Annotated in this window: 52 protein-coding genes (2 of these 52 cut by a window edge); 32 read left to right on the top strand and 20 right to left on the bottom strand. The window is 63.0% G+C overall.

Annotated elements, in window-relative coordinates; all coding sequences use genetic code 11:
* On the bottom strand, window positions 1-585 hold the 5' end (the start) of the coding sequence (locus BPRO_RS15780; protein ID WP_049764132.1) for a DNA internalization-related competence protein ComEC/Rec2. It extends 1,959 nt beyond the left edge of the window; 585 of the gene's 2,544 nt are visible here — the first part of the coding sequence; its start codon is at window positions 583-585; its stop codon lies beyond the left edge, outside the window.
* Window positions 586-867: 282 nt separating this feature from the next.
* Here BPRO_RS15780 and BPRO_RS15785 point away from each other — a divergent pair, with 282 nt between their 5' ends.
* The 4 genes from BPRO_RS15785 (at window position 868) to BPRO_RS15800 (ending at window position 9,250) form a co-directional block, all read left to right on the top strand.
* Window positions 868-4,521 (top strand): DUF2126 domain-containing protein, encoded by a 3,654-nt coding sequence (locus BPRO_RS15785; RefSeq protein ID WP_011484068.1) that lies wholly within the window; start codon window positions 868-870, stop codon window positions 4,519-4,521.
* Between the two features lie 198 nt (window positions 4,522-4,719).
* Complete coding sequence (locus BPRO_RS15790; RefSeq protein ID WP_041388871.1) at window positions 4,720-7,542, top strand: circularly permuted type 2 ATP-grasp protein; 2,823 nt, start codon at window positions 4,720-4,722, stop codon at window positions 7,540-7,542.
* A gap of 59 nt (window positions 7,543-7,601) precedes the next feature.
* On the top strand, window positions 7,602-8,552 hold the full coding sequence (locus BPRO_RS15795; protein WP_011484070.1) for a transglutaminase family protein: 951 nt from the start codon (window positions 7,602-7,604) through the stop codon (window positions 8,550-8,552).
* Between the two features lie 230 nt (window positions 8,553-8,782).
* Window positions 8,783-9,250: a RidA family protein gene (locus BPRO_RS15800; RefSeq protein WP_011484071.1), complete on the top strand. Its 468-nt coding sequence runs from the start codon at window positions 8,783-8,785 to the stop codon at window positions 9,248-9,250.
* Between the two features lie 27 nt (window positions 9,251-9,277).
* Here the strand turns inward: BPRO_RS15800 and parC are convergent, their stop codons facing one another.
* The 3 genes from parC to BPRO_RS15815 form a co-directional block, all read right to left on the bottom strand.
* Window positions 9,278-11,632: a DNA topoisomerase IV subunit A gene (gene parC, locus BPRO_RS15805; RefSeq protein ID WP_011484072.1), complete on the bottom strand. Its 2,355-nt coding sequence runs from the start codon at window positions 11,630-11,632 to the stop codon at window positions 9,278-9,280.
* A 171-nt stretch (window positions 11,633-11,803) separates the two neighbouring features.
* Window positions 11,804-12,658 carry a lytic transglycosylase domain-containing protein gene (locus BPRO_RS15810; RefSeq protein WP_011484073.1) on the bottom strand — a complete coding sequence of 285 codons (855 nt, stop codon included), beginning with the start codon at window positions 12,656-12,658 and terminating at the stop codon, window positions 11,804-11,806.
* Between the two features lie 65 nt (window positions 12,659-12,723).
* The gene (locus BPRO_RS15815; protein WP_011484074.1) at window positions 12,724-14,703 is read right to left on the bottom strand and encodes a DNA topoisomerase IV subunit B; all 1,980 of its coding nucleotides are present in this window, start codon (window positions 14,701-14,703) and stop codon (window positions 12,724-12,726) included.
* Window positions 14,704-14,820: 117 nt separating this feature from the next.
* Between BPRO_RS15815 and BPRO_RS15820 the strand changes: the two genes are divergently transcribed.
* The 8 genes from BPRO_RS15820 to BPRO_RS29635 all read left to right on the top strand — a co-directional run bounded on the left by BPRO_RS15820 (window position 14,821) and on the right by BPRO_RS29635 (window position 22,360).
* Window positions 14,821-15,792, top strand: coding sequence for an IS1595 family transposase (locus BPRO_RS15820; RefSeq protein WP_011484045.1), 972 nt, complete (start codon window positions 14,821-14,823; stop codon window positions 15,790-15,792).
* Window positions 15,793-15,921: 129 nt separating this feature from the next.
* Window positions 15,922-17,175 carry an MFS transporter gene (locus tag BPRO_RS15825; protein WP_011484076.1) on the top strand — a complete coding sequence of 418 codons (1,254 nt, stop codon included), beginning with the start codon at window positions 15,922-15,924 and terminating at the stop codon, window positions 17,173-17,175.
* A gap of 218 nt (window positions 17,176-17,393) precedes the next feature.
* Window positions 17,394-18,206: an SDR family oxidoreductase gene (locus tag BPRO_RS15830; RefSeq protein ID WP_011484077.1), complete on the top strand. Its 813-nt coding sequence runs from the start codon at window positions 17,394-17,396 to the stop codon at window positions 18,204-18,206.
* 26 nt (window positions 18,207-18,232) lie between these two features.
* Window positions 18,233-18,856 carry a class I SAM-dependent methyltransferase gene (locus tag BPRO_RS15835; protein WP_011484078.1) on the top strand — a complete coding sequence of 208 codons (624 nt, stop codon included), beginning with the start codon at window positions 18,233-18,235 and terminating at the stop codon, window positions 18,854-18,856.
* Between the two features lie 99 nt (window positions 18,857-18,955).
* On the top strand, window positions 18,956-19,840 hold the full coding sequence (dapA, locus tag BPRO_RS15840; protein WP_041388873.1) for a 4-hydroxy-tetrahydrodipicolinate synthase: 885 nt from the start codon (window positions 18,956-18,958) through the stop codon (window positions 19,838-19,840).
* Between the two features lie 17 nt (window positions 19,841-19,857).
* Window positions 19,858-21,009, top strand: a complete 1,152-nt coding sequence (gene bamC / locus BPRO_RS15845; protein WP_011484080.1) for an outer membrane protein assembly factor BamC — start codon at window positions 19,858-19,860, stop codon at window positions 21,007-21,009.
* Window positions 21,010-21,047: 38 nt separating this feature from the next.
* A complete protein-coding gene (locus BPRO_RS15850; RefSeq protein ID WP_041389920.1) occupies window positions 21,048-21,821 on the top strand; it encodes an MBL fold metallo-hydrolase in 774 nt (257 codons plus the stop codon).
* Between the two features lie 56 nt (window positions 21,822-21,877).
* Window positions 21,878-22,360 carry a hypothetical protein gene (locus BPRO_RS29635; RefSeq protein WP_157045812.1) on the top strand — a complete coding sequence of 161 codons (483 nt, stop codon included), beginning with the start codon at window positions 21,878-21,880 and terminating at the stop codon, window positions 22,358-22,360.
* Between the two features lie 17 nt (window positions 22,361-22,377).
* Here the strand turns inward: BPRO_RS29635 and BPRO_RS15860 are convergent, their stop codons facing one another.
* Both BPRO_RS15860 and BPRO_RS15865 read right to left on the bottom strand, forming a co-directional pair.
* Window positions 22,378-22,890 carry a hypothetical protein gene (locus BPRO_RS15860; RefSeq protein WP_011484083.1) on the bottom strand — a complete coding sequence of 171 codons (513 nt, stop codon included), beginning with the start codon at window positions 22,888-22,890 and terminating at the stop codon, window positions 22,378-22,380.
* 40 nt (window positions 22,891-22,930) lie between these two features.
* Window positions 22,931-24,157, bottom strand: a complete 1,227-nt coding sequence (locus tag BPRO_RS15865) for a JmjC domain-containing protein (protein ID WP_011484084.1) — start codon at window positions 24,155-24,157, stop codon at window positions 22,931-22,933.
* 14 nt (window positions 24,158-24,171) lie between these two features.
* Here BPRO_RS15865 and BPRO_RS15870 point away from each other — a divergent pair, with 14 nt between their 5' ends.
* Complete coding sequence (locus BPRO_RS15870) at window positions 24,172-24,696, top strand: FKBP-type peptidyl-prolyl cis-trans isomerase (RefSeq protein ID WP_011484085.1); 525 nt, start codon at window positions 24,172-24,174, stop codon at window positions 24,694-24,696.
* A 116-nt stretch (window positions 24,697-24,812) separates the two neighbouring features.
* Here the strand turns inward: BPRO_RS15870 and BPRO_RS15875 are convergent, their stop codons facing one another.
* From BPRO_RS15875 to coaBC, 4 genes are all read right to left on the bottom strand, one after another.
* Window positions 24,813-25,307, bottom strand: a complete 495-nt coding sequence (locus BPRO_RS15875) for a glycine zipper 2TM domain-containing protein (protein ID WP_011484086.1) — start codon at window positions 25,305-25,307, stop codon at window positions 24,813-24,815.
* A gap of 234 nt (window positions 25,308-25,541) precedes the next feature.
* Complete coding sequence (gene dut, locus BPRO_RS15880; RefSeq protein ID WP_011484087.1) at window positions 25,542-25,988, bottom strand: dUTP diphosphatase; 447 nt, start codon at window positions 25,986-25,988, stop codon at window positions 25,542-25,544.
* Window positions 25,985-26,365, bottom strand: a complete 381-nt coding sequence (locus tag BPRO_RS15885) for a hypothetical protein (RefSeq protein ID WP_041388875.1) — start codon at window positions 26,363-26,365, stop codon at window positions 25,985-25,987. Before BPRO_RS15885 ends, dut begins: the two co-directional genes overlap by 4 nt.
* A 101-nt stretch (window positions 26,366-26,466) precedes the next feature.
* The gene (coaBC, locus tag BPRO_RS15890) at window positions 26,467-27,753 is read right to left on the bottom strand and encodes a bifunctional phosphopantothenoylcysteine decarboxylase/phosphopantothenate--cysteine ligase CoaBC (RefSeq protein ID WP_049764133.1); all 1,287 of its coding nucleotides are present in this window, start codon (window positions 27,751-27,753) and stop codon (window positions 26,467-26,469) included.
* 337 nt (window positions 27,754-28,090) lie between these two features.
* Between coaBC and BPRO_RS15895 the strand changes: the two genes are divergently transcribed.
* From BPRO_RS15895 to BPRO_RS28040, 6 genes are all read left to right on the top strand, one after another.
* Window positions 28,091-29,782 (top strand): CTP synthase, encoded by a 1,692-nt coding sequence (locus BPRO_RS15895; RefSeq protein ID WP_011484090.1) that lies wholly within the window; start codon window positions 28,091-28,093, stop codon window positions 29,780-29,782.
* A 2-nt stretch (window positions 29,783-29,784) separates the two neighbouring features.
* Entirely contained in the window at window positions 29,785-30,642 is an 858-nt protein-coding gene (gene kdsA, locus BPRO_RS15900) for a 3-deoxy-8-phosphooctulonate synthase (protein WP_011484091.1), read from the top strand.
* A 2-nt stretch (window positions 30,643-30,644) separates the two neighbouring features.
* Entirely contained in the window at window positions 30,645-30,935 is a 291-nt protein-coding gene (locus tag BPRO_RS15905) for a DUF1330 domain-containing protein (RefSeq protein WP_011484092.1), read from the top strand.
* 44 nt (window positions 30,936-30,979) lie between these two features.
* Window positions 30,980-32,263 (top strand): phosphopyruvate hydratase, encoded by a 1,284-nt coding sequence (eno, locus tag BPRO_RS15910; protein WP_011484093.1) that lies wholly within the window; start codon window positions 30,980-30,982, stop codon window positions 32,261-32,263.
* Between the two features lie 37 nt (window positions 32,264-32,300).
* Window positions 32,301-32,576 (top strand): septum formation initiator family protein, encoded by a 276-nt coding sequence (locus BPRO_RS15915; RefSeq protein ID WP_011484094.1) that lies wholly within the window; start codon window positions 32,301-32,303, stop codon window positions 32,574-32,576.
* Between the two features lie 78 nt (window positions 32,577-32,654).
* Entirely contained in the window at window positions 32,655-33,170 is a 516-nt protein-coding gene (locus tag BPRO_RS28040; protein WP_011484095.1) for a hypothetical protein, read from the top strand.
* Window positions 33,171-33,200: 30 nt separating this feature from the next.
* Here BPRO_RS28040 and BPRO_RS15925 read toward each other — a convergent pair whose 3' ends face one another.
* On the bottom strand, window positions 33,201-34,169 hold the full coding sequence (locus tag BPRO_RS15925) for an Hsp33 family molecular chaperone HslO (protein ID WP_011484096.1): 969 nt from the start codon (window positions 34,167-34,169) through the stop codon (window positions 33,201-33,203).
* Window positions 34,170-34,332: 163 nt separating this feature from the next.
* Window positions 34,333-34,857, bottom strand: a complete 525-nt coding sequence (locus BPRO_RS15930; protein ID WP_011484097.1) for a gamma carbonic anhydrase family protein — start codon at window positions 34,855-34,857, stop codon at window positions 34,333-34,335.
* Between the two features lie 107 nt (window positions 34,858-34,964).
* Between BPRO_RS15930 and BPRO_RS15935 the strand changes: the two genes are divergently transcribed.
* Both BPRO_RS15935 and BPRO_RS15940 read left to right on the top strand, forming a co-directional pair.
* Window positions 34,965-35,786, top strand: coding sequence for a ferritin-like domain-containing protein (locus tag BPRO_RS15935; RefSeq protein WP_011484098.1), 822 nt, complete (start codon window positions 34,965-34,967; stop codon window positions 35,784-35,786).
* A gap of 72 nt (window positions 35,787-35,858) precedes the next feature.
* Window positions 35,859-37,124 (top strand): class I SAM-dependent methyltransferase, encoded by a 1,266-nt coding sequence (locus BPRO_RS15940; RefSeq protein ID WP_011484099.1) that lies wholly within the window; start codon window positions 35,859-35,861, stop codon window positions 37,122-37,124.
* 36 nt (window positions 37,125-37,160) lie between these two features.
* Here BPRO_RS15940 and xerD read toward each other — a convergent pair whose 3' ends face one another.
* The 4 genes from xerD to BPRO_RS15960 all read right to left on the bottom strand — a co-directional run bounded on the left by xerD (window position 37,161) and on the right by BPRO_RS15960 (window position 42,451).
* The gene (xerD, locus tag BPRO_RS15945; RefSeq protein WP_011484100.1) at window positions 37,161-38,063 is read right to left on the bottom strand and encodes a site-specific tyrosine recombinase XerD; all 903 of its coding nucleotides are present in this window, start codon (window positions 38,061-38,063) and stop codon (window positions 37,161-37,163) included.
* Between the two features lie 135 nt (window positions 38,064-38,198).
* A complete protein-coding gene (locus BPRO_RS15950) occupies window positions 38,199-38,474 on the bottom strand; it encodes a DUF4242 domain-containing protein (RefSeq protein WP_011484101.1) in 276 nt (91 codons plus the stop codon).
* An 85-nt stretch (window positions 38,475-38,559) separates the two neighbouring features.
* The gene (locus BPRO_RS15955; protein WP_041388876.1) at window positions 38,560-41,157 is read right to left on the bottom strand and encodes a helix-turn-helix transcriptional regulator; all 2,598 of its coding nucleotides are present in this window, start codon (window positions 41,155-41,157) and stop codon (window positions 38,560-38,562) included.
* A 313-nt stretch (window positions 41,158-41,470) separates the two neighbouring features.
* Complete coding sequence (locus BPRO_RS15960; protein WP_041389925.1) at window positions 41,471-42,451, bottom strand: tripartite tricarboxylate transporter substrate binding protein BugE; 981 nt, start codon at window positions 42,449-42,451, stop codon at window positions 41,471-41,473.
* Window positions 42,452-42,571: 120 nt separating this feature from the next.
* Between BPRO_RS15960 and BPRO_RS15965 the strand changes: the two genes are divergently transcribed.
* Together BPRO_RS15965 and BPRO_RS15970 are read left to right on the top strand one after the other, a co-directional pair.
* Window positions 42,572-43,477, top strand: coding sequence for an AEC family transporter (locus BPRO_RS15965; RefSeq protein ID WP_011484104.1), 906 nt, complete (start codon window positions 42,572-42,574; stop codon window positions 43,475-43,477).
* Window positions 43,478-43,603: 126 nt separating this feature from the next.
* The gene (locus BPRO_RS15970) at window positions 43,604-44,659 is read left to right on the top strand and encodes an IS630 family transposase (protein ID WP_011484105.1); all 1,056 of its coding nucleotides are present in this window, start codon (window positions 43,604-43,606) and stop codon (window positions 44,657-44,659) included.
* A 53-nt stretch (window positions 44,660-44,712) separates the two neighbouring features.
* Here the strand turns inward: BPRO_RS15970 and queG are convergent, their stop codons facing one another.
* A complete protein-coding gene (gene queG, locus BPRO_RS15975) occupies window positions 44,713-45,780 on the bottom strand; it encodes a tRNA epoxyqueuosine(34) reductase QueG (protein WP_157045943.1) in 1,068 nt (355 codons plus the stop codon).
* Window positions 45,781-45,807: 27 nt separating this feature from the next.
* Here queG and tsaE point away from each other — a divergent pair, with 27 nt between their 5' ends.
* The 3 genes from tsaE to BPRO_RS15990 all read left to right on the top strand — a co-directional run bounded on the left by tsaE (window position 45,808) and on the right by BPRO_RS15990 (window position 48,164).
* Window positions 45,808-46,305 carry a tRNA (adenosine(37)-N6)-threonylcarbamoyltransferase complex ATPase subunit type 1 TsaE gene (gene tsaE, locus BPRO_RS15980; RefSeq protein ID WP_041388877.1) on the top strand — a complete coding sequence of 166 codons (498 nt, stop codon included), beginning with the start codon at window positions 45,808-45,810 and terminating at the stop codon, window positions 46,303-46,305.
* Complete coding sequence (locus BPRO_RS15985) at window positions 46,302-47,717, top strand: N-acetylmuramoyl-L-alanine amidase (RefSeq protein ID WP_011484108.1); 1,416 nt, start codon at window positions 46,302-46,304, stop codon at window positions 47,715-47,717. Before tsaE ends, BPRO_RS15985 begins: the two co-directional genes overlap by 4 nt.
* A gap of 222 nt (window positions 47,718-47,939) precedes the next feature.
* Window positions 47,940-48,164, top strand: a complete 225-nt coding sequence (locus BPRO_RS15990; RefSeq protein WP_011484109.1) for a glycine zipper 2TM domain-containing protein — start codon at window positions 47,940-47,942, stop codon at window positions 48,162-48,164.
* 244 nt (window positions 48,165-48,408) lie between these two features.
* Here BPRO_RS15990 and BPRO_RS15995 read toward each other — a convergent pair whose 3' ends face one another.
* Together BPRO_RS15995 and BPRO_RS16000 are read right to left on the bottom strand one after the other, a co-directional pair.
* Complete coding sequence (locus BPRO_RS15995; protein ID WP_011484110.1) at window positions 48,409-49,893, bottom strand: PhoX family protein; 1,485 nt, start codon at window positions 49,891-49,893, stop codon at window positions 48,409-48,411.
* Between the two features lie 679 nt (window positions 49,894-50,572).
* Window positions 50,573-51,589, bottom strand: a complete 1,017-nt coding sequence (locus BPRO_RS16000; protein ID WP_041388878.1) for a PfkB family carbohydrate kinase — start codon at window positions 51,587-51,589, stop codon at window positions 50,573-50,575.
* Window positions 51,590-51,735: 146 nt separating this feature from the next.
* Here BPRO_RS16000 and BPRO_RS16005 point away from each other — a divergent pair, with 146 nt between their 5' ends.
* From BPRO_RS16005 to BPRO_RS16025, 5 genes are all read left to right on the top strand, one after another.
* Window positions 51,736-52,749: a sugar ABC transporter substrate-binding protein gene (locus tag BPRO_RS16005; protein ID WP_011484112.1), complete on the top strand. Its 1,014-nt coding sequence runs from the start codon at window positions 51,736-51,738 to the stop codon at window positions 52,747-52,749.
* Between the two features lie 86 nt (window positions 52,750-52,835).
* Entirely contained in the window at window positions 52,836-53,792 is a 957-nt protein-coding gene (locus BPRO_RS16010; RefSeq protein ID WP_041388879.1) for an ABC transporter permease, read from the top strand.
* Window positions 53,792-54,610, top strand: coding sequence for an ATP-binding cassette domain-containing protein (locus BPRO_RS16015; protein WP_011484114.1), 819 nt, complete (start codon window positions 53,792-53,794; stop codon window positions 54,608-54,610). The genes BPRO_RS16010 and BPRO_RS16015 overlap by 1 nt, the downstream gene beginning before the upstream one ends.
* Window positions 54,611-54,648: 38 nt before the next feature.
* Window positions 54,649-55,101: an RbsD/FucU family protein gene (locus tag BPRO_RS16020; protein ID WP_011484115.1), complete on the top strand. Its 453-nt coding sequence runs from the start codon at window positions 54,649-54,651 to the stop codon at window positions 55,099-55,101.
* Window positions 55,098-56,342 carry an ROK family transcriptional regulator gene (locus BPRO_RS16025; RefSeq protein WP_011484116.1) on the top strand — a complete coding sequence of 415 codons (1,245 nt, stop codon included), beginning with the start codon at window positions 55,098-55,100 and terminating at the stop codon, window positions 56,340-56,342. Before BPRO_RS16020 ends, BPRO_RS16025 begins: the two co-directional genes overlap by 4 nt.
* 21 nt (window positions 56,343-56,363) lie before the next feature.
* Here the strand turns inward: BPRO_RS16025 and BPRO_RS16030 are convergent, their stop codons facing one another.
* On the bottom strand, window positions 56,364-57,011 hold the full coding sequence (locus BPRO_RS16030; protein WP_011484117.1) for a VTT domain-containing protein: 648 nt from the start codon (window positions 57,009-57,011) through the stop codon (window positions 56,364-56,366).
* Window positions 57,012-57,085: 74 nt separating this feature from the next.
* Here BPRO_RS16030 and mutL point away from each other — a divergent pair, with 74 nt between their 5' ends.
* A protein-coding gene (gene mutL / locus BPRO_RS16035; protein ID WP_041388880.1) for a DNA mismatch repair endonuclease MutL crosses the window boundary here: on the top strand, window positions 57,086-57,294 show its 5' end (the start). Its footprint extends 1,762 nt past the window's final position; only the first 209 of its 1,971 coding nucleotides appear in the window; it begins with the start codon at window positions 57,086-57,088; its stop codon lies off the right edge, out of view.

Consider the following 57,294-nt stretch of genomic DNA (forward strand, 5'->3'; position numbering starts at 1 on the left):
GTGCGGGACCTTCAGCCGCACCGTCATCTGCCAGCGCTCGCCCGCGCGCAAGTCCTGCGGCTGGCGCTGCAGCTCCAGCGCAAGGTCAGACGGATCGGCGCTTTCGGCCGGCGATGCCCTGCCGTCCCGCATGCCGAAGCCGCTGTACCAGCCAAGCAGGATATGCCGCGGCAAGGTGACTGTTTGCCCATTCAGGCGGGCCGATTCAATACCCAGGCGAAAGCGCAGGCCGTCTTCGGCGGGTTGCGGCATGGCCAGCACCACACCCGTCACGGCAATATCGCGACCCTCCAGCGCGGGGTCGAGTGCCGCCGACTGAAAGACCGTGGCCCGCCACCCCGTCAGGCCAAAGCCCAGCAGGGCCGCGAGCGCCAGGGCCACCACACCCACACCGCGAAAACCCCTGACGTTCAGGGTCAGAGGCGAGCTGCGGCCAGCCATGAGCCACCAAGCGCCCATTACCACCCCCGCCAGTGCCGCGAGCACCGCCAATGCGGGATACAGGCTGCCCGGCCACAAACCGGGCTGCTGCAGCTGCAAGGCTACCCCGGTGATGAAGCCGCCAAAGACAAGGCCAGGCCCCATGGAGGCCGCCCATGGTCTGGCTGATACACGGTCGCCCACAGCCTCCTCCCCCACTTGTTATTGATTGCTTTGTTCAATGTTGTTTGATGCAATGGCTGCGTGTTCAACGGCCGGACGACGCAAAAAGCCGACAAAGCCTGTTTGGCGCAGCTCTTGCTTGCAGAAATGTAGCCGAAGCAGAGTAAGCTGCTTCGGGGGTTGCCCGATGGGGCGATCCGCTCTTTTTGTGTTTTGATTTGCGCTGTTGCGCACCGATGCCCTATTTGAAAAAGCGAGGCTGCCTTGTCGATCCACGTTGCACTGAGCCACATCACCCACTACAAATACGACCGCCCGGTGAAACTGGGCCCCCAGGTCGTGCGCCTGCGGCCTGCGCCGCACAGCCGGACCCGGGTGCTGTCCTACTCCCTCAACATCGAGCCGGTCAAGCATTTCATCAACTGGCAACAGGACCCGTTTGCCAATTACCAGGCCCGGCTGGTGTTTCCGGATCCCACCCGTGAATTCAAGGTCACGGTGGACCTGGTCGTCGAGATGGCGGTGTTCAACCCCTTTGATTTCTTTCTGGAGCCCAGCGCCGAGGAATTTCCTTTTAACTACAGCGCCAGCCAGAAGCAGGAACTGGCGCCCTACCTGGCGACCCAGACCGCCACACCGCTGTTCAAGCGCTATCTTGAGCAAACCGACCTGAGTCCCAAGCGGACCATCGACTTCCTGGTCGGTCTCAACCAGCGCCTGCAGTCCGACATCCAGTACTCCATCCGCATGGAACCCGGCGTGCAAACGCCTGAAGAAACCCTGCAGCTGGCCTGCGGCTCCTGCCGCGACACCGGCTGGCTGCTGGTGCAGCTGCTGCGGCACATGGGCCTGGCCGCGCGCTTTGTGTCGGGCTACCTGATCCAGCTCAAGGCCGACGTCAAGTCGATCGACGGCCCCAGCGGCACGGAGACCGACTTTACCGATCTGCATGCCTGGTGCGAGGTATTCCTGCCCGGTGCCGGCTGGGTGGGGCTGGACCCAACGTCGGGCCTGATGGCGGGCGAAGGCCACATCCCGCTGGCCTGCACGCCCGAACCGTCCAGCGCGGCCCCTGTGGAGGGCGGCGTGGACGAATGCGAGGTGACGTTCGAGCACCACATGGCGGTGCAGCGCATTTACGAATCACCGCGCGTCACCCAGCCCTACACCGAAGCGCAATGGGCCGAGGTGCTGGCGCTGGGCGAGGCGGTGGACAAGGACCTGGTGGCCGGCGACGTGCGGCTCACGATGGGCGGCGAGCCCACCTTTGTGGCCACCACCGACCGCGACGCCGCGGAGTGGAACATCGACGCGCTGGGGCCCACCAAGCGCGGCTATGCCACCGAACTGGTGCAAAAGCTGCGTGCCGAATATGGCGAGGGCGGTTTTCTGCATTTCGGGCAGGGCAAGTGGTATCCCGGCGAGCAGTTGCCACGCTGGGCGCTGAGCATTTTCTGGCGCAAGGATGGCCAGCCGATCTGGCAAAACCCGGACCTGTTTGCCGATGAACGCAAACCCTGCCAATACACGAGCGCAGACGCTCAGCGTTTCATCAAGACCCTGGCGGGCAAGCTGGGCCTGGCCACGAACTACATCACGCCGGGCTATGAAGACACCTGGTACTACCTGTGGCGCGAGCGGCGCCTGCCGGTCAACGTCGACCCCTTTGACTCCCGCCTGGATGACGCGATGGAACGGGAGCGTTTGCGCCGCGTCTTCATGCAGGGGCTGGACTCCGTGGTCGGTTATGTGCTCCCGCTAAAGGCGAAAGAGGCCGCCTCGCCGGCCCTGGCCGGGCCCAAATGGTCCACCGGTCCGTGGTTCTTCCGCGATGAGCGCATGTACCTGATGCCGGGCGACTCACCCATGGGTTACCGCCTGCCGCTTGATTCGGTACCCTGGGTGTCCAAAACCGACTACCCCTACATGATCGAGGCCGACCCGTTTGCGCCGCGCCAGGCCTTGCCATCGACATCGGTGCTGGCCGCACGCTACAACGCCGCGGCGGCGATGGCGCGGGGCGCTCCGCAGCCGGCACCCGCGGCTGTCTCGCGGGCCTCGCCCCCTCCTGCTGGCAGCAGTGCAAGCGCGCTGGCGCAGTACATGGCGCGCTACATGACGGGCAACGCGGCACTGACGCAGGCCAGTCGCGTCCTGCAGTTTCGCCCCACCGGCGACAGCGGCATGGGTGGCGGCACCGGCGGCACCAGCACGGCCGCTCCGTCAAGCCACGTGCCACCTCCTGCCGACGAGCAGCGCGCACCCAAAGCCTTCGAGTCTGCCGGCTGGCTGACGCGCACCGCGCTGTGCGTCGAGGTCCGCGACCCCGCTCGGGCCAACGGCCCGAAAGACCCAAAGGACCCGAAAGACGCGGACAAGGCAAAAGACAAACCCCGGGCCGACCCTGACAGCAAGGCCAACACAAGCAAAAGCGGTGAAACCGGTGCCCTCTACGTGTTCATGCCCCCCATGGAGCGGCTGGAGGACTACCTGGACCTGCTCGCGGCCGTGGAAGCGACCGCGCAAACGCTGGGCGTCAGCATCGTGCTGGAAGGCTACCCGCCGCCGCGCGATCCGCGCCTGAAAATGCTGCAGGTCACACCCGACCCGGGCGTGATCGAAGTCAACATCCATCCCGCCTACCACTGGGGCGAGCTGGTGGAGCACACCGAATTCCTCTACAAGATCGCCCATGAAACCAGGCTGTCGGCCGAAAAATTCATGACCGATGGCCGGCACACCGGCACCGGCGGCGGCAACCACTTTGTGTTGGGCGGCGCCACTCCCGCCGACAGTCCCTTTCTGCGCAAACCAGAGGTGCTGGGCAGCTTGATTGCCTACTGGCACAACCACCCCTCGCTGAGCTACCTGTTTTCGGGCATGTTCATCGGCCCGACCAGCCAGGCACCGCGCGTGGATGAGGCCCGCAATGACCAGTTGTATGAGCTTGAAATCGCCCTGCGTGAAATCCGCAACAACCGGCAGAAATACGGCGCCAGCATGCCGCCCTGGCTGGTCGACCGGACGCTGCGCAACATCCTGGTGGACGTGACGGGCAACACGCACCGCAGCGAGTTCTGCATCGACAAGATGTACTCGCCGGATTCCGCGACCGGGCGCCTGGGCCTGCTGGAGCTGCGCGCCTTTGAAATGCCGCCCCACGCCCGCATGAGCATCGCCCAGCAGTTGCTGCTGCGCGCGCTGGTCGCGCGCTTCTGGAAAACCCCTTACCACGGCCGCGTCACACGCTGGGGCACCGAGCTGCACGACCGCTTCCTGCTGCCCAGCTTTATCCGCATGGATTTTGCCGACGTGCTGACCGAACTGGTGGAGGCCGGCTACCCCTTTGACATGGCCTGGTTCGAACCGCATTTCGAATTCCGCTTCCCGCTGATTGGCCAGGTGGCGGCAAACAGCATCGAACTGACGCTGCGCAGTGCGCTGGAGCCCTGGCATGTGATGGGCGAGGAAGGTTCGGCGGGCGGCACCGTGCGCTATGTCGACTCCTCGCTCGAACGCGTGGAAGTCCATGTGACGGGCCTGAACGACAACCGCCACGTCATCACCGTCAACGGCCGTGCCCTGCCGCTGCAAAGCACCGGGCGGGTCGGCGAATACGTGGCTGGTGTGCGTTACAAGGCCTGGAATCCACCGTCGGCCCTGCACCCGTCGATCGGCGTGCATGCGCCGCTGACTTTCGACATCGTCGACACCTGGATGGAGCGCTCGCTGGGGGGCTGCCAGTACCACGTGGCCCATCCGGGTGGCTTGAGCTACGACACGCTGCCGGTCAACTCCTATGAAGCCGAAAGCCGCCGCCTGACCCGGTTTTTCCGCATGGGCCACACCCCGGGGAAAATGCAGGTCAGGCCGGTTCAACCGAGCCGGGAGTTTCCCTTCACGCTGGACCTGCGCTAGGAAGTTCTGCGGAAATCTGTGGGAAAAACTGGCGCCATCTGGCGAAATCCGGGGGGATCCGCCAGATTGAACATCTCTGTCATCACCTTGTCTTACAGGTGCAACATTTACACAATTCGGCCAAAAAATCAGCGGTTTACCGGCAGCTGGCGACCGCTTTGAACCCGTGCGGGATGGGCCGGATGCATACTTGGTGCCGTGGAAAATAACACTCCGTCACTTTTTGCCGCCCAGGCGCTGGACGAGCCGTGCACGCTGGCTTCTGCGCTGGCGCCCGCGGCTGCGCCCGGGCATTTTGACGAGTTACGCGGTGGCGTGTCGCGCGGTCCGGCCATTCCAGAGCCAGCCGTTCCCGGTGTCACGCAGTTACAACTTGCCGGGGCGTCCCAGGGCCGCGGTGCAGCAGCAGTAGCGGCGCAGGCCAGCCAGGGGGCGGCCAGGCCGGCTCCGGAAGACAGGCCGTTGTCAGCCGACTGGACCGCTTTCTTTGATTTCCTCAGGACGGACGGTTTTTACGACCTGAACCACCGCACCGCCAACCTGCGGCGCCAGATCCGCGACAACGGCGTGACCTACAACGTTTACGCCGATGCCAACGGGCCGCAGCGGCCCTGGTCGCTCGACCTCTTCCCGATGATGGTCTCGGCTGCGGACTGGGCCGTGATTGAAGCCGGCATCCAGCAACGCGCCCGATTGCTGGACCGCATCATGGCCGACATCTACGGCCCGCAGGAACTGCTTTCAAAGGGCTTGCTGCCCAGCGCGCTGGTGCACGGCAACCCCGGCTACCTGCGCGGCATGCAGGGCGTCAAGCCCGCTGGTGGTACCCACCTGCACATCGCGGCCTTCGACATCGGCCACGGCCCGGATGGGCGTTGGTCGGTGGTGTCCCAACGCACGCAGGCGCCCTCGGGCCTGGGCTACCTACTGGAAAACCGGCTGACCATCTCCCTGCTGTTTCCGGAAGCCTTTCGGGAGATGAAGGTGCAGCGGCTGGCCGCCTCGTACAAGGCCCTGGTGGACGGGCTCAAGGCGATGAGCCCCGCCAATGAGGGCAACGAGGAAAGCCGGGTGGTTCTGCTGACGCCGGGCCCCTACAACGAAACCTATTTCGAGCACGCCTACCTGGCCCGCTTTCTGGGGCTGACGCTGGTCGAGGGCAACGACCTGCTGGTACGCGACGACAAGCTGTACCTCAAAACCCTGCGCGGCCTGGAGCCTGTGCATGGCCTGCTCAAGCGGCTCGACGATGAATTCCTGGACCCGCTGGAGTTGCGTTCCGACTCCACCCTGGGCGTGCCCGGCCTGCTGCAGGTCATTCGTGCGGGCAATGTGCTGGTGGTCAACACCCCGGGCTCGGCCTTTCTGGAGTCCAGCGCCCTGCTCGGATTCCTGCCGGCGCTCTCGCAGCACCTGCTCGGTGAAACACTGGCCCTGCCTTCGCTGGCCACCTGGTGGTGTGGCGAGCAGGCCGTCATGCAGGACGTGCTGAGCCAGCTCAAGGACTGCGTGATCAAGCCCACCCATGCCGGCTCGGGTATGGCCTCCGTCATCGGGCACACCCTGTCCCGCCGCGAACTCGACGAATGGGCCGGCCGCATTGTCCGGCGCGGCGAGGATTACACCGTGCAGTCCTACCTGCCGCTGTCGCAGACACCCACCTGGCAGGGTGAAAGAATGGCCCCGCGTTCGACCATGCTCCGTGTCTTTGCGGTCGCCGACGGCGCGGGTTCCTGGCAGGTGCTGCCCGGCGGCCTGGCACGGCTCGCCGGCAAAAACGAAAACATGGCCTCCATGCAGCACGGCGGCAGCAGTGCCGACGTCTGGGTGCTCGGCAAGCCCTCGGGTACAAGCTCAACCCAAGCCACCCCGGCCGACACCGCAGCGGTGCACCGCTCCGAGCACCCCGCCCCGGCTTGGGCCACGGTACCCTTGCGCCACCGCCCACCCGTGACCAGCCGGGCGGCCGAAAACCTGTTCTGGCTGGGCCGCTACACCGAGCGCGCCGAGAACTCCACACGGCTGGCCCAGTTAACGCTGCAGTGCCTGGGCGGCGAAGACCAGACTTCGCAACCACTGCTGGACTGGCTGACCCGCATGGCCGTGAGCAATGCCCTGGTGCTCGACACCGTGCCACCGGCGACGCAAGCCCGGCGCGTCTTTGAACGCGCCCTGATCGCCAGCCTGGCCGACACCGAGCAGGCCGCCAGCGTGGGCTACAACCTGCGAGCCCTCAAGAGTGCTGCCTCGGCCGTGCGCGAGCGCCTGTCGCAGGAACAGTGGCACGTGATCGTGCGCACGGAGGCCGACTTCTTTCATCATTGCAAGGCATTCAGCGGCGCCGGTTCACAGAGCCAGCAGCAAGGCCATTTGAATGGGGTCCATCACGCGTCGGAATATTCCTCGGTCGAGGCGCTCAGGGCCCTTGAATCCCTCAGCGGCTTCCTGGCCGCCATGACGGGCGCGCAGACCGACCGCATGACGCGCGACGACGGCTGGCGGCTGCTGAGCATAGGCAGGATGCTCGAGCGGCTCTATACGCTGGCCGCCGCGCTGGTGCATGGCTTTGAAACCGGGTCCGTCTTCGAGGAGGGTGGCTTTGGCGCCATCGTGTCCCTGTTTGACAGCACCATCAGCTTTCATGCGCAGTATCAGCAGCGACGCGACATTCCCGCCCTGCTCGACCTGCTGGTGCTGGACCTCGACAACCCGCGCTCGCTGGGCTGGGTGGTGCAGGCCCTGCGCGGGCGCCTGGCCAAACTGGCCAGCAGCACGCCGGTCGAGTTACCCGACCTCGCCGAGGATTTGCCCGAACCGGGCAACTGGGTGCTCGCCGACCTGTGCGGCAACGTTGAGGGGGCCGAGGGCGCAACCACTGAAGCCTGCGGCGATGCCCCTGCGTGGGCGCCGCTCATCGGACTGCTGGAGCAGTGCTGCACCGAAGCGCTGGAACTCTCGGATACCATCAGCCGGCGTTATTTCAGCCACGCCGCATCGGGCAGCCAAAGCCTGGGCGCATAGGCCGCCCCCCCTTTCCCCCTTTCTCTCCTTTCCTTTCCGTTCCAACAAACCCCGATCCCGTGCTGCTCCACGTCGTCCACGAAACCAGCTACCGCTATACACCTGCGGTTGAAAACGCACACCATGTGGTGCACCTCAAGCCGGCCAGCCGCGGCGGGCAAACGCTGCTGCACTACGCATTGCGCATCGATCCGGCCCCCGTTCAATTGCGCGAGACCGTGGACGTGTACGGCAATTCCCGCAGCTATTTTTCATTGCAGGCGGCGCATGACCGGCTGACGGTCGTGGCCGACAGCGTTGTCTCCACCTCGACGGCCAATCCGCTGCAGTCCCTCCTGTTCGCATCGCCAGGCGCGCGGGCCGACATGCCCTGGGAGCAGGTCCGCGACCAGTTCCGCTATCGCGCCGGAGCAGCCTACGACAGCGCCTCGGAGTTCCTGTTTGCCTCACCGTATGTGCCACTGAACGAGGCATTTACCGAGTTTGCGCGTCCGAGTTTCATGCCGGGCAGGCCACTGCCCGAGGCCGCGCGCGACCTCATGACACGCATTCACACCACCATGACCTATGAGAGCGAAAGCACCGAGGTGAGCACGCCCGCTGTGGAGGCGCTTGAGCAGCGCAAGGGAGTGTGCCAGGATTTTGCGCACATCATGGTGGCCTGCTGCCGCGCCATGGGACTGCCGGCGCGTTACGTCAGCGGCTACCTGCTCACCACACCTCCGCCCGGCCAGCCGCGCCTGATTGGCAGCGACGCCTCGCATGCCTGGGCCTCGGTCTACTGCCCTGGCGTGGGCCAGTGGCTGGACTTTGACCCCACCAACAACCGGGCGCCAGGTGAGGACTACGTGACGCTGGCCACCGGCCGCGATTTTCTGGATGTGTCGCCCATGCGCGGCGTGATCCGGGGCGGCGCGCAGCACATCCTGGACGTAGCCGTCACGGTGAAACCGCTGACGCCCGATGAACTGCGCGCCATACAGGGCGACGCCATCCATCAGGCAGATTGACCGCTGATCAGGGCCTGTTCACCCTACAACGGGAGTGCGTTTTAGGGTGAACAGGCCCTGGCCGGCTTCATCGGCATCCTGCGCTAAGATAAAAAAACAGCGGCAGGCTGCAGCCGCAGGTAATATTGCTATCGTTTTAGCAGCAATCGACGCCTGCTTTCATGCGGCAGCTGGCACGTTTCATCCCTGAAAACTTCACCCCCTGCACATTCCATCCCCCGGAGAACACCATGAGTACCACCCCGCACAATGCCCACGACAAGCTCAAAGCCCTGAACATCACGCTGCCTGCCGTGGCCGTCCCTGCCGCAGCCTATCTGCCCTTTGTACAAACCGGCAACCTGGTGTTCCTGAGCGGCCACCTTGCCAAAAAAGACGGCAAGGTCATCGTCGGCCAGTTGGGCAAAAACCTGAGCACCGAGGAAGGCAAGGCCGCGGCACGCGCCGTTGCCATCGACCTGATGGGCACGCTGGAAGCGGCCGTCGGCCTGGGCAAGGTCAAGCGCATCGTCAAGCTCATGAGCCTGGTCAACTCGACCAGCGACTTCACCGAGCAGCACCTGGTCACCAACGGCGCGAGTGAATTGCTGGGAGAAGTGTTTGGCGATGCCGGCAAACACGCCCGCAGCGCTTTCGGCGTGGCACAAATCCCGATGGGCGCCTGCGTTGAGATCGAGCTGATTGCCGAGGTGGCCTGAGCTCACTCAGGCGCCCCACAGCAAGACTTATTCCACCCGGACAATACCCGTCGGTTTGAAGCCCAGGTCGGCCGCCTTGCCTTTGCGGGCACGCGCCGCACGGGCATTGTTCAGGCTACGGATCTCCAGAGTCTCCTCCCGCGCCTTGCCACCGCGCCCGATGCCTTCGATCTTCACGCTGCGGGTGTAGGCCGCTGCGCCGGCCAGCGTGTCCTTGGCATCCAGGTCCAGCAGCATCAAGCCGCGTCCACCGGCCGCCTGAAGTTTGAGTTCGGCAATCTCGAAGGTAAGGATGCGGCCACCCGTCGAGGCGCAGGCCACATGCGTAGCCGGGTTGAGCGGGGTCGCGCCCGTTCCGCCCGAGACGTGCGATGGCCGGCACACGGTTTCGCCCTCCGCGCAACTGATGAAGGCCTTGCCGGCCTTCAGGCGTGAGGTCATGTTTTCAACCGTGGCAAGAAAACCGTAGCCGCCGCTGGCGCTGAGGAGCAGCGTTGCGTTGGCAGGACCCGCAAAGTAATGCACCAACTGCGTGCCGGACTCCAGGTCGATCAGCGTCGTGAGCGGCTGCCCGTCACCGCGCGCGCCCGGCAGGGACGCCACCGGGACAGAGTAAATACGGCCGCGTGAGCCAAAGGCCAGCAGGGTATCGACGGTACGGCATTCGAACGTGGCGTACAGGCCGTCGCCCGCCTTGAAGGCAAAGCTTGCAGCGTCGTGGCCGTGGCCCGAGCGGGCGCGCACCCAGCCCTTGGCGCTCACCACCACCGTGACCGGCTCGTCCAGCACCTTGACTTCGAGCACAGCCTTTTTCTCGGCCTGGATCAGCGTGCGGCGCGGGTCGGCAAACTGTTTGGCGTCCGCTTCAATTTCCTTGACCAGCAGCCGGCGAAGCGCCGCCGGGCTGCCCAGGATTTCCTCGAGCTTGCCCTGCTCTTCGCGCAGGGTTTTGAGCTCTTGCTCGATCTTGATGGCCTCAAGCCGCGCCAGCTGGCGCAGGCGGATTTCGAGGATGTCTTCGGCCTGCCGCTCGCTTAACGAGAAGCGGGCGATCAGCGCGGCCTTGGGTTCGTCCGACTGGCGGATGATGGCAATTACCTCATCGATGTTGAGCAGCACCAGCTGCCGTCCCTCGAGGATGTGAATGCGGTCGAGGACCTTATCGAGCCGGTGCTGCGAGCGCCGTTGCACCGTGGCCTGGCGGAACTCGATCCACTCGCCCAGCATCTGCCGCAGCGTCTTTTGCGTCGGCTTGCCGTCGAGCCCGACCATGGTCAGGTTGATGGAGGCAGAGCTCTCCAGGCTGGTGTGCGCCAGCAAGGTATTGATGAGCTCGGACTGCCCGATTCTGCTGGTCTTGGGCTCGAACACCAGGCGCACCGCGGCGTCCTTGCTGGACTCATCGCGCACCACATCGAGCACCGACAGCACGGTCTGCTTGAGCTGCACCTGCTCCTGGCTCAAGGCCTTTTTGCCGGCCTTGATCTTGGGATTGGTCAGCTCTTCAATCTCTTCCAGCACGCGCTGGGTGCTGACGCCGGGAGGCAACTCCTGCACCACCAGCTGCCACTGGCCGCGGGCCAGGTCCTCAATCTTCCAGCGCGCGCGTACCTTGAGAGAACCCCGGCCGGTGCTGTAGGCCGCCGCAATTTCCGCCGTGCTGGAAATGATCTGTCCGCCGCCCGGGTAGTCGGGACCGGCGATCAGCGTGTACAGCTCTTCATCGCTGAGCCTGGGCGTCTTGATCAGGGCGACGCAGGCGTCGGCCACTTCGCGCAGGTTGTGGCTGGGAATCTCGGTGGCCAGGCCCACGGCAATGCCGCTGGCGCCGTTAAGCAGCGTGAACGGCAGGCGCGCCGGCAACTGGCGCGGCTCTTCGAACGAGCCATCGTAATTCGGCGCAAAGTCGACCGTGCCTTCGTCGAGTTCGTCGAGCAACAAGGTTGTGATGCGCGCCAGCCGAGCCTCGGTATAACGCATGGCCGCCGCCCCGTCGCCGTCGCGCGAGCCGAAATTGCCCTGGCCGTCGACCAGCGGGTAACGCTGGCTGAAGTCCTGCGCCATGCGCACCATCGCGTCGTAAGCCGCCTGGTCGCCGTGCGGATGGTATTTGCCGAGCACGTCGCCGACGACGCGCGCGCTCTTGACCGGCTTGGCCCCGCTTGCACCATTGGCGCCGCCAAAGCCCAGGCCCATGCGCGCCATGCTGTACAAAATGCGCCGCTGCACGGGCTTCTGGCCATCGCACACGTCGGGCAGCGCCCTGCCCTTGACAACGCTCAGCGCGTATTCCAGGTAGGCGCGCTGCGCATAGGCGGCGAGCGAGTCCTGGTCAGCAGGTTCGGGGATCGGGGCTACTGCGTCCGGTGTAAAGAGATCCATCTTGAATTTGACTTGGCTGGTAAGGTGGAGTTACGCATGCCGGTACACACTGGTGCGGCCGGCACAGGGCTACAAAGAAATGCAGGGGGAGCCGTTTTTCAGGCCGCCGGGCTGGTGGGTGGCACATCCCGCGCAAACATTCCCGGGCTGAACACAAGGCGCATTGTGACGTCAGTTCTGCTCGGGCTGGACCTCTGGCGTGGCGGTGGACACCACTGTGGGCGGCACCATGTTGCTGCGGCCGGTTGCGCCGCCCATCATTTCCATGCGAACCCGGCCGGGCGACGCCATCATGCTGGGCGGCTTAAGGTGGTTATAGAGCTGCATCACGGTCTTGACGTAGTTTTTGGTTTCAGGGTAATTGGGAATCTTGTTACCGGCTCGCTGCACGGCACCCTCGCCGGCGTTATAGGCGGCAACAGCCAGCTCCAGCTGGCCGGGGAACATGGCAATCAGGTCGCTCAGGTAGCTTGAACCCGCCCGAATGTTCGTCTTGGGGTCGGTCAGCTTTTTCTGGATCGGGGAATTTTTGTCGGCCCTGACGCCATAGCGTTCCGCCGTCGGCGGGATCAGCTGCATCAGCCCCACCGCGCCTTTGGGCGAGACGGCCTGGGTGTCAAAGCCCGATTCGGTGGCGATCAGGGCCTGCAGCAGTTCGTAGTCAATGCCATGCTTGACGGAAGCTTCGCGCAGCAGGTGCTTGACGGCCTTGTAGTTGGGAGACACATCAAAATAGGCGAGCAGCTTGGGCGGCGCAGCGGCCACGCCGGTAGCCCGGTTGGCACCGTTGCCGACTGCCTTGCCGCTTTTGGCAACATCGTTGCCTGCGCTGAAGCTTTCAGCCCCGCGAAAGAAAAGCTCATAGCGCTCATCCAGCCGTATCGCCGAAAAGTGGGCAACGCCCCCGGCATCTACATAGCCCCAGATATCGGCACGGGCCGGAGTGACGTGCAAACCCGCAAGCATCATGACCAGCATGGGCAACAGCAGCGCGCGCCAGCGGGCAGGGCTACGCGGCGCCCGCATCCCCGCCAACGCGCGGGATGCCGATGCCAGGTGCAAAAGTGAAAACAACTTCAGGGGGAAATTCATCAAATATCAATCTCCACGGCATCGCCGTGCAACTCCATCAGTTCGCGCCGCGCCGCAGCCTCGCCTTTACCCATCAGCTTGGTGATCAGGCTCTCGGTTTGCAGAAAATCAAAGTTGCCCAACTGCACGGGCAATAGGCGCCGGGTGTCCGGGTTGAGCGTGGTTTCCCACAACTGTTCCGCACTCATTTCGCCCAGCCCCTTGAAGCGGCTGATGCTCCAGGCGTTCTCTCGCACGCCGTCCTTGCGCAACTTGTCCAATATGGCGGTCAATTCACCTTCGTCCAGGGCATACACCTTGGACGCCGGCTTCTTGCCGCGGGCCGGCGCATCCACCCGAAACAGCGGCGGGCGCGCCACATACACATTACCAGCTTCAATCAGTTTGGGGAAGTGGCGAAAAAAGAGGGTCAAAAGCAGCACCTGGATATGCGAGCCGTCAACGTCGGCGTCGCTGAGGATGCAGACCTTGCCGTAGCGCAGGCCGCTCAGGTCCGGCTTGTCATGGGGGCCATGCGGATCGACCCCGATGGCCACGGCAATATCGTGGATTTCCGTGTTGGCGAACAGCCGGTCACGCTCGACCTCCCAGGTGTTGAGCACCTTGCCGCGCAGCGGCAGGATGGCCTGGCTTTCCTTGTCGCGCCCCATCTTGGCACTGCCGCCCGCCGAGTCGCCCTCGACCAGGAAGACCTCGTTGTGTGCCAGGTCCTTGCTTTCACAATCGGTCAGCTTGCCCGGCAGCACGGCCACGCCGGAGCCCTTGCGTTTTTCAACCTTCTGGCCAGCCTTCTGGCGGGTTTGCGCAGCCTTGATGGCGAGTTCGGCCAGCTTTCTTCCGTAGTCGACATGCTGGTTCAGCCACAGCTCCAGCGTGGGGCGCACAAAGCTCGACACCAGCCGCACCGCATCGCGCGAGTTCAGGCGTTCCTTGATCTGACCCTGAAACTGCGGGTCCAGCACCTTGGCGGAAAGCACATAGCTGGCCCGGGCAAACACATCCTCGGGCAGCAACTTGACGCCCTTGGGTAGCAACGAATGCAAATCGATAAAGCTCTTGACAGCAGTGAACAAGCCATCGCGCAGCCCGCTCTCGTGCGTACCGCCGGCACTGGTCGGGATCAGGTTGACGTAGCTTTCGCGCATGGGCTGACCGTCTTCGGTAAAGGCCACACACCACTGGGCGCCCTCACCCTCGGCAAAACTGTCGTGCGAGGCATCGGCAAAGCCCTCGCCTTCAAACATCGGAATCACCGGATCGGCAGTGAGGGTCTGCATCAGGTAGTCGCGCAGGCCGCCTTTGTAGGCCCAGGTCTGCGTTTCTTTGGTCTTCTCGTTGGTCAGCGTGACAGTCACGCCGGGCATCAACACGGCCTTGCTGCGCAGCAAATGCGTCAACTCGGCCATGGGCAGAGCGGCAGACTCGAAGTATTTGGCGTCCGGCCAGGCACGCACGGAAGTACCGCACTTGCGGTCGCCTTCAGCAGCCTTGCGCAACTGCAGTTTTTCAATGACATCGCCACCTGAAAACACCAGCCGGGCGACCATGCCTTCGCGGTAAGACATCACTTCAAGCCGTTTTGACAAGGCGTTGGTGACGCTCACCCCCACGCCGTGCAGGCCACCCGAGAAGCTATAAGCGCCGCCCTTGCCCTTGTCGAACTTGCCGCCGGCATGCAGGCGGGTGAACACCAGCTCGACCACCGGTGCTTTTTCTTCCGGGTGCAGGCCAAACGGGATGCCGCGGCCGTCATCTTCCACGCTCACCGAGCCGTCGGTGTGCAGCGTGACCTTGATCTTTTTGCCATACCCGGCCAGCGCCTCATCAGCCGAGTTGTCCAGAACCTCCTGGATGATGTGCAGCGGGTTGTCGGTGCGCGTATACATGCCCGGCCGTTGCTTGACGGGCTCCAGGCCCTTGAGCACGCGGATGGAGCCTTCGGAATATTCGTTGCTTGCGGTAGATAGTTTGTCGGCCATGGCTGATGAGGAAATTGCGGCAATTGTAGACCGGGCCGCAAAAGTAACTGTATGAATATAAGGGGTATCCGCTTAGCTCCAGTGGAGTCGGATATACTGGATAAATACCCAGTTATTATGCCAGTTCCAGCCCAAGACTACCCCCGCACCTGGAGCGAATTCCTCGATTGGTTTTCCTCCGAGGAGGCTTGCCTGTCTTACCTGGAGCGCTTGCGCTGGCCGCACGGCTTCGCCTGCCCAAATTGCGCCAGCATGGCGGCGCCATACCGATCCAGCCGCACGCGATTGATGTGCCAGGACTGTGGGCGACAGACGACCGTGACCTCGGGCACCATCTTTGACAAGACCCGTACGCCGCTAAAGGTATGGCTGGCGGCGGCGTGGTATCTCACCAGCCAGAAGCAAGGTGTCAGCGCCCTAGGCTTGCAGCGGGTGTTGGGGCTGGGCAGCTACCAGACGGCCTGGACCATGCTGCACCGCTTTCGCTGTGCCATGGTGCGCCCGGATCGGGAACGCCTGAAAGGTCTGGTCGAGGTGGATGAAACCTACCTGGCCATCTCGGACCGACAGCAGCCCATCTCTGCCGTGGGTCGCAAGAGCCGCACCAGCAAAGTACTGGTGGTGATGGCCGTGGAGATACTGCAGCCCAAAGGATTTGGCCGGATTCGTCTGCACCGCATCGCCAATGATTCTGACGAATGCGTGGTGCCGTTTGTCCAGCAGTCGGTGGAGCCCGGCGCCCAGATTCGCACTGACGGCTCGGCCGCCTATCGTTCGCTCAGCGAGCTGGGCTATGACCATGAGCGCACGGTCATGCTGGGCTCGGATGTTCCTGCCCATGTCTCCATGGCAGGGGTGCATCGGGTGGCCTCACTGGTCAAGCGCTGGATCCTGGGCACGCACCATGGCTCGGTCCAGCCCGAGCATCTGGATGCCTACCTGGATGAGTTTGTCTTTCGCTTCAATCGCCGCACTTCGGGCTCTCGCGGGATGCTGTTTTACCGGCTGCTGCAGCAAGCCGTTGTCACGAAACCCGTGACCTATCAGGACATCACCCGAACAACACAGGACATGGTGGAATCGGTCTAGTGGAGCTAAGCGGATACCCCTTATGAATATACAGCCATACTAACCGAACCCGCCGGGTCGAACGGTTCCGCCTCGCGGCGCACCGCCCGGCCGCCAGCACCTCGTGGACATTTTCGTTACAGTCTGCCCATGGCTTCCAACCCCTCTCCTTCCTCCGATTCTGCGACCTATTCCGTCCAAACCCTGTCAATGCTCCAGGTGCTGGCCTGCGGCGCGGCGATTGTCACGCTGTCCATGGGCATACGCCATGGTTTCGGCCTCTGGCTTCAACCCATCACCCAGGCGCAGGGCTGGACGCGCGAGACCTTCGCTTTTGCCATTGCCGTGCAGAACCTGGCCTGGGGTGTTTTTGGCATCTTTGCCGGAATGGCGGCTGACCGCTTTGGCGCTTTCCGGGTGATTGTGGGCGGCGCGCTGCTGTACGCCCTGGGCCTTGTCGGCATGGCGCTGTCGCCCACGGGCCTGCTGTTCACGCTGACCGCGGGGGTGCTGATTGGCGCGGCGCAGGCGGGCACAACCTACGCGGTGATTTACGGCGTCATCGGGCGCAATATTTCCTCGGACAAGCGCTCCTGGGCCATGGGCGTGGCAGCGGCCGCAGGCTCGTTTGGCCAGTTTTTGATGGTGCCCATCGAGGGCTTCCTGATCAGTAGCCTGGGCTGGAAAGAAGCGCTGCTGGCCCTGAGCATTGCAGTTTTGATGATCGTGCCCCTGGCGCTGGGGCTGCATGAGAGCGGCTTTGCGAGCGGCAAGCCGGTCAAACGCGAGCAAACCATCGGGCAGGCGCTGCGGGAAGCCTTCAAATACCCGAGCTTTCAATTACTGATGGCCGGCTATTTCGTCTGCGGCTTCCAGGTGGTATTCATTGGCGTGCACATGCCCAGCTATCTCAAAGACAAGGGCCTGTCGCCGCAGGTAGCCAGCTATGCGCTGGCGCTGATCGGCCTGTTCAATGTGTTCGGCACCTACCTGGCCGGCTCGCTCGGGCAGAAGATCGCCAAACGCAAAATCCTGGCGACGATTTACCTGTCGCGGGCCATCGTCATCGCCGTGTTCCTGGCCGCCCCGCTGAGCCCCATGAGCGTTTACATCTTTGCCAGCGTGATGGGCCTGTTGTGGCTGTCGACCATCCCACCCACCAATGCGGTGGTGGCGCAAATCTTCGGCATCCAGCATATGTCCATGCTGGGCGGCTTTATCTTCTTCAGCCACCAGATCGGCTCCTTCCTGGGCGTCTGGCTGGGCGGCTACCTGTACGACCGTACGGGCAGCTACGACATCGTCTGGTACATCGCGATTGCGCTGGGCGTATTTGCCGCGCTGGTGAACCTGCCGGTGCGCGAAGCCCCGATTGCCCGCGCCGGCGTACCGCAGGGAGCATGAAGTGTCCAAGAAAATCGGCTTGTGGACCGTCGCGATCCTCGCGTCACTTGGGGTGTTTTCCCTTTATACACGGCCTGATTTCCTCTTCACGCTGGCCAATCAGGTCTGGGCCTGTTTCTAGGATTGCTTCAGGCTTGCTTCAGGCTTGCTTCAGGCTTGCCCGCGGTGTTTTACAGGCCATTGAGACCTGAAGCCAATCACGACGGGGACAAGCAGCCATGAAAACTATCGTAATTACCGGGGCGTCCGATGGCATAGGTGCGGAGATGGCGCGGCAACTGGCGCAAACGCACCGCACCGGCGTGGCATTGGTGCTGGCTGCGCGCAACGAAGCCTTGCTCGCGGAAGTCGCCGCGCAATGTGCGGCGCATGGCGCCCAGACGCTGGTGGTGAAAACCGATGTCTCGGTCGAGGCCCAATGCCGGCAGCTGATCGCCGCCGCTGTCGCCCGGTTTGGCCGCATCGACGCGCTGGTCAATAACGCCGGTCGGTCGGCGCAGGCGCTCTTTGAAGACGTCAAAGCCGAAGACCTGGCCTGGTACGAGCAACTGATGCGCATCAACCTCTGGGGCAGCGTCTGGTGCACCCATGCGGCTCTGCCTCATTTAAAGCAAAGCCGCGGGGCCATCGTGGCCGTCTCCAGCCTCGCCGGGCTGATTGGCGTGCCGGGCCGGACCGCCTACAGCGCCACCAAATTTGCCATGACGGGTTTCTTCGAGGCCCTGCGCGCGGAATTGAAAGGTGCCGGCGTCAGCGTGACGACCGTCTATCCCGGCGTGGTCGCTACGCAGACCCGGTATCGCGGCTTCAATGCCGCGGGTGCTCCTGCCGACGCCAGCGGCCTGAAGGAAGACCAGGCCATGAGCGTTGAGGAATGCGCAGGACTGATTCTGCAGGGCATGGCACGGCGGGACCGCGAGGTGGTGATGACGGCCAAAGGCAGGCTGGGGCGCTGGCTCAAGCTGGTGGCGCCAGCCCGTGTAGAGTCGATGGCGCTGGCCGCCCTCAAGGACGAGGTAAAACCTCATTGACCACGTTTCGCTGAACACATTGACACATGACCACATCGCATAAGGAACACAGTTCACATGGCACAGAGCCGGCCTCGGCCTGGGTACAGCGCTGGTCGCACCTGGTGGCAGACGGCGGTGTGGTGCTCGATGTGGCTTGCGGCTATGGCCGCCATGCCTGCTGGTTTTATAAACAAAATCACCCCGTCGTCCTTGTAGACAGGTCACAGGAGGCTATTGAGTCCATAGCAATTCCGGCGCAGGCCCGCGAAGCGGTGGTGGCGGATATTGAAAATGGCTCCTGGCCCTTTGCCGGCCGGCAATTTGACGCGGTGGTGGTCACCAACTACCTCTGGCGCCCGCTGATGCCCACCTTGCTTGGCAGCCTGGCGCCGGGCGGTGTCCTGATTTACGAAACTTTTACGCAAGGCAATGAAACCGTGGGAAAACCCTCCCGTCCCGATTTTCTGTTGCGTCCCGGTGAGTTGCTGGAGATCTGCCGCGGCTTGCGGGTGGTCGCTTTCGAGGACGGCTTTGAGGAAGGCCCGCAGGGACTGCAGCCCCGCTTCGTCCAGCGCATTGCCGCCATCCACGAACCCGAAAACCATCCGGGTTTGCCCGGGGTCCTGCAACCCCACACCCCAGTCCCCCCACGCTACAGACTGGTCTAGCCTCTGGGTAGAATGCAGGATTGGCTCTTCGGGTCGGCAATCTACTTTTCACGATTGTTTCCAGACCACTCCCAGGGCCGCGAACCTACAGACCAAGACATGAAACCCATTACTGGCAGCATCGTTGCACTGGCAACACCCTTGCATGATGACGGCAGCGTAGATTACCCCACCCTGCGCAAACTGGTGGACTGGCACATCGCCGAAGGGACCGACTGCATAGGCGTGGTCGGCACCACCGGCGAATCCCCGACCGTCAACGTCGAAGAGCACTGCGAAATCATCCGCGTCTCGGTGGAGCAGGCGAAAAAGCGCGTGCCCATCATGGCCGGCTGCGGCGCCAATTCCACCGCCGAGGCGATCGAGCTCGCCAGGTTTGCCAAGCAGGTGGGCGCCGACTGCCAGCTGCAAGTCGTCCCCTATTACAACAAGCCCACCCAGGAAGGCCAGTACCGGCATTTCAAGGCGATCGCCGAGGCTGTCGGTGACCTGCCCATCGTGCTGTACAACGTGCCCGGCCGCACCGTAGCCGATATGGCGCATGCCACCGTGCTGCGCCTGGCCCAGGTGCCCGGCATTGTCGGCATCAAGGAAGCCACCGGCAACATCGAGCGCGCGCAGTGGCTGATCAAGGAAGTCCCCCAGGGGTTTGCCGTGTACTCGGGTGATGATCCGACCGCCGTGGCGCTGATGCTGTGCGGTGGACAAGGCAACGTCAGCGTGACGGCCAACATCGCGCCACGCCTGATGCACGAGTTGTGCGTGGCGGCTGTAGCGGGAGACGCCAGGCGGGCCATGGAACTGCAGTTCAAACTGCTGCCTCTGCACAGAAACCTTTTTGTCGAAGCCAACCCGATTCCTGTCAAGTGGGCGATGGCCCGGATGGGACTGTGCGGCGGCACGCTGCGGCTGCCGATGACGCCGCTTGACACCTCCAACGAAGCTGCCGTGGAAGGCGCCCTGCGCGCCTGCGGCCTGATCTGATTTTTAAGGGAACCCCCGTGAAGAACTTGCCAAAACGCCCTGCCTTTGCAACCGCCCAAACCGCGCTAACCATATCTGCACTGGTTGCCGTGGGTCTGCTTGCGGGCTGCTCCACCCTCAGGGACGTCATGGAAGGCGAGCGCATCGATTACAAATCGAGCGCGACCAAAGCGCCCTCGCTGGATATTCCTCCCGACCTGACCCAGCTCAACCGTGAAAGCCGCTATGTGGTGCCAGGCACAGCCGTGACCGCCAGCAGCTACCAGGTGGGCCAGGCCGCGCCCCAGACCGTACCGACAGCAGCCGCTGCAGTGGGTGACGTGCGGGTGGAACGCGCGGGCACCCAGCGCTGGCTGGTCATCAACCGGCCTGCCGACAAGCTCTGGGGACCGGTACGTGACTTCTGGCTGGAAAGCGGCTTTTTGCTGGCTCAAGATCAGGAAAACCTGGGCATCATGGAAACGGACTTTGCCGAAAATCGCGCGAAGCTGCCTCAGGACTTCATTCGCAGCGCACTGGGCAAAATTCTCGATGGCGCCTATTCCACCGGCGAACGCGACAAGTTCCGCACCCGGCTGGAGCGCCGGCCAGACGGCGGCACCGAGATTTTCATCAGCCATCGCGGCATGGTGGAGGTGATCACCGGCGCCAAGAGCGGAAATGCCGTGACAGGCGACAGCACAGTCTGGCAACCGCGCCCTGCCGACCCGGAACTGGAAGCTGAATTTCTGCGCCGCCTGATGGTGAAACTGGGCGTGGCGCAGGAGCAGTCCAAGACCCTCATTGCAGCAGGCGCCACGAAACAGACATCCCGCTCCACCGTCGTGAACAATCTTCCCGTCGTGCAGATCGACGAAGGCTTCGAGCGCGCCTGGCGTCGCGTGGGCCTGGCACTGGACCGCACCGGCTTCACCGTGGAAGACCGCGACCGCAGCCAGGGCACCTATTTTGTACGCTATGTCGAACCCATCGCCAACAAGAGCGAGCCCGGATTCTTCAGCAAACTGTTCAGTGGCTCTCCGGCTGCGCCAGCGCCACTGAAGTACCGCATTGCGGTCAAGAGCCTGGGCGAAAGCACCACGGTATCGGTGCTCAATGCCCAGGGCGCGCCTGAATCGTCCGCCAATGCCAAGCGCATTGTTCAGGTGATTGCCGACGACCTGAAATAAGGCCGCGGTTTGCAGCTCCATCATTGCCTGCTGCACTGGTGCTGAGGTTCAAAAGCCTGGGCAGTGGCAGTTCGGGCAATGCCACACTGGTGGAGGCCTTGGGCCTGCTGCCCTTTCGGGTGCTCATTGACTGCGGGCTGGGGCTCAAGCACCTCGTGTACCGGCTGGGCCAGGCCGGGCTTCAACCAGAAGACATCGACGCAGTCTTCATTACCCACGAGCATGGCGACCACATTGGTTGCGCGCGTTCGCTGTCCCTGCGTTACCGCATCCCCGTCTGGATGAGCCACGGCACCCATGCCGCTACCGGCTCACCGGATTTTGACGGCCTGCTCCGCACGGCCAGAGATGGTGAAACCATTGAGCTTGGCGGACTTCAGCTCACCCCCTTCACCGTACCGCATGATGCCAGGGAGCCCTTGCAACTCACCTGCACCGATGGCTCGGCGAAGCTGGGAATTTTGACGGACCTGGGACATGCGACGGCACACGTCATCGCGCACCTGAAGGCCTGCGATGCGCTGCTGCTGGAGTGCAACCACGACACCGAGATGCTGGCCCAATCGGCCTATCCCGCATTTCTGAAGCGACGGGTCGGCGGCCAGTACGGCCACCTTGCCAACGCCGCAGCGGCAGACATCGCCCGCGCCGTGCGGCACCCCGGCCTCAAGCATCTGGTGGCAGCCCATTTAAGCGCACAAAACAACCGGCCTGCGCTGGTTCAGGACGTAATGGCAGAGGCTTTGTCGTGCGCGCCAGAGGACATCATCGTTGCGAAACCCGATGACGGAAGCTGCTGGCTCCAGATCTGACAACGCAACATGACGAAGCAACGATTCCCGGGGTCTTGGCAAGCCTCCAGGAAATCATGAGCAAAAAAAAGCCGCCTTGCAGCGGCTTTTTTCAACTCGCTGAAGAGGATTACTTCTTCGCTGCGTCTGCGGCAGAAGCAGCGCCAGCGGCAGCCGAAGCGGCACCAGCAGCGGCGTCAGCAGCGCCAGCGGCAGCCGAAGCGGCGTCAGCAGCAGGGGCAGCTGCAGGAGCAGGTGCGGCAACTGGTGCGGGCGCAGGCGCTGGAGCTTCTTCTTTTTTGCCGCAAGCAGCCAGAGCAACAGCGGCAACAATAGCTGCCAAAACGAGTGACTTGTTCATTTTTACGATCCTTGATGAATTTAGAAAACAATTTCCGGAAACTGTCAAAGGCAAGCCGAACCTGAATTCAGGCTATGTGTTTGACCGGGGAAAGGACTCGAGCTCTTTCTACCCAGCTATAAATTATATGTCGGTTATTGCAAGCCTGAAAACCCTTAGCCGGCAAAACGCCGCGTGGAATCCGGCGGGAGACCCGTAAAAACCACACACCGGCCTCTAAAGTCCCAAGGTGGTCGCCGGGAAGGCTGGCGAGCTTTTCAGCAGCCGCTCATTCAAGCGCTCCCTCAGCGCGAGCCGTCTGGCGACTTCAGAGCCTGCCACCCCCGCACAGCGCGTCAGCTCCAGCCGATCAAATACCCAGCCGGGCGCCCACAGTGCGCTAGGCATGTCATCAGCCGGTGTTGAGGCACTTCCACGGCACTCCACGATGTGCGCCCAGGTTCGCCGCCACGCCGCAAAACGCGCATGACGCCGAAGCACCTCATCGTAATTTTTGGCAAGCATCGTGAACCTGCGGCCGGTCCTGGACCAATCATTCAGCGCCTGAACCACCACGCGCTCACCCAGAGGCCAGTCCTCAAAGCTGGGGTCGCACACAATGATTTCACGCCAGCCCTCTGCGGCAGCCGCTGCAAAAGCCTGCCTGACCAGGCTGGTGAACTCAGTGCGGCCGCTGAATCGCCCCTCCAGCAACATGGGTGGCTCGGCCGGTGTTGTTTGAGAATCCATGAGACTGTCTCCTTCGTCCTTCGAATTGATGGCGAGCCCCTCAGGTGCCGCCCCCCATCAGCAGCTCCTGCCGCAGCCAGCCGGCCTCATGCCAGTCCGCCAGCAACGCAAGAGCAGCCGTGCTGGCCCTGCGCAAGTCACCGGCCGAGAGACCGCGCTGGTCGGCCAGCCGGCGCATGAGGGCGGCATCTGTACCTTTGGCACGGTAGCTTTCACCATTGATAAATACATGGTCGCTGTCATACATCATCCGGCTGCGCGCATCAAGGTAAATGGAGGCTTTGCCCGCCTTGACGGCGTCCGGCACCCAGTCCTGCAGGGGAGCCTCAAACCAGACGGAAGGCTTGGGTTCGGTCATGTATTCCCCCAATGCGCAGGCCAGTGCGAGCGGATCCTTGAGCGCCTCAAGAACGGCTTGCCCGGCGAACCTTGCAAGCCCCTCAGGCAGCGCCGCAGGCGTCGCCGTAGCCGCCTGGCGCGGGTCGCGATAAATTTTCGGCGAAGGACTGGCACGCCGACGCCCCTCGCCGGAGGACGATTCCGGCTCATCTTCGCTGAACTCGGCCAGGCGGTGCAGCAGTTCTGCCGCCAGTTCGCTGCGCCCTGGTGCCCGAAAACCAATGGAATAGGTCATGCAGTCGGCGGCCTCGCCAACCTTCCCCGCCACAGCCTCGGCAATGCCATCATGTGCATAGCGCGGCGGCAGGTAAAGCATGTCGCCCGCCTCAAGGACAAACTCCTCGTCAGGTTCGAAGTTCTGCAGTATTTTCAACGGCACCCCTTGCTGCAAGGTCAGATCTTTTTGCTGTCCAATTTTCCATCGCCGGCGCCCGCTGGCCTGGAGCAAAAACACGTCGTAACTGTCAAAGTGCGGCCCCACGCCGCCGCCCGGCGTTGCAAACGAGATCATCAGGTCATCCAGCCGCGCATCCGGCACAAAACGAAACTTTTGCAACAGCGCATGCGCGCGCGCATCGTGCAGATCCACCCCCTGCACCAGAAGCGTCCATGCATCCCGGCTCAATGGCGGCAGGCTTCGCCTGGCAAACGGCCCCTGCCGCATGCGCCAGCCCTGGGCCTGACGGGCAATCAGACGGGACTCGACATGCTCCTGCCCAGCCAGCCTGAACAGGTCTGTGCGATTGAGCAAAGGCTGAAATCCGGGAATGGCCTGACGCACAAGAAGCGGCTTTTTTTGCCAGTACTGGCGCATGAATCGGGCCGGGCTCAAGCCGGCAAGAAGGTCTAGAGCGTGATTTACATCCATGGGACAATTGTCGGATGAAAATCACCCCGCAATGCGTCGTAGCCCTGACATGGACGCTGAAAGACACCCTGGGCGATGTGCTCGATGAACTGGACGAGCCGGTCGAGTTTTTAGTGGGCGGCAATGATCTGCTGATCAAAATTGAAGAGGCCCTGCAGGGCCACGAGGCCGGCGACAAGCTTGAATTGCATCTGGAGCCCGAAAACACCTTCGGCGACTATGACGAAAACCTGGTTTTCCTGGAAGCCCGCAACATTTTCCCCGCAGAACTGGAAGAAGGCATGACCTTCGACGGCGCAGCGCTACCGGCCGGCGCCAACGGGAAAATTCCGCACGACCACATTTACACCGTAACGGAAATTTATCCTGAGCATGTGGTGCTGGATGGCAATCATCCCCTGGCCGGCATTGCGATCCGGTTGGCGATGAAAGTGGAGTCTGTGCGCGAGGCCACCGCGCAGGAAATTGGACGCGACTCTCTCGGTACGGGTTTTTTCAAACTGGAATCGCTGACGAGCGGCAACGACACATTGCATTGATCCACTCAGGGTGAACGCGAGTTGCAGAGCGGTGCAGCAAATGCTGCCACCGCTCCTACTCTTACCTTTATCTAAACCTAAACCCTCACCCGCCGTGAAGACGACCTGGAGCCGGTTTAAAGACGGTAAATTTGTCCGTTTTCTATCCTGACGCGATCACCGACGCGCAAGTCTCCGTATGCAGGCACGTCGTAGGCGCGGGTGCCGCCGTTGTCCAGCCGGATCGAGATACGATAGGTTTCACGAACAGTCGTGCTCCGGCTTTTCTCAATGGCATTGCCGGCCACAGCGCCACCTACAGCGCCGACCACCGTGGCAGCAGTGCGACCACTACCGCCGCCGATCTGAGAGCCGACCACCGCACCAGCCACACCACCGAGTACCGCGCCGACGCCGGAGCCCTTGCCTGGCTCCGAGGTCCGCAGGACTTCCACATTGGTGACACGCCCAAACTCGGTGTAGTTACCCTGCGGATACTGGGCAGGATAGGAAGAACTGGGATAGGTCGACACCGGTTCCGATGAACTCATGGGCGGAGACCCGCAGGCAGCCAGGGCCGCCAGCAAAAGCACCGAAGCGGTGGTTGAAATATATCGGGAAGGTTGACGCATGGAAGTCTCCTGTTTAAGAAAGTTCGGGACCTTATGCAATCAGCCGGCGCCACCTTGCGCTATGACGTGCAGTTAGCGTGCGGATTGCTTGAGTCTCTAACCTGATTACATGCGCAGTCGCCAAAGCCAGGGGTGGGGCCCCAGGCTGACTCGGCGTGGGAGAGGGCTGCCCAGCGGCGTAAGAAAAGCCTGACGCCGGACGAACCCGGGGCGATGCGGCCGTCCGTTCGACCCTCAGTTTTTGCCGGTGGACCCGTAACCACCTTCGCCACGTTCGCTGGCGGGGAATTCGGTGACGACATTGAACTCCGCCTGCACAACCGGCACGACCACCAGTTGCGCGATACGCTCCATGGGCTCGATGGTGAAGGGCACATCACTGCGATTCCATGCGCTCACCATCAACTGGCCCTGGTAGTCACTGTCGATCAGGCCCACCAGATTACCCAGCACGATGCCGTGTTTATGGCCCAATCCGGAGCGCGGCAAAATGAGCGCCGCATAGCCCGGATCACACAGGTGGATCGCGATGCCCGTCGGCACCAGTTGCCAGGCATTGGCGCCCAGCGTCAGCGGCGCATCCAGGCAGGCGCGCAAGTCCAGGCCGGCGCTGCCGGGCGTGGCGTAGTGAGGAAGATTGCCCTGAAGGCGGGGGTCCAGAATCTTGACGTCGATTTTCATGACTTGTGTTTGCGTTCGGCTTGTTGGGGATGGGAGAATATTTCGGCAGCGCCTGTTGCGGCAGCTCTTGCGGTGGCGGTTCTTGCGGCGGAATCTGCCAGGTCTGCAAGACGTTTGGCCGAGGCACGCAGGGAGGGAGCGCCAACCCTGAACACGACCCACGCAGCATAGGCCAGCAGGAAGGGAATAAACAGAAAGCCTGCTCCGGGCAGTACCCTGGCCAGCACCTGGGTTCCTATCCACGCCACAAGCGCCCACTTCAAATGAGTGAGGAACGGAATTCCTGCAAAGGGTTCCAGGGCTGCCTTGACAGAGGGTATGCCGGAGCTCGGGGAAAACGGCGCACTCGCCTGCCCGGCCGACTCTGGCTTGAACATGTCCGGGCGCGCGCCGGCTGAAATATTTCCGCTGGTCAAGCGTTCGACGTACCGCGCGAAATCGCCATCAGGAGGGGTGTCGGAGGGGTGTATCAAGCAGCTCACCCTTTCCGGGTCGAAGCGGCCGGCGCCGCCAGCCTGGCAGCGATTTCCTGAACCAGCCGGCGTGCCAGCGACAGCTTGGACGCCCGGGCCACCTCGGTGCTGCCTTGCTCGTCAACCAGCAGCAACGCGTTATGGTCCTGTCCAAAAGTATCGGGCCCGATGTTACCTACCAGCAGTGGGACGTTTTTGCGCAGGCGCTTGGCTTGGGCGTTCTCGGCCAGGTCATGGCTTTCTGCGGCAAAGCCCACGCAAAACAGCTTGCCCGCCCGGGCGGCGGCAGACTTGGCAACGGTGGCGAGGATATCCGCGTTTTCCGTGAATCCCAGTTGCGGCGCGTGGCCCGAGCCGTCTTTCTTGATCTTTTGGGTTGATGGTGTCGCAGGACGCCAGTCGGCCACAGCCGCGGTAGCGATGAAAACAGCAGCGCCCTGCACCCGGTCCATCACGGTATCGAGCATATTCTGTGCAGATCTCACGTCAATGCGCGTGACACCCCGTGGTGTGGGCAGGCCCACCGGGCCGGCGACCAGCGTGACCTCGGCACCCGCTTCACGCGCAGCGCGTGCAATGGCAAAACCCATCTTCCCGCTGGACAGGTTGGTAATGCCGCGCACCGGGTCAATGGCCTCATATGTGGGGCCAGCCGTGACCAGCACGCGCTGACCGGCCAGCACCTTGGGCGCAAAGAAGGCAATGATGTCTTCCAGCAGTTGCTCGGGTTCCAGCATGCGCCCATCACCCGTTTCCCCGCACGCCTGAAAGCCGTTGCCCACGCCCAGCACCCTGGCGCCGTCTGCTTCAAGCTGAACAAAGTTGCGCTGCGTCGCCGGGTGCGCATACATCTCGCGGTTCATCGCCGGCGCCACCAGCAGCGACACCTTGTCGATGGGCCGGGCCAGGCACATCAGGCTCAGCAAATCATCGGCGCGGCCATGGAGGAGCTTCGCCATGAAGTCAGCGCTCATGGGTGCGATCAAAATCGCATCGGCCTCGCGCGACAGGTTGATATGCGCCATGTTGTTGGCTTCGCGACTGTCCCACTGGCTGGTGTAAACCGGCCGGCCGCTCAGCGCCTGCATGGTGACAGGTGTGATGAACTGCTCGGCCGCTTCCGTCATGACCACCTGCACGGTGGCGCCAGCCTTGATCAGCGCGCGGCACAGCTCGGCCGACTTGTAGCAGGCAATGCCGCCCGACAGGCCCAGCACCAGATGCCTGCCGGCCAGGTCCAAGGCTTCGCCGCCGGCCGCGCTGTTTTCCAGGGGATTGGCTTGATTTGTCATGTTTCGCAATGTAGCAGCTAGATGGGCCCCCACGCTTTTCACTGCGTGTAATGCGCTGCCCCCCGAGGGGGCTGAACTTGCTTGGGGCGGCCCGGCGCTGCGTTCGTTGGCCCCCACGCTTTTCACTGCGTGTAATGCGCTGCTCCCCCCCCGAGGGGGCTGAACTTGCTTGGGGCGGCCCGGCCGCGGCGTTCGTTGGCCCCGACGCTTTTCACTGCCGTGTAATGCGCCCATCACAGGAAAGCCCGGGTTTTAGTGCCTCCGCTGGCGGCCGCCGTGCGGCCAACCCGTATAATCTCCGTTTACCACCTCTGCGAACTTGCGGTTCGTACCTGACATGACCAAATTTGTCTTCGTCACCGGCGGTGTGGTGTCTTCCCTGGGCAAGGGAATCGCCTCAGCCTCCTTAGCTGCGATCCTTGAATCGCGAGGCCTCAAAGTCACTCTTATCAAGCTGGATCCCTACCTCAACGTGGATCCCGGCACCATGTCGCCCTTTCAGCACGGTGAAGTTTTCGTCACTGATGACGGCGCCGAAACCGATCTGGACCTGGGCCACTACGAGCGCTTCATTGAAACGCGCATGCGCAAGGCCAACAACTTCACCACCGGCCAGATTTACAAAAGCGTGCTCGAAAAAGAACGTCGCGGCGACTATCTTGGGAAGACCGTGCAGGTCATTCCCCACGTCACCAACGAAATTCAGGAATTCATCAAGCGCGGCGCTGGCTATGAAACCGCTGATGCGGTCGATGTGGCGATTGTCGAAGTAGGCGGCACCGTCGGCGACATCGAATCCCTGCCCTTTCTGGAGGCCGTGCGGCAGATGAGCCTGCGGATGGGGCCCAACAACACCGCATTTGTGCATCTGAGCTATGTGCCGTGGATTGCGGCCGCCGGCGAACTCAAGACCAAGCCGACGCAGCACACGGCCAAGCAATTGCGCGAAATCGGCATTCAGGCCGACGTGCTGCTGTGCCGCGCAGACCGTCGCATTCCGGCGGAAGAGCGTGAAAAAATCTCCCTCTTCTCCAACGTGCCCGAGTGGGGTGTCATTTCCATGTGGGACGTGGACACGATTTACAAGGTCCCGCGCATGTTGCACGAGCAGGGACTGGATGGCCTGATCTGCGACAAGCTGCGCCTGAATACGCCGCCAGCCAATCTCAAGCGCTGGGACGATCTGGTGTATGAAACCGAGCATCCCAAGACCGAGGTCAACATTGCCATGGTTGGCAAGTATGTGGACCTCTCCGACAGCTACAAGTCGCTCAACGAGGCCCTGCGTCATGCGGGCATGAAAAACCATGCCAAGGTGGTCATCGAGTATTTCGACTCCGAAACCATCACCCCCGATAACGTGTCGCGCCTGGCACGCTTCGACGGCATTCTGGTGCCTGGCGGCTTCGGTGTGCGGGGTGTCGAAGGCAAGATTTGCGCCGCCCGCTTCGCCCGTGAAAACAAAATACCCTACCTCGGTATCTGCCTGGGCATGCAAGTGGCCACCATCGAATTTGCGCGCCACGTCGCGGGCCTGAAAGACGCGAACAGCACCGAGTTCGACCCGGCCACCCCCAACCCCGTTATCGCGCTCATCACCGAGTGGAAAGACGCCGACGGCACCATCAAGACGCGCGACGCCAAGTCCGACCTGGGTGGCACCATGCGGCTTGGCGCTCAAAGCTCCGATGTCGCCAAGGGCTCGCTGGCCCACAAAATCTATGGCGATGTGGTGACCGAGCGGCATCGCCATCGCTATGAAGCCAACGTCAACTACCTCGACGCCTTGCGCAAATCGGGCCTCGTCATTTCGGCGCTCACGCAGCGCGAGCACCTGACCGAGATCGTGGAATTGCCGCAGGATGTGCACCCGTGGTTCGTGGGTGTGCAGTTTCACCCCGAATTCAAATCCACCCCCTGGGCCGGGCACCCGCTGTTCAATGCCTACATTGCGGCGGTGCTTGAGCACCGCGTCAAGGCCGGCCAGGATGGCAAAGCCACGGCCAAGGCCCTGAAAGCGGTGGCCTGACCATGAAACTATGCGGATTTGACATTGGTCTGAACCAGCCGTTTTTCCTGATTGCCGGACCCTGCGTGGTGGAGTCCGAACAGCTCCAGATGGACACGGCCGGCACGCTGAAAGAGATCACTTCGTCGCTGGGCATCCCCTTCATCTTCAAGTCCAGCTACGACAAGGCCAACCGCTCCAGCGGCACCAGTTTTCGCGGCCCCGGCATGGTCAAGGGCCTGGAAATCCTCGCCAAGGTCAAACGCGAGCTGAACCTGCCCCTCCTGACCGATGTCCATTCGGAAGCCGACATTGCCACCGTCGCCTCCGTGGTCGACGTGTTGCAAACCCCGGCGTTTTTGTGCCGCCAGACCGACTTCATCCATGCGGTGGCGCAATCGGGCAAGCCGGTCAATATCAAGAAAGGCCAGTTCCTCGCGCCGGGTGACATGAAGAACGTCATCGACAAGGCGCGGGCGGCAGCACGCGAAAAAGGCCTCAACGAAGACAACTTCATGGCCTGCGAGCGCGGTGCCAGTTTTGGCTACAACAACCTGGTGTCCGACATGCGCAGCCTGGCCATCATGCGCGAGACGAATGCCCCGGTGGTGTTTGATGCGACCCACTCGGTGCAACTCCCCGGCGGCCAGGGCACCAGCAGCGGCGGCCAGCGCGAAATGGTGCCGGTGCTGGCACGGGCTGCGGTCGCCGTCGGTGTGGCCGGCCTCTTCATGGAAACGCATCCCGATCCGGCCAAGGCCCTGAGCGACGGCCCCAATGCCGTGCCGCTCAAGCACATGAAAGCCCTGCTCGAGACGCTGCTAGAACTGGACCGCGTGACCAAGAAAAACGGCTACCTTGAAAACAGCTTCGGAGCCTGACCGTGCCAAGTGCCTACATCATCGCCAACGTTACAGTTACGAACCCCGAACAATACGAAACCTATAAAAAACTCTCTAGCATTGCCATGCAAGTGCACGGCGCCGAAGTTTGCGTGCGTGGCGGCAAGGTCGAGGTGATTGAAGGCGATTGGTCGCCAAGCCGCCTTGTCATGCTGAAATTCCCCGACATGGAGCAAGCCCGGGCCTTCAATGCGTCGGCCGAGTACGAGGCCGCCCGTCAGTCGCGTCAGGGCATCGCCGTCATGCGCATGGTGCTGGTTGAAGGTGTGTAGTTTCAGTCTTCTGATTTTTGTTTTCTGATTTTGAAAGAACATAAATGAGCGCAATTGTTGATATCGTTGGCCGTGAAATTCTCGACAGCCGTGGCAATCCCACCGTTGAATGCGACGTGCTGCTGGAGTCCGGCGTGATGGGCCGCGCCGCAGTCCCCTCGGGCGCCTCCACCGGTTCGCGCGAAGCCATCGAGCTGCGCGACGGCGACAAATCGCGCTACCTTGGCAAGGGCGTGCTCAAGGCCGTCGAGCACATCAACACTGAAATCTCCGAAGCCGTGCTCGGCCTGGATGCCAGCGAGCAGGCCTTTCTCGACCGTACGCTGATTGACCTGGACGGAACGGACAACAAGTCCCGCCTGGGTGCCAATGCCACGCTGGCCGTCAGCATGGCAGTCGCGCGTGCGGCGGCTGAAGAAGCTGGCCTGCCGCTGTACCGCTACTTCGGCGGCAGCGGCGCCATGCAAATGCCCGTTCCCATGATGAACGTGGTCAACGGCGGCGCGCACGCCAACAACAACCTTGACTTGCAGGAGCTGATGATCATCCCCATCGGCGCACCGAGCTTTCGCGAAGCCGTGCGTTACGGTGCCGAGGTGTTTCATGCGCTCAAGAAAATCCTGCACGACAAGGGCATGAGCGTGGCCGTTGGTGACGAGGGCGGCTTTGCGCCGAATGTGCCCAGCCACGAAGCGGCCATCCAGATGATCCTCGAGGCTATCGACAAGGCCGGCTATGTCGCGGGTGAACAAATTGCGCTGGGCCTGGATTGCGCGGCCTCCGAGTTTTACAAGGATGGCAAGTACGTGCTGGCCGGCGAAGGCCTGAGCCTGGACGCCACCGAATGGACCAACATCCTGGCGACCTGGGTCGACAAATACCCCATCATCAGCATTGAGGACGGCATGGCCGAAGGCGACTGGGATGGCTGGAAAATACTGACCGAACGCCTGGGAAAACAGGTGCAACTGGTCGGCGACGACCTGTTTGTCACCAACACCAAGATTCTCAAGGAAGGCATCGACAAGCACATCGCCAACTCGATCCTGATCAAGATCAACCAGATTGGCACGCTGACGGAAACCTTCGCTGCGATTGAAATGGCCAAGCGCGCCGGCTACACCGCCGTCATCAGCCACCGCTCTGGCGAAACCGAAGACTCCACCATTGCCGACATCGCGGTTGGCACCAATGCCGGCCAGATCAAGACCGGTTCGCTCTCCCGCTCGGACCGCATGGCCAAGTACAACCAGCTGCTGCGCATCGAGGAAGACCTGGGTGACATCGCGACGTATCCAGGCCGCGCAGCGTTCTACAACCTGCGTTGACCTGACCACATCCAATTCCACGGCTTGTGGCTAAACCTTGGCTAATCGCTTCATCCCTGCCATCCTGATTGCGTTGCTGGTGTTGTTTCATGCGCAACTCTGGATTGGCCGGGGCAGCGTGCCAAGCGTGCGCGAGATGCAGCAGCGGCTGGACGAGCAACTCGCCAAAAATGCGCAGGCGCAGGTGAGCAATGAGCAGCTGGCGGCCGAAGTCAGGGACCTGCGGGAAGGCCTGGAAATGGTCGAGGAAAAGGCACGGATGGAGCTGGGTATGGTCAAGCCCAATGAGATCTTTGTACAGATCGCCAAATAAGCGCTTCAGCCCCGGGTGCAACACCCTGCCTCGACTCATTTACCTGTTGTCTCATTTGCTACCTCATCGGGGTTCACTGTGCTGAATATCGCGCTGGTTGGCGCCCCCCAAACCGGAAAGTCCGCCCTCGCCGCCGCTCTGAATGGTGCACTGGAAACCTCGGCTTGCGCCGCTTCCGTCGTGATCGACCCCGCGCACCTGCCTGCCGGCAATCTGGCCGGCTACGACCTGATTCTGCTCATGGGGCTGGAGGCACCTGCGCACGGGCTTAATCCGTGTGGTTTGCCAGCCATCACTGCCCAGATGAGGGAAGCTGCAGACCAGTCGATTCGCACCGCACTGCTACAAGCTGGCGTGCCCTACCAGGTGATTTACGGCTCGGACGATGGACGCCTCACCCACGCACTCGCTGCCCTTGAGCCCCTGCTGAAAACGGCCGGCAAGCACCTGCGGCAAAGCCCCGGTTCAGTGGGCGGCCCGGACAGCGCCGGCAAAGCCCGGCCCTGGGTATGGGTGTGCGACAAATGCAGTGACCCGCAGTGCGAGCACCGGCTACTGAGCGATTTGCTGGCCGGGCGTATCCGCCCGGCATAGGGGCCGCTCAAGGCCACGTGTAGATCCCGGTTACTGCACCGTCGGGGTGGGCGGTTGCTGTCTGCTCTGGCTCATGAATATCTGCGCCGCATCCACGGGGTCAAAGTCGTACTGGGCACCGCAAAACTCGCAGCCAACGGCCACCTTGCCGCGCTCTTCAATGATGCTCTCAATCTCTGCCGTACCCAGGCTGCGCAGCATGTTGCCGACACGGTCGCGCGAGCAGCTGCAGGAAAAGCTGGGCGTTACCGGCTCAAAGCGGGTCACCTGCTCCTCCCAGAACAGGCGGCGCAGGATGGTGTCCGCATCCAGGCCCAGCAGCTCTTCGCGTTTCAGCGTTGCGGCCAGCATGGCGATCCGGTTGTAATCTTCATTGAGGCCGATCTGGTCCTCATTGGCGTCCCTGTCAATCCGGCCCTCCAGGTTGCCCTGCCCTTTCACCGGCAGGCGCTGGATCAGGAGGCCGGCAGCCACCTTGCCATCGGCGGCCAGAATCAGCTTGGTGTCCAGCTGCTCGCTCTGCAGCATGTAGTGCTCCAGCACCTCGCCCAGGTTTTCAATCTTTTCGCGCCGGTCGCCAAACAGCGGCACCACGCCCTGGTAGGGCTGCTGCCCCGGCAGCTTGTCCTTCGGGTCCAGCGTGATGGCGCAACGCCCCTGGTTGTTCACATTGACCAGTTGGCTCAAGGAACTGCCGGCATCCACGCTGCCCGTCACCGTTGCGGTGGCGCGCAGGCTCAGGTCGGGCTGCACTTCCGCCACCGCCAGCTTGACCGGGCCATCGCCAAAAATCTGCAAAGTCAACGAACCATTGAATTTGATGTTGCTCTGCATGAGGGCGCCGGCCGCCGTCATTTCGCCCAGCAGGTGCATGACCTCGACCGGATAGCCTCCAGCAGCCTGCCGGCGCTTGAGAATCTCCCGCCAGGAGCCGGTCAGGCGTACCAGCATGCCGCGCACCGGCAGGCCGTCAAAGAGGAATTTATGAAGTTCGGACATTAGGCCCCCACGCTTTTCACTTCGTGTAATGCGCTGCCCCCCGAGGGGGCCGCTGCGCCTGCGGTCTGGCAAAGCCAGTCCCGCGGCCCCTGCTGGGCTGAAGAGCCCCCACGCGCGGTTTGGGATGGTCGGGTATTTGGGGTAGTCATGCTTTAGGTACCGTTCAGGCCAGTTTCTTGAGTCCGGCCTTGTAACGCCGGGCATTGTCTACATAGTGCTGCGCGATCGCTTTTAAACCCTCGATCTGCTCTGGTGACATTTGCCTCACCACTTTGGCCGGGCTGCCCAGAATCAGGGAACCGTCGGGAAACTCCTTGCCCTCCGTCACCAGCGAACCCGCGCCGACCAGGCAGTTCTTGCCGATCTTCGCGCCATTGAGTACCACCGCCTGGATGCCGATCAGCGTACCGTCGCCAACAGTGCAGCCGTGCAGCATGACCTGATGGCCGATTGACACATCGTTGCCAATGGTCAGCGGCACGCCCGGGTCGGCGTGCAGGACGCTGTTGTCCTGGACGTTGGTGCCCCGGCCGATGGTGACGCTTTCGGTATCGCCGCGAATGACCACGCCAAACCAGGCGCTGCTGCCCTCGCCCAGCGTCACCCGGCCGATGACCTGCGCGTTTTCAGCCACCCAGGCTGATTCGTGGATGGTAGGGGCTGAATCGCCCAGCTGGTAAATGGCCATGGAAGTCCTTGAACAGGTGATCGTCGAAAAGGGATTGCCCCGATTGTAAGTAACCACTCGCAGTACTGTCTGCGGCGGCAAACGACGCTATCGCCGACAATCCAGCCATGGTTGACAAGCTACACTCCACAGATCTGCGCCAGCACGCCCTGCAGGCGCTGCTGGCGCCCGATCCACAGGAAAAAGTAAAGCTTACCCTTGCCATACAGTCGTTTTCAGCTTCACTTTCAGTAGCAAATGATGCCGCTCTACAGGCCCCCGCCGGCCTGCCCGGGCGCCCGGCACGGCCGGAATTGCGCTCCCATCTGGATGTGCCCAAGCGCTCCCCCTTCACCCGCGAAGGCCTGGCTGCGCTGCTCCACGCCGTGACCCACATCGAATTCAATGCCATCAATCTGGCCCTGGACGCGGTCTGGCGCTTTGGCGGGCTGCCGCACGCTTATTACCTGGACTGGCTGAAAGTGGCCGCCGAGGAAGCGCAACACTTCAGCCTGCTGAACGAGCACCTGCAGGCCATGGGCTATGACTACGGCGACTTTCCCGCGCACACCGGTTTGTGGGACATGACCGAAAAAACCGAGGGCGACGTGCTGGCCCGCATGGCGCTGGTGCCGCGCACGCTGGAGGCTCGCGGCCTGGACGCCACCCCGCCCATGCAGGCCAAGCTGCGCCGGGTCGGCACGCCCGATGCCTTGCGGGCCGTCGACATCCTGGACATCATCCTGCGCGATGAAATCGGGCATGTGGCCATCGGCAACCATTGGTACCGGTTTTTGTGTGCCGAACGCGAGCTGGACCCGATCGCCACCTATGCGGTCCTGGCACAACAATACGGCGCCCCCCGGTTGAAGGGCCCGCTCAACCTGGAAGCCCGCCGCGACGCCGGATTTGACGCTGCTGAATTGGCGCTACTAAGCGCAAATGCATGAAGTTAACAGGTTTATATGTGCAAAAAGAGCTAAAGCACGCTAGACTGTAAACGTACCGAAAGGAGTTTGCGCATGATCCGGCACCTGGTTCCAGACATCCAATCGCAACTGGCACGCCTGCCTGCGGATATCGCCCTCCAATTGCCCCAGGGCCAGCGCTTGGGTTCGGCCAACGCGCCTGTCAAGCTGTCGTTTTCCAACTGGTCCAGCATCGCCCGCCTCAAAGCTGGTCAGATCGGCGCCCTGGCAGAAGAATATGTCGAGGGCAAGCTGCAGCTGGAGGGCGCGATGCGCGATGTCATGCGCGCGGTCACCAAACTCCTGCCAGGCAACCCGGTGGAAAGCGACACCGGCTGGTGGTCCGGCATACTGCGGCGGGCCAAGTCCCTCGCGGCCCACACGCCCGCCAAAGACGCAGCTCAGATCCAGTTTCACTACGACGTGTCGGATGCCTTTTACGCGCTCTGGCTGGACCCGCGCCGGGTGTATTCTTGCGCCTACTACCGCAACCCGGCCATGACGCTGGCGCAGGCCCAGGAGGCCAAGCTAGATCATATTTGCCGCAAGCTGATGCTCCAGCCCGGCGAGCGTTTCCTGGATATAGGCGCGGGCTGGGGGGCGCTGCTGTTGTGGGCGGCCGAGCACTACGGCGTGGATGCCACGGGCATCACACTGTCGAAAAACCAGCACGCCTACGTCCAGCACCTGATTGAGCAAAAAGGCCTGGGCGGGCGCGTCCGCATGGAACTGCGCGACTACCGTGAAATGCCCGAAGACCAGCCCTTCGACAAGATTTCCTCGGTGGGCATGTTTGAGCACGTGGGGCAGGCCAACATGCCCGCCTATTTCGGGAAGATCATGCGCCTGCTGGCGCCCGGCGGACTGGTGATGAACCACGGCATCACCGCGGGCGGGCTGGAAAACCGCCAGCTCGGCGCCGGCATGGGTGACTTTATCGAGAAATACATCTTTCCCGGCGGCGAGTTGCTGCACGTCAGCGCCGTGCTGCAGTACATGTCCCGTGCCGGCCTGGAAATGGTGGACACGGAAAACCTTCGCCCTCACTATGGCCGGACGCTGTGGGACTGGTCAGACGCACTGGAGGCCCGGCTGGATGAAGCGCGCCAGGTACTCGCCGTGGACGGCGGCGCCGAACGTGCCGAAAAAACCCTGCGCGCGTACCGCCTGTATCTGGCCGGCAGCGCCATGAGTTTCGAGCAGGGCTGGATATCGCTGCACCAGATGCTGGCCACGCGCCCCACGGGCGACATGCGTGAAGCGGGGGTCAAGGGTGCCCAGTCGGTCTACCCCTTCAGCCGCGACTACATGTACCGCTGACGTACCGCTGATCCCCTGCCCGCCGTTCACCTTGCTTCAGCCCCGTGGATGATGCTGCGCATGCAGCGCCTTCAGGCGTTCCCGGGCCACATGGGTATAAATCGTGGTGGTGGAAATATCGGCGTGGCCCAGCAGCATCTGCACGGCCCTCAGGTCAGCCCCATGATTCAGCAAATGCGTGGCAAACGCGTGGCGCAAGGTGTGCGGTGACAAGGGCGAATGGATGCCCGCCAGCTGCGCGTACTTCTTGACCAACATCCAGAACATCACCCGGCTCATGCCGCTGCCACGGTTGGTGACAAACAGGTCATCGGTCTGCTGGCCGCCCAGAATGGCCGGCCGTGCCTCGGCCAGGTACAGCACAACCCATTCGCGCGCCACCTGCCCGAAGGGTACCAACCGCTCCTTGCTGCCCTTGCCCATGACGCGCAGCACGCCTTCATTCAGGCCCACGTGAAAGGTCTTGAGCCCGACCAGTTCGCTGACGCGCAGTCCGCTGGCGTACATCAGCTCCAGCATGGCCCGGTCACGCTGCCCAAGCGGCGTGCTTTCACTGGGCGCGGCCAGCAGGGCCTCCACCTGGGCTTCGCTCATCACCTTGGGCACCCGCAAGGCCTGTTTGGCGGATTGCAGTTTCAGCGTCGGATCCACCGTGATCAGTCGCTCACGCAGCGCCCAGCGAAAGTAGCGCTTGAACACCGTCAGGCGCCGGTTGGCCGAGGTGGCCTTGGTGGTGGCATGCCTGGTGGAAAAGTAACGGTTCAGGTCCGTCTCAACCGTATCGTCGAGCCGGCGGCCCTGTTGCGCGGGAGCAGCCAGCCAGGCCGCGAACAGCGACAGGTCGCGCCGGTAGGCCGCCAGGGTATTTTTCGACAAGCCGTCTTCCAGCCACAAGGCGTCGATAAACCCATCAATGCTGGACTGGCTCTGTGATTGCATGCTCCGACGATAACAAAAAGAAAACCAGAAAAAGCCACCCGGAGGCGGCTTGCCGTGACAATTCCGGCGGCGTCGGCGATCCGATCATGCGGCACGGGCAGGTGCGAGCGGCTGGATTGCCAGCACGCACGGCCGTCAGCTCCGGTAGAAATACGGATCGAGCACGCTGACCGCTGTGATGCTGCCGACTGGCAGGTTGTTTTTACCCGCCGCTTCGCGGATCGCTTCGGGCGTCGGCCCGTCGTAGACGCAGAACGACTTGCGAAGGTCCTGACTCACGTAGGAGTGGATCCAGGTCACGCCATTCCTGGCGTTGTTCTCGACCACGGTACCGCAGGCTTGTGCGCCCTGATCATTGACCGGGATCCGCAAGCCGTCGGGGAAAGTGCGTTCGACCATGTAGCGTGGCATAGCTGCTCCTTGAATTGCGACGGCGGAAATTCACCGTCGGGTTCAGCTTAGTTGCCCGCGTCGCAAGCGCCCACGGTGGGCTTGCCTAAATTGCCGTCTTGCCTTGCCCATATTGGGACGCGATCCCCGCATGCAGCGCCGCAGCCACGGCTTCGGTGCGCGACGCAACGCCGAGCTTCGTGAAAACAGCCGCCAGATGATGATCGACGGTGCGTACCGATCGGCACAGCCGCTCTGCGATTTCCGAGTTCTTCAATCCTTCGCACAGCAGCAAAAGCACTTCGATCTCGCGTGCGGTGAGTTGGTGCGGATTCGTCTGTGTTGAGGGTCGCATTCCTCTGGGCAGGCCCCGTAGCCCCGCCGCTCGCAGCTGTCGGCGCAACCCGTCCGCTGCCGGGCGTGCACCCAATTGCTCGAACAGTGTCAATGCCTGCGGTTGAGAACCCTCATCGCCTTCGCTCAGGGCGCGCGCCTGCTCATAGGGACAGCCCAAGTCCGCCCACGCCTGCGCTGCCTCGCGCCAGTGGCCAGCGATCTGCAGGGCAAAGGGCTGGGCACAGGGCAGCGGCGCGACGTCGAGCGCGCCTGCTCGTTTCATCCAATAGGCCAGCTCGCCGGTGAACCATGGATGTCGATGGTGGGTGGCGAGAGTCAACACCGATCGCGCCTCTTCAGCCGCAGCGCGCAGATCGCCACGCAAACAGGCTGCTTCGGCGCGGGCCGCGCGTACCGGAGCGATGCGCTGGAGCGTGTCGCTGGCAAGGGCCAGCTCCAGGGCTTCGTCCAGCACTTCCGCCACGCCGGGCTCCCCGCGCCGCGCCCGCAAACGACCCAAAGCGACGAGGGCCATGATGCGGCTGGTGGTGCGGTGGGTCGTCTGCTGGACGATGTCCTGCGCATGTTCAGCCGCGTCGTCCCAGCGGCCCAGATACATCTCGCACAACGCCAGCCAGGCCGTCGAGTAGTTGCGGTAGAAGTCGATCTCGTGCTGTTGCGCAAAGGAGATGGCCTGGGTGAGGTAGCGCTGCGCCTCACGCAGCCGAAAGAGTTCACCGGATCCCGAGCCGAGATTGCTGTAGGTGTTGGCCGCGATGTAGTGCAGTCCGTCGGCAAGCGCCAGGTCCAGCGCGCGTTGCAGGTGCGCGCAACCAGCGTCGTAATCGATGAACATCGTGGCGGTCCCGAGCGTGCTGACGGCAGCGCCAAGAATTTCGCGATGTTCGAACTGCTCGGCAAGCCGGAGAGCTTTACTGCCCCAGGCAACCGAAACCTCGCAGTCCCGATTGAGCATGCGCAACTGGGCTTCCACACGGTAGGCGCCGGCCAGCCGTACGCCGGGCGGCAGCGGCTCGAGCAGCTCGATCGCCCTGCGGCTCGCGGCGTCGGCGTCGGTGTTCCTCAGGGCCAGCACATAGACCAGGGCGAGCTGGCTCAGATTTTCCGCCTCGCCCAGGGCGTTGGCTGCGCGTCGGTGCACCTCGCCCAGGCGCAAACGCGCGGCTATGGCTTCGTTCAACTGGTCGGTCAGCTGGCATTCGTGCGCGTAAGCATCGAGCCAGGCGGCACGCTGGGCCTCGTCGGCTTCCCCTGCGCCTTTCGCGTACTGAAGCGCCGCGCGGTAGTGGGCGGCCGCCTCCCGGTGCGCCCCGCGCTGCTGCGCCTGACGTGCCGCTTCAGGCGCATAGCGCAGCACGGCGGCGCTGTCGCTGGACTGCGTGGCGTGGTGTACCAGGCGCGCCAGCGAGACCAGCAACTTGTCCTCTCGCACCAGCGCATCCAGGACGCTCGCATGCAGTGCGCGTGCAACGGGTTCGGACAGCGATGTTTCGATCGCAACCCGCGCCAGTTCATGACGAAAGCACAGTGCCGAGGCAGCAGTCGTCAGCAGTCCGGAATTCAAGCACTCTTCGATCAGGGCGACGTTCGTTCCGAGCAGCGCCTCGACCAGCCATTGCTCGATCTTCGCAGGAACGACGGACGCGAGCTTGACGACAGCCTGTGCGCCCGGACTGAGTCGCGCGAACCTTGCCAGAACCAGATCCTGCACGCTGCGCGGCACGCCGTCGATGCCATGCCTGAGCAGCTCGGTCACGAAAAACGGGTTGCCGTGCGTCGCTGAGTAGATGCCGTCCGGCGACCGCAAGGCGCAGCGGGCGAGGAGTTCGACCGCCGCTGGCGACAGCCTGGGCAAATCCACCCGGGTCACGAGGCTGCCCGGCAACTCGCCCAGCAAGCGCCGCAGCGGGTGCGCTGGGGTCAACTCGTCGTCTCGATAGGAGATGACCAGCAGGCAGGCGGCACGATCGATCCGCCGGCCAAGGAACTTGAGGAGATCCAGCGTCGCATCGTCGGCCCAATGCGCGTCCTCGATCACGACCAGTGTCGGACGACGGCTCTGCTGGAGCTCCGTGAGCACAGCTTCAAACAGCGCTGCGCGGCTGCCGTCGCCACCCAGCAGCGGGCGAAACCCGACCTCCGAGGAGCGCGCGATATCCTGCAGTGGGGCGAGCGGATGCGGGGTCTGCAGCGCGTCGCAGGCGCCCCACCACAAATTGGCTTCTCCACGTCTTTCGGCCAGCGCGTTGAGCAGGCTGGTCTTGCCTATGCCAGCCTCGCCAGCGATCAGGGCGGTGTGGCCGGTGCCGCGCGCGACGGAACGCAGACGGTCGTCAAGCGCGTGCAATACGGCATCGCGCTCAACGAGTTCAATCGACCGATTCCCTGGAGAATGCGGTGATCGGGGAGCATGAGGTGTAAATGGTGTGGATACCACGGATCGTCATGGTACGCCTGTCTTTGCGATTGCCGCGAGCTTCGATTCCGCCTGCTTGATCAGCCCCGTCAGCCAGGCCCGGATTTCCCGTTTGATGAACCCGCCGCTGCGGCTGAGCGCACGGGCTGGAAATGGATTTCCTGCGGGCTGCCGGGCGTCAACATGCCAAAAACGCAACAAGCCGCCCGAAGGCGGCTTGCGGTTGATGGCCCGAAGCCCCGGCTCACTCCAGCTTGAGCTTGGCCGTATCGACCACCTTTTTATACACCTCGTACTCGGCCTTGATTTGCACCGCAAACTGCTCGGGTGTGTTGGCAATGACCAGTGAGCCGGTGTCTTCAATGCGCTTGCGCACGGCCGGATCTTCCAGCGCCTTCTTCACCCCCGCGCTGACCTTGTCAACCACTTCTTTCGGCAGGCCCTTGGGGCCCAGAATGCCGTAATACGCCATGCGGTTCACCGGCTCCAGGCCCACCTCCTTGAAAGTTGGTACATCGGGCAGCGCCGCCAGGCGCTGCGGTGCGGCCACCACAATCGGAATCAGGCGCTTTTGCTGGATGAACGGCAAGGCCGAAGGAATGTTGTCAAAAATGATGGGCACCTGGCCCGCCACCGTATCGTTCAAGGCCGGCCCCGCGCCGCGGTACGGAATGTGCGTCACAAAGGTGCCGCTCAGGTTTTTGTACAGCTCCATCTGCAGGTGGCCAATGCCGCCCGTGCCTGATGACGCATACGAGTATTTACCGGGGTTCTTCTTGAGTTCCGCGACAAACTCCTTGTAGGTCCTCGCGGGAAAGCTGGGGTGCACCGCAATGATGTTGGGGGTCGCTGCAATGTTGATGATGGGCGTGAAGTCCGTCAGCGGGTTGTACGGAACCTTGGGGTTGATGGCCGGGTTGGCTGCGGTAGTGGACACCGTGGCCATGCCGAGCGAATAGCCATCAGGCACGGCACGGGCTGTTTCAGTGGCGCCGATCACGCCGCCTCCGCCTGCCTTGTTCTCGATGATGACGGTCTGGCCCAGCGCCTTGCCCAGTGGCTCGGCAATCACGCGCCCCACGATGTCGGTCGTGCCGCCAGGTGCAAACGGCACCTGCAGCTTGATGACCTTGTTGGGATACGCCTGCGACCATGCGGGACCTGCCGTGACGGCCAGGGTAAGCGCATAAACAGCAGACAAGGCAAACAGATAACGACGTTGCATGGTGAAGTCCTTCAAAATCAAAACAGATGGAATGGTATACGCAAGCCACATGCCTGCCTGCTGTGGATTACGCATAAGGGCAAACCCGAACACCACAGCCTTTGCGGTTATTCTCGGCGGGTGAATTACGCGCAACTTCTTTTTCCCGACTTTTCCCTGATTGTTTGTGGTTACCTGGTCTGCCGCTACACCGCGCTCAACCGCACGGTCTGGGAGCAGGTGGAGAGCCTGGTCTATTACTTTCTGTTTCCGGTGTTGCTGTTCCAGTCCATCGTCAAAAGCCCGCTGGACCTGGGGGCCACGTCCAGCCTGATCGGCGCGGGCCTGCTGCTGGGGCTGTCCGGCATTGCGATGGCCTACAGCCTGCCCTACCTCCCCTGGCTGAGCCGGCGTATTGACCCGCGCGAGCATGCGGGCAGCGCCCAGGTTGCCTTTCGCTTCAATTCCTTCATCGGCCTGGCCCTGGCAGACCGGCTGGCGGGTACCGAGGGCCAGCAGCTGATTGCCGTGCTGATCGGCGTTTGCGTGCCGTTATTCAACGTGGCCGCGGTCTGGCCCATGGTGAGGCACGCCAGGCGCGGCTTCCTGCGCGAGCTGGTGCGCAATCCCCTGATCGTGGCCACTGCTACCGCCCTTGTGGCCAACCTGCTGGGCTTCACCCTGCCCATTTGGCTGGAGCCCACGGTCACGCGCATTGGCGCGGCATCACTGGCGCTGGGCCTGCTGGCAGCCGGCGCGGGCATGCAGTTTGCCCATCTGTCGCAAGCCAAGACACTGGCGGTTGCGGTGCTGTCGATACGCCACCTGCTGCTGCCGCTGGTAGCCCTGGGCCTGACGAAAGCCTGGGGGCTGTCGGCTGCGCAGAGCACCGTCCTGCTCGCGTTTTCTGCGCTGCCGACGGCCTCCAGCGCCTATGTGCTGGCGGCGCGCATGGGCTACAACGGCGGCTATGTGGCCGGCCTGGTGACCTTGTCGACCATGCTGGGCATCGTCAGCCTGCCCTTTGCGCTGGGCGTGCTGCGTTAGTGGACTGTAACGATTGAATCGGAAGCACTCTACACAGGGAAAAGTTCACTCTCTTTTCTCCGTTACAGGTCACTAGTGGACTGTAACGTTTAAAACGGAAGTATCATTGTAGCCATGGAGGTTGCGATGAAACTGACCAAAAGCGAACGCATGGAACTTCAACAGCAAGCTGCCGCGAGGAACGCCCGAGCCGATTCGGCGCGCCACGCCCGATTGATCCTGCTGCTGGCCGATGGGCTCACCTGGGCTGAGATTCGCGCCAAGCTGGACTGCAGCGACAGCTATATTGATCGCTGGAGCAAACGCTTTGAAAGTGATCGCCTGGCCGGCCTGTTCGCTCGTCATGCCGGGCGCGAGCGCTACAAGGTGACTGATCGCCTGGAGGCGCGTGTGCTGGCGCGAACCACCAAACACAAGCCGGCTGACGGCTCCACGCACTGGTCCTCGCGCAAACTGGCAGCTGAACTGGGCGGCGATATCTCCCACATGACGGTGGCCCGGATCTGGGCCAGGCACGGCATCAAGCCGCATTTGCTGGAAGGCTATCTCACCTCCAACGATCCGGACTTTGAGACCAAGGCTGCCGATGTCATCGGGCTGTACCTGAACCCGCCTCAGAACGCCGTGGTGTTCCGTGTCGATGAAAAGACCGCGATTCAGGCGCTGGATCGGCTGGACCCGGTGCTGCCGCTGTCGCCGGGGCGCGCCGAGCGACACGGCTTTGAGTATTTCCGGCACGGCACGCTCTCCTTGTACGCGGCCTTCAATACCAAGACCGGTGAGGTGCTGGGCAAGACGGCCACTCGCCATACCTCGGCCGAGTTCGTCGCGTTTCTCACCGATATCGTGGCCAACCAGCCCAAGGGCAAAGAGATTCACGTCATCGCCGACAACCTCTCGGCCCACAAGACCAAGCACGTCGAGCAGTTCCTGGCCACGCACAGCAACGTTCATATGCACTTCACCCCGACGTACTCGTCCTGGCTCAACCAGGTGGAGTTGTGGTTTGCCAAGATCGAGCGCGATGTCATCGCCCGTGGCGTGTTCACGTCTTTGCCTGATCTGAAGCGAAAACTCATGCGCTACATCCGCCAGTACAACGAGCAACCCAAACCCGTGAAATGGAAGTACTGTGATTTGTCACGGCGTATCACTCCCGATTCAATCGTTACAGTCCACTAGTGCAGCGACTCCGGTTGAATGTCATTCAACAACTGCTAAAAGCCGACCGTCCATCAGCTCGATTGCGCGAGCGCCCAGCCCACATGCTCCCGGACCAGCGCGCTCGGGTCATCGGCACGCCGGCTCAAACTTTCACGCAGCGCATCTGCGCCGGCGCCCGCGCCCGCGCCTGCAGTGCGCAACGCATTTCCCATCGCCACGGCAATATTGCGCAGCCAGCGCTCATGCCCAATGCGGCGTATGGCGCTGCCTTCGGTGAAGCGCAAAAATTCTTCCTCGGTCCAGCCAAACAAGGTTATCAACTGCTGCCCCGTCAGGCCCTCGCGCTCATCAAAGTCAGGCAGGGCACTGCGTTGCGCGAACTTGTTCCAGGGGCAGATCAGCTGGCAGTCGTCGCAGCCATAAATGCGGTTGCCCATCAAGGGGCGCAGTTCCAGCGGAATGGATCCGGCGTGTTCTATGGTCAGGTAGGAAATGCAGCGCCGGGCGTCGAGCTTGTACGGCGCAATGATGGCGTGCGTGGGGCAGATATCGATGCAGGCGCTGCAGGTACCGCAATGCGGTGCGACCGGTGCGCTGGGCGGCAGGGCCAGGTCCACATAGATTTCGCCGAGAAAAAACATGGAGCCCGCCTCGCGGTTGAGCAGCAGCGTGTGCTTGCCGCGCCAGCCCTGGCCGCTGCGGGCAGCCAGTTCAGCCTCCAGCACCGGCGCCGAGTCGGTGAAGGCGCGATGGCCGAGTTTTTCGACGTGCACGGCGATACGCTCGCCGAGTTTTTGCAGGCGGGCACGCATGATCTTGTGGTAGTCGCGGCCCCGGGCATACACCGAAACGATGCCTTCGGTGGGCCGCCCGAGCCGGCTGAACTCGATGGCCTGCCATTCACCCGGCACCGCCGATGTGGCAGCCGGTAAATAATCCATGCGTGCCGTGATGACGCTCACGGTACCGGGAATCAGTTCAGCCGGCCGCGCCCGTTTCAGCCCGTGCGCTTGCATGTAATGCATGTCACCATGAAAGCCTGCGGCCAGCCAGGCTGATAATCCAGGTTCAGCTGATGACAAATCGACACCGGCCACGCCAATTTGCGAAAATCCAAGCTCGCGCGCCCAAGTCTGAATTTGATTTACAAATTGATGATTGAATTGATGACTGTTCAGGTCCACCCGCTGATTGTAAAAAACATTGTCTGGCAGGACGAGGCCGCAACCCTTGCCTTTGCGCAGGCATTGGCGCGTCAACCGGCGATCGGGCAGGCGCTGATTGAGCTGCAGGGCGACCTCGGGGCCGGCAAAACCACGTTTGTGCGCCACCTGCTGGGGGCTCTCGGTGTCAAGGGCCGCATCAAAAGCCCCACCTATGCCGTGGTGGAGCCCTACACCCTGCCCTCTTCCGGCATGAGTCCCTCGGGCCTGTCGATCTGGCACTTTGACTTTTACCGCTTCAATGACCCGCGGGAATGGGAAGAAGCCGGTTTCCGCGACATCTTCGCCAGCCCCGGGCTCAAGCTGGTGGAGTGGCCCGAGAAAGCGGGCGTCCATTTGCCGCCGCCCGACCTGCTGCTCAAGATGGAGGTGTTGGGTGACACGTCCCGTTCAGTCACAGCGACGGCTCACAGTGCCACCGGCGCAAAACTGCTGGCATGACGAATAAAAGCGGTCGCCACTTCAACCGGCGCAGCGCCTTGCAGCTGGGCGGCGTGGTCCTGCTGCTGGGCGCGCAGCACATTGCCCGTGGCGCCACCATTGTCGCCGTGCGCGTCTGGCCGGCCAAAGACTACACCCGGGTCACCATCGAGTCCGACGGTGAAATCAAGGCGCGGCAGTTCTTTGTGGCCGAGCCGCCGCGCCTGGCGGTTGACATTGAGGGCATAGACCTGATTCCGGCCTTGCGCGAGTTGGTGGCCAAGGTGAAATCGGACGATCCGAATATTTCAGGGATTCGCGTCGGGCAAAACGCACCAGGCGTGGTGCGGCTGGTGATTGACCTGAAGCAGGCCATGCTGCCGCAGGTCTTCACGCTTCCGCCGGTGGCTGCTTACCAGCACCGGCTGGTGCTGGACCTGTACCCGGCGCAGGCCATCGACCCGCTGGAGGCCCTGATTGCCGAGCGGCTGGCCGACAAGCAGGCCGGCGCCGGCTCATCCACGAGCGCAGCCCCCGACCCGCTGGGCGAGTTGATCGCCCGCCAGACCGGACGAGCCCCATCGGGCGCAATGGCCGGTGGCGACAAGCCAGCGGGCAACCCGCCGCTGGCTGGCTCTGCAGACGACCGCTTGCCCTTACCGGCCGCCCGGCCGCCTGGCGACATGGCGGCCGCTGGCAAGGGACGGACCGAAGGCAAGACAGACCGGCTCGTCATCGTGGCGCTGGACCCGGGACATGGCGGCGAGGACCCGGGCGCGGTTGGGCCCGGTGGCACACGCGAGAAAGACGTGGTGCTGCAAATCGCGCATCGCCTGCGCGACCGCATCAACCAGCAACCGAACATGCGCGCCTACCTCACGCGCGATGCGGATTTTTTTGTGCCGCTGCACATCCGCGTGCAAAAAGCGCGCCGCGTGCAGGCCGATCTTTTCATCAGCATCCATGCGGACGCCTTCTTTACCGCCCGCCCGCAAGGCGCCAGCGTGTTTGCCTTGAGTGACAAGGGCGCCTCCAGCAGCGCCGCGCGCTGGCTGGCCGAGAAGGAAAATTCCGCCGACCTCGTGGGCGGCGTCAATGTGAAGGCCCGGGACGTGCAGGTCCAGAAGGCCCTGCTGGACATGAGCACCACCGCGCAGATCAATGACAGCCTCAAGCTGGGCAGCGCCATGCTGGGCGAGATCGGCCATGTCGGCAGGCTGCACAAGCCGCGGGTTGAACAAGCCGGCTTTGCGGTGCTCAAGGCGCCCGACATCCCCAGCGTGCTGGTAGAAACCGCCTTCATCAGCAATCCGGAGGAAGAAGCCCGATTGCGCAGCGATGACTATCAGATCCAGCTCGCGGATGCGCTGATGCGCGGCATCAGCCGCTACTTTGCCCGCAACCCGCCGCTGGCGCGGAATCGCGCTCTGTAGTCACCCTGATCAGTCCTCGCGGACAGCGGGTCCGTGCGCGGCTGCTCCCTGCGGCTTTTTTCAAGCCCAACCGACAGGCGGCAACGGCCCTCTCCTACAGTTCCGCACAAACCGGCGTCCTACAGTGGGAATACAGGCAAAGGCCCCCAAAGGCCAAAAAAGGCCCAAAAAAAACTGTCCGGGATGGGGAAAGCCTGAAACTCTTAAGGAGAGGTAGCCCCCATGAATGCGAAACTGAATGCCAAATTCCTGATGGCCGCCGTGGCTGCCTCCATGATCTCCCTGACCGGTTGCGGAACCCCCACCAGGACGCAAATTGGTACTGCCACGGGTGCAGTGGTCGGCGGCGTTGCCGGTAGTGCCGTGAGTGGCGGAAGCACGATCGGAACAGTGGGCGGTGCTGCCGCAGGTGCGTTGATCGGTCACGAGCTCAGCAAAGGCCGCTAAATAACAAGCTAACAAGCCGTTGCCCCGCTGACACGCTGTTGCGGGGTAAGCCGGCCCGCCCGCAAGCACCTGATGAACGGGGCAGATGGGCGGGCCAGTTCAGAGCGGATGGATCAGCGAGTTGAGGATCCTCTCGCTGTCGTATACACCAAGACAAAGACTCAAAGACAAGGACCCGAAGACACAAAGGCGGCTCCTGAATTTCAGCGAGTCGCCTTTCTTCTTGTTTGCCAATCGACCAGCTTTACAGCGTGCCGCGCGCCCATGGCCCCCAGATCGCAAAGGTAATACCCGGCGTCTGGATGTTGACGAACAGCGTCTGCCCCTTGGCATCGAAACAGGCTCCTGCGAATTCGCGATCGCGGTAGTCTTCCGGCGCAACTTTCTTGCCGGAGCTGGTGATGTCCTGCGGCGTCAGGACGATATTGTTTTTCGCAAAAATGTAGCTTGCGCCGTTTGACATCAGGCCCATCAGACGATCGCCGAATCCGAACTCGTCCGCCACGCCACCACCGTCTTCGCACAACAGCACGCCGCCGCGAGGGCTGACGGTGATGTTGTCGGGGTTGTTGCCCGCAATAGCACTGCCGGAGACGAAAACCGCCTTCAAACGCATCGTCGCCAGATCGAGCTCCCACACTGCGCCCTCACCGCGTCCTGGCCGGCCGCCGGCATCCCTGCCCGTCGATGTATCGACGAAATACATCTTGCGGTTGAAATACCACGCGCCTTCGCCGCGGCTCATACGCAGCGCGCCCTGGTCCCAGGCCTGCACAAAGGGGCCGGCAACGGGGCCGGACGCATCCGGCACAAGGTACACCTGCGGGTCGGCGTCCGGATACTGGATGTTGACCCATTCCAGCTCGTACGTGTCACCCAGCGTTGCAACCATCAGGCTCGCTTTTGGCTGGCCTTTGACACGCGCCGCCTGCAAAGTGCCGCCCTGCGCCAGCGCCCCCGGCTGCATGCTGGTATTGCGCGGAATAAAACGATACAGGCCCGACTTGTTGCGGTCATCCTGCGTCAGGTAAACAATGCTGGTGGCGGGATCGACTGCGACCGCTTCATGGCTGAAACGACCCATGTCGACAATCGGCTGGCCTGTTGTCTGTGAGGGGTCGGCTGTGACTTCGAAAACATAGCCGTGCTTTCTTCCGCCCACTGAAGTACGGTCCGCGATGGTTTCCTCGCAGGTCAGCCAGGTGCCCCATGGCGTGACGCCACCGGCACAGTTGACCAGCGTACCGCCAAGGCTCGGCACGGTGAGGGCCGGTTCCGAGGTGCCGTGCCGGAAAGTGATGTTGGTGGTTCCGCCTTGAACCTGGCTGCGGTCATACTGCGCGCCCGCACCGATGACTTCTGCGCCCTCACCCAGCTCATGATTACGGATCAGCACAATTTCGGGGCCCCTTGGCCCGTTACGTTCTGCGACGACAGCCATACCGTCATGGCCGCGTGGCGTCGGCTGCCCGTTGGCCATCAGATCACCCGTCCATGACAGGCTGCGATAGCTGAATCCGTCGGGAAGCTGAAGCAGTTCCAACCCGGTACTCAGGTCCCTGCTTGGGCGAATCGGACCATAAGGGCCGACGATCGATGATGGCGCTGGCTGCGCGGCGTTGGCATGTTGTGCTGCAAATGCCTGCAGCGTTGCGACGAACGGGATAGCGACAGCGGCCGTGCCGCCCTTCAAAAGACTGCGACGCGACGCATTGATGGTGTCTTCCATACGTTTCTCTCCGGGGTGTTTTTGGGACAATTCCCGATTCGATAAAAACACAGGCAGATGAAGTTGCTGTGACAGCGTTGGCACCTCTTATCAATGAAAGATCAACGGAAGATCAACGGAAGCACCCTGCACAATTGACAGCCGACCGTTGACAATTGCATCGCTAAAACGGACCACCAACGGACGACGGGGCCGCGGTGTCTGGCCGTACCGCCGTCCGCGAACCAACCCATCGATGAAAATCCCCCTGAAAATCGGGTCGCGCGGAGTGCAGGCCGGCACCAGCGCTGCTCAATACCGCTATTAACACTGCTACTTAGGCAGCGTGTTGATGGTTTCTCTGGCGTTACAGGTTATATAGGTTATAGGGACATTGCCCGGATTGACACATCCGGGTTATCGCTTACCAGCAGGCGAAGCCGGATTCACACAGGATTGCCGGAAACTTCAGCTTGACGCACTGGCGTTGCGCCCGGCTTTCCACGCGCCACACAACACAAACAAGCCTGGAATCAGAGGATCGTCGCCCAGATGATCTTGTCCGGGTGCTCCTTGACAAAAGGAACGTTGCCAAAAAAGTAACCCGCCGTGACAATGCCGCGCACCCAGAGCGCCCCTCCCCGATGTCGTACAGCGTGAATTCGCGGCGCGGCGCGGCGCATCAGCACCCGGCGTCGGGTCAGCCAAACGCGCAAGGCGCCTGCTCGACCCTGGCCTGCACTTGTACCCGTGTCGGCGGCACACAGCCGCGGCGCATGACGCACAGGCTGGCGCTGGCAAGGGCATGCGCGAGCAGCCTGCGGCCCGCCGCGTCGTCCAGCGGCGCCCGCACAGCGGCAGCCGCTGCGCCAGTCAAGCCGTGCCCCGCGCCATCGTGCGTCAGCAAGGCAGCCAGAAAGCCCGCCAGAAAACAGTCGCCGGCGCCCACCGTATCAACCACCTTCAGCGGCATGGCTTCACGCGCCCTCCATTGCCGGCCCTCGCGCGTGAGCAGGCAGGCGCCCTGCGCACCGAGCGTCAGCACCAGCAGGCGGGCCGACGTCGCGTCCAGCAGGTGCTGGGCGCGCGCCAGCGCATCCCCTCCTGGCGTTGCGAGATGCTCCAGGTCTTCATCGCTGACCTTGAGCACGTCGGCCTGCTGCATCACCGCCTGGACATTGCGCCGGTAGGCCTCTAGGTCCGGCATCACCGAGGGACGCAGATTGGCATCCACCACCACCAGCGTGCCCGCTTCACGCTGCGCGCGCAGCCAGGGCAGGTAGTGCGGGGCATCCTCCGGCGCCAGCGCCAGCGCCCCGGTGCAGACCATCTGCAGCGCGGGCGCTTGCCGGCACGACCGGATCAGCCGCTCCGCCGTGATGGCACGGTCCGCCACCCCATCGCGGTAAAAGGCGTAGTCGGGGTGCCCCTTGTCGTCCACCCCCACCAGCGCCAGCGAGGTGCTCTGCATCACCGGCTGCGAATGGGCCAGCTGCACGCCGTCGCTGACAAGGGCTGCCGCCAGCTGGCGGCCGAAGCGGTCTCCCGACAGGGGATTGAGGTAAAGCGTGCCGATGTCCTGCCTGGCGAGCGCCCGTGTCAGGTTGAAGACCGCGCCGCCAATGCAGGGCTCGTAGCGCCCGTCGGGCTGCAGGATCAAATCGATGAGCGCTTCGCCCGCCGTGGCCACCTGCAGAGGTTTATCAGGGTTTTCCATGACTAAAGGGTTTTCCATAACTAAAACAACTTGATTTAATAACTCCAGCGCCACTATAGTTCGATCAAGCCCATCGGTAATGGGTACTTTCCCCGAGGGTAGCCATACCCGACCATGAACATTCCATCAAGCAGGAGACAAGTCGCATGAAACATACCGTTGCCCACACCATCGCCCGTACCGCCACCCTTCTCACGCTGTCCAGCCTTGCACTGGCCGCAACCTGCGCATTCGCTGCGGGCGAGCCGGTGATCGGCCTGATCACCAAAACCGAAACCAATCCCTTCTTCGTCAAGATGAAGGAAGGGGCCGAGGCCGAGGCCAAAAAACTCGGTGCCAAGCTGCTGACCGCGGCCGGAAAATCCGACGGCGACACCGCAGGCCAGATCACCGCCCTTGAAAACATGGCGGCTGCCGGCGCCAAGACCATTTTGATCACCGCCAGCGGCGATGCCATCGCCCCGACCGTCAAAAAACTGCAGGCCAAGGGCGTGCAGGTGATCGCGCTGGACAGCCCCTTTGCCGGCGCCGACGCGCTGTTTGCCACCGACAACTACCAGGCCGGCGTCCTGGTGGGCCAGTACGCCAAGGCGGCAATGGCCGGCAAACCCGCCCGTATCGTCACGCTTGACCTGCTGCCCGGCCACCCGGTGGGCGCACAGCGGCACAACGGCTTCATGAAGGGTTTTGGCCTGCCTGCGGCAGACGCCAAGTCCAACGAACTGTCGCGGGACCCTGCCGTGGTGTGCATGGCCGACAGCTTTGGCGACCGGGCCAAGAGCCAGACCGCCATGGAGAACTGCCTGCAGAAAAATCCCGACATCAACGTGGTCTACACCATCAACGAACCCGCCGCCGCCGGCGCCTTCAACGCGCTGAAGAAGGCCGGCAAGGAAAAAGGCGTGCTGATCCTGTCCGTCGACGGCGGCTGCCAGGGCATCAAGGATCTGGCGGCCGGCATGATCACTGCGACCTCGCAGCAATATCCGCTGAAGATGGCGGCACTGGGCGTGGAGGCCGGCGTGAAGTACGCCAAGGGCGGCCAGAAGTCCTCGGGCTACACCGACACCGGCGTAACCCTGATCTCGGCCAAGCCGGTCAGCGGCGTGGACAGCAAGGACCTCAAGACGGGCATGGACCTTTGCTGGGGCACCAAATGACCCGGCAGTTGCCCGAAGCAGACCTTGGGTTGGCGGGACCGCCTGAGCGCGCCCCTGTTCCTTCAATCACTTCGAGGGGTTCACCGATGAATTCAACTTCACGCCACATCCCGTGGGGGGCCCTGGGCCCCTGGCTGGCCCTGCTGGCCACCTGCATCTTTTTTACCACCCAGTCAGACCGTTTCCTGACCGGTGAAAACCTGTCACTGGTGCTGCAGCAGGTGATGGTTGTGGGCATCCTGGCCATCGGCCAGACCCTGATCATCCTGACTGCCGGCATCGACCTGTCATGCGGCATGGTCATGGCACTGGGCAGCATGATCATGACCAAGTTCGCGGTGAACTACGGCATCAACCCCTACCTGGCCATTGTCTGCGGGCTGGCGGTCACCACCGGCTTTGGACTCATCAACGGCCTGCTGGTCACCCGCGTCAAGCTGCCCCCCTTCATCGTGACGCTGGGCACCCTGAACATCGCGTTCGCCATCACCCAGATTTACTCCAACGCGCAAATCATTTCCAACCTCCCGGATGAAATGACCGCCCTGGGCAACACCTTCAGCCTGGGCAGCACCGAAGTCAGCCTGGGGACGGTCACGATGATCGCCCTGTACGCCCTCGCATGGTTCGTGCTGCGGGAGACCGCGCCGGGCCGCCACCTGTACGCGGTGGGCAACAACGCCGAAGCCGCGCGCCTGACCGGCATCCGGGTCGACCGCGTGCTGGTGACGGTCTATGCGCTGGCGGGTCTTTTTTACGGCATTGCCGCGCTGTTGTCGGTCGCGCGCACCGGCGTGGGCGACCCCAACGCCGGGCAAACCGAAAACCTGGATGCCATCACCGCCGTGGTGCTGGGCGGCACCAGCCTGTTTGGCGGGCGCGGCATCATCCTGGGCTCGCTGGTGGGCGCGGTGATTGTGGGCGTGTTCCGCAATGGCCTGACGCTGATGGGCGTTGCCTCCGTTTATCAAACGCTGATCACCGGCATCCTGGTGATCCTCGCAGTCGCTGCTGACCAGATGTCGCGCAAGGGGCCCCGCTGATGAATACCACCTCACCCAACCACTCACCCAACGCCTCCTCCCCTCTGGTCATGCAGGCCCGGGGCCTGGTCAAACGCTACGGCCAGGTGACTGCGCTGGACGGCACCGACTTTGAGCTGCGCGCCGGTGAAATCCTGGCGGTGATCGGTGACAACGGCGCCGGCAAGTCCTCCCTGATCAAGGCCCTGTCGGGGGCGACCGTGCCCGACGAAGGCGAGTTGCTGCTGGACGGCAAGCCGGTGCGCTTCAAGTCCCCCATCGATGCACGCCGGGCCGGCATAGAGACCGTCTACCAGGACCTGGCCGTTGCCCCGGCCATGAGCATTGCCGAAAACCTGTTCCTCGGCCGTGAGCTCATCAAGACCAGAGGCCTTGGCAAACTGCTGCACCTGCTCGACAAGAAGCGGATGCTGGAGCAGGCCATTGCCCGCATGCAGGAGCTCAAGGTCGGGATTCGCTCGATGACGCAAGCGGTGGAGACGCTCTCCGGCGGCCAGCGCCAGTGCGTGGCCGTGGCGCGCGCCGCTGCCTTCGCACAGCACGTGGTGATCATGGACGAGCCCACGGCCGCGCTGGGCGTGAAGGAAGGCAACATGGTGCTGGAGCTGATTCGCCGGGTGCGCGACAAGGGCCTGCCCGTGATCCTGATCAGCCACAACATGCCGCATGTGTTCGAGGTGGCCGACCGCATCCATATCCAGCGCCTGGGCCGGCGTGCGGCCGTCGTCAACCCCAAAACCATCAGCATGAGCGATACCGTCGCCGTGATGACTGGCGCCAAGACGGCCGAAGAACTGCCGCAGGCCGCACTGGCCTGAACGCCTGTTCGCACTCAACCTGACCATGAGATTGCCCCATGCTTAAAGGCATCGACTCCCTGCTCACCCCCGAGTTGCTCAAGCTGCTGGCCGAAATGGGCCACGACGATGCGCTCGTGCTGGCCGACGCCAACTTCACCGCGATGAGCCTGGGTGCGGGCAAGCCCGTGCTGCGCCTGCCCGGCCATGGCATGGCGCGGACGGCACAGGCCGTGATCTCCCTGCTGCCCCTGGCCGAAGATGTGGACCACCCGGTGGCCTACATGCAGGTCAGTGGCACCGAGGCACCTTACTGCTCGGGATTGCAGCGCGAGGTGCTGGCGCTGCTGGCCCCGAACCTGCTGGCGCACCAGCAGGCCGAGGCCATCGAACGCCATGCCTTCTATGACCGGGTGCGCCGGGCCTATGCCATTGTGGTGACGGGTGAGCTGCAGCCCTTTGGCAACTTCATCCTTCGCAAGGGCGTGATCGGCGAGAATCTGCGGCCATGACACGAGCCAGTGCTTCACCCGCCCCTGGGGCCATTTCCCCTGCGCCGCCGCGCTTGTTGCGTCCGCGCGGCTCCAACCAGGTGGGCATGCGCCAGTTCAACGAGCGCGTGGTGCTGCAGGCCCTGCGCCTGCACGGCAGCCTGCCCAAAGCCGATCTGGCCCGCCTGACCGGCCTGACTGCCCAGACCATAGGGCTGATCACGGCCCGGCTCGAAGAAGACGGACTGTTGATCCGTCAGGACCGCGTGCGTGGACGCATCGGCCAGCCTTCGGTGCCCCTGGCGCTGAATCCGGACGGCGCCTTTTCCGTCGGTATCAAGATAGGCCGGCGCAGCACCGACTCCCTGCTGGTGGATTTCACCGGCAAAGTCAGGCAGCGGCTGTCGGTGACCTACCCTTTTCCCGAGGCTGGTACGCTGATTCCCACCATAGGCCAGCACCTGCGCACCCTGCGCGAGCAGCTCGGCCCGCTGGCCCCGCGCCTGGTCGGGGTCGGCGTCGCCGCACCGTTCCAGTTCGGCGGCTGGCACCGGATGCTGGGGCTGTCGGACGACCAGTCAGATGCCTGGAACCGCATCGACCTGGGCACTGAAGTCCAGGCCATGGCCGACCTGCCGGTGAACTTTGCCAAGGACACATCGGCCGCCTGCGTGGCCGAACTGGTGGCCGGCCGCGGACGCGACCTGAAGAGTTTTCTGTACCTGTTTGTGGACACCTTTGTCGGCGGGGGCCTGGTCATCAACTCCCACCCCCATGCCGGCATCCATGGCAATGCCGGTGCCGTCGCCTCGCTGCCCCTGCAGGTGGCGCAGGCAGCCGACGCGCCGCCCCAACTGATCAGTCAGGCCTCGCTGTGGGAACTGGAGCGGCGCCTGGTGGCGCAGGGGCTGGACCCGGCCGCGGCCTACGACGAGCGGGCCCTGCAGCCCCCGTTCGACCAGGAGACCGGCGCCTGGGTGGCCAGCGCCGCCAATGCGCTGGCCCACTGCGTGGTCAGCGCCACGGCCTTCCTGGACATTGATGCCGTGGTGATGGACGGCTCGTTCTGCCGGCCCCTGTTGCTCCAGCTGATCGAGCGCACCCGTGAAGCCTTGGGCCGCTACAACTGGGAAGGCCTGTGGCCAGCCACGGTGATCGCCGGCGACATGGGCCCGGACGCCCGCGCGCTGGGCGGCGCCCTGTTGCCGCTGCACGCCAATTTTGCCCCCGATCCCGACCTGTTTCTCAAGGTCGGCGGCTGAGCCGGGCCGAGCCGGGCGGCCTCAGGCCTGCCGCGCCTGGCGCCGGGCCTTCCACGCGCCAAACAGGACGAACAGGCCCGGAATCAAAATCATCGCCCAGATGATCTTGTCCAGGTTCGCCTTGACAAAGGGGACGTTGCCGAAAAAGTAGCCCGCCGTGACGATGCCGCCGACCCAGAGCGCGCCGCCTGTGATGTCGTACAGCGTGAATTTGCTGCGCGTCATTTGCGACACACCGGCCACAAACGGGGCAAAAGTCCGTAAAAAGGGCATGAAACGCGCCGCCACAATGGTGATCCCGCCGTAACGCTCGTAGAACTCGTGAGCCTGGTTAAACGCCTTTTTATTGAAAAATTTTGAATCTTCCCACTGGAACACCTTGGGGCCGAAGTAGTTGCCGATGGCGTAATTGGACTGGTTGCCCAGCACCGCTGCCGCAAACAGCAGCCCCAGCGTCAGCGGATAGCTCATCAGGCCCACGCCGCACATCGCGCCGACCACAAACAGCAGCGAGTCGCCGGGCAGAAATGGCATGACGACCACGCCGGTTTCCACAAAAATAATGAGAAACAGCAGCGCGTAAACCCAGGTGCCGTAGCTCGTGACAAAGGTTTCCAGGTGTTTGTCCACGTGGAGAATGAAATCCATCAGATAAGTTAGCAGTTCCATGAGACGGGATTATCGGGGCTGAATAAGACAGGCTTGGCAGCCCGCCGGCTCCGCCCCCTAAAATGGCTGCAACCATGAGCGCCCTGCCGTCAACCCTTTCGCCGCTCCAGACCTCCCCGCCCCCGCGCAAACCCATCCGCGAGTTGCCGGACGAGCTGATCAGCCAGATCGCCGCCGGCGAGGTGGTCGAACGGCCGGCTTCGGTGGTGCGCGAACTGGTGGATAACGCGCTGGACGCAGGGGCCACGCAGGTGACGGTGCGACTGCTGGCCGGCGGCGTGCG

This window comes from Polaromonas sp. JS666 (assembly GCF_000013865.1).
GTDB lineage: Bacteria > Pseudomonadota > Gammaproteobacteria > Burkholderiales > Burkholderiaceae_C > Polaromonas.

Coding starts and splice junctions, on each gene's coding strand:
- BPRO_RS16000 (WP_041388878.1), bottom strand. CDS start 51,589: ATGGAAAACCCTGATAAACCTCTGCAGGTGGCCACGGCGGGCGAAGCG.
- coaBC (WP_049764133.1), bottom strand. CDS start 27,753: ATGACAAATCAAGCCAATCCCCTGGAAAACAGCGCGGCCGGCGGCGAA.
- BPRO_RS15860 (WP_011484083.1), bottom strand. CDS start 22,890: ATGGATTCTCAAACAACACCGGCCGAGCCACCCATGTTGCTGGAGGGG.
- BPRO_RS15885 (WP_041388875.1), bottom strand. CDS start 26,365: ATGTTCAAGCCAGAGTCGGCCGGGCAGGCGAGTGCGCCGTTTTCCCCG.
- BPRO_RS15985 (WP_011484108.1), top strand. CDS start 46,302: ATGACGAATAAAAGCGGTCGCCACTTCAACCGGCGCAGCGCCTTGCAG.
- BPRO_RS29635 (WP_157045812.1), top strand. CDS start 21,878: ATGAGCAAAAAAAAGCCGCCTTGCAGCGGCTTTTTTCAACTCGCTGAA.
- BPRO_RS15990 (WP_011484109.1), top strand. CDS start 47,940: ATGAATGCGAAACTGAATGCCAAATTCCTGATGGCCGCCGTGGCTGCC.
- BPRO_RS15830 (WP_011484077.1), top strand. CDS start 17,394: ATGAAAACTATCGTAATTACCGGGGCGTCCGATGGCATAGGTGCGGAG.
- BPRO_RS15820 (WP_011484045.1), top strand. CDS start 14,821: ATGCCAGTTCCAGCCCAAGACTACCCCCGCACCTGGAGCGAATTCCTC.
- BPRO_RS15925 (WP_011484096.1), bottom strand. CDS start 34,169: ATGTCCGAACTTCATAAATTCCTCTTTGACGGCCTGCCGGTGCGCGGC.
- tsaE (WP_041388877.1), top strand. CDS start 45,808: ATGACTGTTCAGGTCCACCCGCTGATTGTAAAAAACATTGTCTGGCAG.
- BPRO_RS16005 (WP_011484112.1), top strand. CDS start 51,736: ATGAAACATACCGTTGCCCACACCATCGCCCGTACCGCCACCCTTCTC.
- BPRO_RS15970 (WP_011484105.1), top strand. CDS start 43,604: ATGAAACTGACCAAAAGCGAACGCATGGAACTTCAACAGCAAGCTGCC.
- BPRO_RS15895 (WP_011484090.1), top strand. CDS start 28,091: ATGACCAAATTTGTCTTCGTCACCGGCGGTGTGGTGTCTTCCCTGGGC.
- BPRO_RS15815 (WP_011484074.1), bottom strand. CDS start 14,703: ATGGCCGACAAACTATCTACCGCAAGCAACGAATATTCCGAAGGCTCC.
- BPRO_RS15940 (WP_011484099.1), top strand. CDS start 35,859: ATGATCCGGCACCTGGTTCCAGACATCCAATCGCAACTGGCACGCCTG.
- parC (WP_011484072.1), bottom strand. CDS start 11,632: ATGGATCTCTTTACACCGGACGCAGTAGCCCCGATCCCCGAACCTGCT.
- BPRO_RS15865 (WP_011484084.1), bottom strand. CDS start 24,157: ATGGATGTAAATCACGCTCTAGACCTTCTTGCCGGCTTGAGCCCGGCC.
- BPRO_RS16025 (WP_011484116.1), top strand. CDS start 55,098: ATGACACGAGCCAGTGCTTCACCCGCCCCTGGGGCCATTTCCCCTGCG.
- dapA (WP_041388873.1), top strand. CDS start 18,956: ATGAAACCCATTACTGGCAGCATCGTTGCACTGGCAACACCCTTGCAT.
- eno (WP_011484093.1), top strand. CDS start 30,980: ATGAGCGCAATTGTTGATATCGTTGGCCGTGAAATTCTCGACAGCCGT.
- BPRO_RS15960 (WP_041389925.1), bottom strand. CDS start 42,451: ATGCAACGTCGTTATCTGTTTGCCTTGTCTGCTGTTTATGCGCTTACC.
- BPRO_RS15950 (WP_011484101.1), bottom strand. CDS start 38,474: ATGCCACGCTACATGGTCGAACGCACTTTCCCCGACGGCTTGCGGATC.
- BPRO_RS15930 (WP_011484097.1), bottom strand. CDS start 34,857: ATGGCCATTTACCAGCTGGGCGATTCAGCCCCTACCATCCACGAATCA.
- BPRO_RS15810 (WP_011484073.1), bottom strand. CDS start 12,658: ATGCGGGCGCCGCGTAGCCCTGCCCGCTGGCGCGCGCTGCTGTTGCCC.
- xerD (WP_011484100.1), bottom strand. CDS start 38,063: ATGCAATCACAGAGCCAGTCCAGCATTGATGGGTTTATCGACGCCTTG.
- BPRO_RS15870 (WP_011484085.1), top strand. CDS start 24,172: ATGAAAATCACCCCGCAATGCGTCGTAGCCCTGACATGGACGCTGAAA.
- BPRO_RS16020 (WP_011484115.1), top strand. CDS start 54,649: ATGCTTAAAGGCATCGACTCCCTGCTCACCCCCGAGTTGCTCAAGCTG.
- BPRO_RS16030 (WP_011484117.1), bottom strand. CDS start 57,011: ATGGAACTGCTAACTTATCTGATGGATTTCATTCTCCACGTGGACAAA.
- BPRO_RS16010 (WP_041388879.1), top strand. CDS start 52,836: ATGAATTCAACTTCACGCCACATCCCGTGGGGGGCCCTGGGCCCCTGG.
- BPRO_RS15995 (WP_011484110.1), bottom strand. CDS start 49,893: ATGGAAGACACCATCAATGCGTCGCGTCGCAGTCTTTTGAAGGGCGGC.
- BPRO_RS15935 (WP_011484098.1), top strand. CDS start 34,965: ATGGTTGACAAGCTACACTCCACAGATCTGCGCCAGCACGCCCTGCAG.
- BPRO_RS15825 (WP_011484076.1), top strand. CDS start 15,922: ATGGCTTCCAACCCCTCTCCTTCCTCCGATTCTGCGACCTATTCCGTC.
- BPRO_RS16015 (WP_011484114.1), top strand. CDS start 53,792: ATGAATACCACCTCACCCAACCACTCACCCAACGCCTCCTCCCCTCTG.
- BPRO_RS15875 (WP_011484086.1), bottom strand. CDS start 25,307: ATGCGTCAACCTTCCCGATATATTTCAACCACCGCTTCGGTGCTTTTG.
- dut (WP_011484087.1), bottom strand. CDS start 25,988: ATGAAAATCGACGTCAAGATTCTGGACCCCCGCCTTCAGGGCAATCTT.
- BPRO_RS15835 (WP_011484078.1), top strand. CDS start 18,233: ATGACCACATCGCATAAGGAACACAGTTCACATGGCACAGAGCCGGCC.
- kdsA (WP_011484091.1), top strand. CDS start 29,785: ATGAAACTATGCGGATTTGACATTGGTCTGAACCAGCCGTTTTTCCTG.
- BPRO_RS15800 (WP_011484071.1), top strand. CDS start 8,783: ATGAGTACCACCCCGCACAATGCCCACGACAAGCTCAAAGCCCTGAAC.